The following is a 56,310-nucleotide window of genomic DNA, read 5'->3' as shown; positions in this document are numbered from 1 at the left end:
GGGGCGTCCTCCCCAGCCCGCCAGCAGGTGCGCTTCCAGGCCCGGACGTCTGAGCACCACCGCCGTTGCGTCCAGGTGCGCCAGCGTCACGGACGGCGCGCGGCCTCCGGCCCGTCCCCAGTAGCGGCGCACCAGGTGCGCCGACAGCAGGCTGTAGTCCTCCAGGGCGCCGAGCCACACGCCCACGGGCGCCGTGTCCGAGCCCAGCTTGAGGCCGCGCACGAGCTGGCCCCAATCAGAGAGGCTGTCCCAATCCTCGCGTCGCACGAAGCCCGCGGCCCCTCCACCACCCCAGAGGCGCAACCGCACGGGCGTGCCCAGGTTGAGGCCGAACTCCGCGCCTCCGTCGAGAATGAGGGTCGGCTCCACCTGGAGGAAGCCCTCGTTCGTGCCCATCCCCGCGCGCGGCAGGAAGGACAACGTCGTTGCCTCCACGCGCAGCAGGTTGCGCCAGGCATCGTCCCGTGGGCGCCGTTCCTCCTCCACGGGCGGCACCTCCGGGACGCCCTCTGCCCATGCGGCCACCGGCAGCAGCAGCCACAGCCAGACAGCCCCACTTCGCGTCATTCGCATCCACGCCCCCTGGGAGTGACACCTCCGAGGAGAGCAAAGGACACACGTCTGACATTCAGCCCGGCACCCGCAGACCCTGCGCTGCTACTCAGGGGCGTACCCCTTGAGCACCGCTGTCAGCCCCCCTTGTGCTGCCAGCCCTTGATCTTCGCGTACAGCGAGCTGCGGGAGATGCCCAGCTTCGTCGCCGCGCGCTCCACGTGGCCGCCCTCGCGCGCCAGTACGCGCTCGATGTGGCGGTGCTCCAGTTCCTCCAGCGTGAGGTCCTCGCCCAGCGGCTCCTCCGCGGGCAGCAGGGACTCGAAGCGCAGGTCGCTGCGGGACAGGCGGGACGTGCCGGACAAGAGCACCGCGCGCTCCAGCACGTTGCGCAGCTCGCGGATGTTGCCCGGCCAGCTGTAGGCCATGAGGGCCCGCTCGGCGTCGGGCTCCAGCTCCACCTGGCCCCGGCCCCGGTGCGCGCCCATCTCCGCCAGGAAGTGACTCGCGAGCACTGGCACGTCCTCGGCGCGCTCGCGCAGGGACGGCACGTGGAGGATGAGCGTGCTGATGCGGAAGTACAGGTCGCTGCGGAAGCGCTTCTCTCGCGCGGCCACCTGCAGGTCCTGGTGCGTGGCCGCCACGAGCCGCACGTCCACGCGGCGGTCCTTCACATCACCCAAGCGCCGGAAGCGCTTCTCCTCCAGCACCTTCAACAGCTTGGGCTGGACCGCCACGTCCATGTCCCCAATCTCATCCAGGAACAGCGTGCCCCGGTCCGCCACCTCCAGCAGGCCCGGCTTCGCGGCCACCGCGCTGGTGAAGGCGCCCTTCTCATGGCCGAACAACTCTGAGTCCAGCAGGTCCTTGGACAGCGCGGCGCAGTTCATGTCCACGAAGGGGGCGTCCTTGCGCGGCCCGACTTCGTGCAGCCAGCGCGCGAGCACGCTCTTGCCGCTGCCCGTCTCGCCGGTGACGAGCACCGGACTGTCACTGTCGCGCACGCGCTCCGCCTGGTCGCGCAGCGCGCGGATGGCGGGGCTGTTCCCCAGGAACGGGTCCACCTGCGTGCGCGCCGTGCGCGAGCGGTCCGCCATCAGCCGCTGCCGCTCGCGCCGCTGGGCCACGAGCCGCTCCAGCACCACCTTGAGCACCGACAGCTCCAGCGGCTTGGTGAGGAACTGCTCCGCGCCTTCCTTCACCGCCTGCACCGCCAGCTCGATGGAGCCGTGCCCGGTCAGCACCACCAGGGGCACCGCCGCGTCCAGCTCCTTGAGCCTCGGCAACAGCTCCAGCGCCGTGCCGTCCGGCAACCGGTAGTCGATGACGGCCACGTCGGGCCGGTGCGTGCGGAAGCCCTCCTGGGCCTCGGCCACGCTGGTGGCTTCATCCACGTCGAAGCCGTGCTGCGTGAGATAGCCCTTCATACCCAGACGGACGCCGGGCTCGTCGTCCACGAGCAGGATGCGGGTGCGAGTCATGACACCTGGGACTGCGGAGTTGGGCCGGTGTTGCCGGCGGGGGACAGGGCAGGCAGCAGGATGGTCACCTCCGCGCCTCCCTGGGGGTGGTTGGACAGACGGATGCGCCCCTGATGTTCATCCAGGATGCGCTGAACGATGGACAGCCCCAGGCCGGTGCCTCCCCGGCGCTTGCTGAAGAAGGGCTCGAAGACGTGGGGCAGGTCCTCGCTCTTGAAGCCGGGCCCTCCGTCGTGGACGGTGCAGCGCACCCAGGGACGCCCCGCCTCCTCCACGGCCTCCGCCGTCACGTGAACGGCAGTGCCCTGCGGGGAGTGCTGCACGGCGTTCTCCACCACGTTGCGGAAGACGTGGAACAGGCGGCGCGCGTCCATGCGCACCGGAGGCAGCGCGTCGGACACCTCGCGCACGAGCGTCACGGAGGCCTTGTCGCTGGTGAGCATGCAGGCGGACAGGGCGTCGGCGACCACCGCGCCCACGGCGCCGTCCGTCCATTCGCCCCGCGTGGGACGGCCGTACTCGAACAGCTCCTGGGTCAGGTGCGTGAGACGGCGCACCTCGCCTCGCAGCACATCCAGGTAGGGCTTGAGCTCCGGACGCGTGCCGTAGGTGGCCTCCACCGCGTCCACGACCGCGGAGATGGAGAAGAGGGGGTTTCGCACCTCGTGGGCCACGCCCGCGACAATGGCACCCATGGCGGCCATCGTTTCACTGCGCCGCACGTATGCCTGCAGCTCCAGCAGGCGGGTGACCTCCGTGGCCACCAGGATGATGCGCGGATCCTCGCTGGCCTTCTCTCCCACCCACGCGGCGGACACCTCCCAGGTGCGGCCGGATTCCGGGTCATGCACCTGGCGGCTGGCACTGCCGTGCGTCGCGCGCAGCTCCTCCACCAGCGGAGTCGCGCTGGACCAGGGCTGCGCCCCGGAGGTCGTGGCGAGCGGCTGGCCGGAGGGGTCCGTCTCCCGGAAGAGCACGCGGGCCGCGTCGTTGAGCCGGTGGATGATGCCGTCCGCGCTCAACACCAGGAGCGGCGAGGCCACCGCGTCGAAGGTGCGGCGCCACTCCGTCGCGGAGCGGCGGAAGCTGTCGTTCAGGCGCTGGCGCAGGTCATCCGCGAGCCGCCGGTCGGTGACGTCCGTGACGACGCAGCCCAGGTGCACGCCGCCCAGGGCGTCCAGCCCGGAGGCCGCGGCGCGGCTTCGCACCCAGCGCACGCGCCCGTCCGCGCAGATGATGCGGTGCTCGATCTCCACCTCCGTGCTGGGGGCCAGCACCAGCGACTCGATGCACTCGCGATAGCGCGCGCGATCCTCGGGGTGGATCATCTCCGACCACAGCGGTGAAGGCGTCCCCTCCGGGCCGTCGCCGATGAAGGCGCTGGCTGGATAGCCGGTGGTGCGCTCGACGACGGGCGTGCAGTAGAAGTCACGCAACATGCCGTCCCGCAGCTTCCCGCCCCACAGGTAGTCCGGCAGCGAGCGGGTGAGCACGTCCAGCCGCCCCTCGTGCTCCTGGAGCGACGCCTCCGCGCGCATCCGCTCCGTGACCTCCGACAGCGCCGCGATGACGCCCAGCACCGCGCCGCCAGAGCCGCGCACGCGCGAATAGCTCCCGAACCAGAAGCGCGACTCACCCGGGGCCGCGGGCGTCTCCACCTGGAGGCTCAAGTCCTGCACGGGCGCGTCCGACTCCAGCGCGCTCGAAAGCCGGGACGCGAGCGCCGTGCCCAGCTCCGGCAGCACCTGCGACACGTGGCGGCCCAGGTGCGCCTCCACCGGCAGGCCGTTCATCGCGGCGAGCGCGGCGTTGACGTGCACGTAGCGCAGGTCGCGGTCGTAGTACGCGAAGCCCACCGGCGTGGTGTTCATCACCGCGTCGCTCAGCGCGCGCGCGTCTTCCACCTGCGTGCGCAGCCGGGCGCACTCGCGCTCACGCCGCGCCAGCGCGCGCAGGGCCACCGCCGCGCCCACCCCCGCCAGCACGAACGCGCTCACCGCCAGGAGGGCGATGCGCGCCGCCGGCGACTGGCTCGCGCTCAACGTCCCGGCACCGGCCAGGGCCATGAGCCCCGCGCACGCCGCGGCGACGGCGAGGAGCTTGAGGGTGGAGGTCGAGGATGACGTGGGCATGGCGCGCGACGTGCGCCTTCACTCTACGGTTCCTCGCATCGGCTTGCATCGGGGCGCGGCGGCGGCCAACCCAGACATTGGACGAAGATCCAGGAAGGCCGCCGGTCTCTTCCTGTCAGTGAAGACATTCAAACTCCGCGTGCGCCGCTCCGCGCGGCGAGCGTCCTCTCACCGCACGGTCCGGAGCCCCTCAGGCAGGCGGCTACGCGATGATCTTCGGCGGCCCCGGATGGTTGGGGTCGTGCGCGGGTGGATCCTGGATGCCCGGCTCCACCTCGGGGTCCTGCCGCGGTGGCGGCGGCTCCCGGCGCTGGGGCTCGCCCGGCGGTGGATCCTTCTCCGGCATGGGCGGCCGCGGCGGTTCGATCTCAGGCGTGGGCTTCGGCTCCGGTTCCTTCACCGGCTTCGTGGGTGGGTTCGTTTGTGGATTCGTCGGCATGGACTTCCACACTGCGCACGCCTCCTCCGCAGGGAACCGCCGTGTCCGCGCTGGCGCCGGGCGCTGCGTGGTTTTCGACAGGTGCCGGGGCGTCCCCACGGCGGGAGTGGGCCCAGACCTCCACCACCGGCTCGATGCGCGGGGTGAGCTGGAGCATGGTGCTGGGGAAGCAGCGCGCCGGCAGCCGTGAGAAGAGCCGCCGGGCGTCCTCCGCCTCCCGGAGGCTGGCCACGGCGACATGCGGCCGGACGATGAGGTCCGTGAAGTGGGCGGCCTCTTCAGGCCCGCCGCGCACCAGCCGGGCCGTGGCGGAGCTCTGGTAGAAGAGGATGCCCACGCCCGCCTCCCGCGCCCCGTCCAGGAACGCATGCAGCGTGCGCCCCTCCACCGCGGCCACCAGCAGCGCCTCCGGGTCCCACCGCCCGTCCTCCCTGCCGCCCCCCTGGCCGCACAGCGGCCGGCCAATGGGCACGGGGGGCGCATGGTCGCTCGTCAGCACGGCGCCCCGGTCCCCCTGCCAATACAGGCGCGTTTCGTACTCGGTGATGGAAGCGGAGGTCATCGGGCATCTCCTCGGCAAGGGCATGCACCTTGTGCCTTCAACAGCCATGCCGTGGCAATGCTTCACATCCCGTAGGACCATGCCCTGAGGGACGAGTCCCCCCAGGTAGGGTGGTGATCTCAGGGCCACACGCGCACCGGCCCGCGATGCGGAGCGCCATCAACCGCCCTTTTGGACGATTCCGCCTCCGCTGCCCTTGCTCCACATCACGCGCCGCAATGCCTGACATGGGGGACAGCATGGATTTGATTCGATGCGGTGGTGGGGGGCTGTGTTCGTTGACTGTTTGGCTTTGCGCGGGCTTCCAGGGCCGTACGGCGTGACGGGGCGCGGGTCCATGCACGAACGACGTGAGGCACCGATGGCCGAGGCCTATGCGAGTCAGCTCATCCAGGCACCCGCGGACGTCGTCTGGGACCGGGTGGGGGGCTTTGACAGCCTCCCGCGCTGGCACCCGGGCGTCGTCTCCAGCGAACGGGTGACGCGTCCCGACTCCGGCCTCCTGCGCCGGCTCACCACGCGCGACGGCGAGGTGTACCTGGAGGCGCGGCTGGAGCACGACCCGCACGCGCGCAGCTACGCGTATTCGATGGTGGAGGGCCCGCTGCCCGTGCGCGACTACGTGGCGAAGCTGCGGGTGACGCCGGTGACGGCGACAGGGCAGACCTTCGTGGAGTGGCACGCCACCTTCAACCTGGCGCCGGGGCACGAGGGGGAGGCGGCGGCGCTGTCCCAGTGGATCCGCGAGGAGTTCTTCGCGCGGGGCCTGCGGGGACTGGCGCACACCTTCCTGCCACCTCCGCCCCGGGTGTCAGCGCCGGAGCTGGAGTGGCGGCGCTGACGGACAGCCCTGTCACAGCCGCTGGAGGAAGCGCACCAGGTCCTGCTTCTGCGCGGGGCTGAGCGACTCCGGCGGCCCACCCGGGAACTCGGGCGGGTGCACCGGGAGCGCGCCCACGGAAGGGATGCCCGGGAGGATGAAGCGGCTGTACGTGTCCACGGCTTCCGCGAGCGTGGCGTGGCTGTTGTCGTGGAAGTACGGCGCGGTCCGGGCGATGCCGCGCAGGGACGGCACGTCGAAGGCCTCGAACTCCGCGGGGTCGCCGCTGATCAGCGCGCGGCCAGGGTCGGTGGAGTACCACTGGGCCGCCAGCGCGGGGCCCACGATGGGCGCGCCGTTCTCATCCAGCGCGGGGTTGATGTCGTCCGGGTGGCCGCTCGCGGTGACGGGGATGGGGGGCAGGTCCGTGACGGCGTGCTGACGCGTGCCGTCCGTGTAGAAGCGGAAGCGGTACTGGGGGAAGTCGACGGACATGTTGAAGAGGGGCACGACGCCGCGCTGGCCCAGGTACGTCATGTACGCGTAGCCGGCGTTCAGGAACTCACTGTGGGGGCGGGGCACGCGCACGGGTTCGGGCGGGCGGCCGGGCGCGACGGTGTACTGGATGTTGCCGTCGGGCTTGAGCGCGTAGAAAAGCGCGTCATGCGTGTCGCGGTTCACCACGCGGTTGCGGGTGCGGTCGCCGTGGCAGGCCTCGCAGGCCAGGTCGTAGACGGCGCGTCCCCGGCGCTCGGAGGCGTCGAGCAGGAGCAGGGCGTCCGGGTCCGGAATGGCGCTCAGCGGCCAGCCCCGCTCCAGCAGCTCCGACACGAAGAGGGCGCGCGGAGAGCTGAACACGCTGCGCTCGAAAGCGGCGATGCGCTGGAGCACGGGGAGCGCCACCGTCCCGCCCAGGCTGTGGCTGGTGACGGCGCTCTGGGCCTGTGTGACGAGGTCCGTCTCCCGGCCGTCGGCCTGGAAGGGGCCGGAGAAGGCCGTGTCCGCGATGCTCGGCACCGCGCGCCAGACGGACACCTTCCGGTCCGGGGCGGTGATGACGTTCCCCTGCACGTCAATGACATCCATGTTCGCGGGGAGGGGGAGCACCACCCGCACCAGCCCCTTCTTCAGGTGCTCGTAGGTGGGCACGGGGGCGGTGGGGTCGTCCGCGTCGATGCGGTGGAACAGCGGATCCGCGGGGTTCTTCGCCCAGAGGGATTCGACATGCGCGGGCGTGAGCGCGGTGTTGTCCGAAAGGACATGACAGGTCGCGCACGAGCGGCCGTTGGTGCCGGGCAGGGCCTCCTGGAAGTGCTTCCTGCCGGCGGCCGCCTGGGTCACGGACGCCAGCTCCGCCTGGGACGTCGCGAGCGCGGCGGTGGTCTCCACGGATGCTTCGGTGCCGGTGCAGCCCGTAAGCCCCGCGAGCACGAAGGCCCCCACGGTGCTCGCGATGCGTCGTTGCCCTGCCATGTATTCCCCTCCCGGTTGCCTGGATGGAAGGGGAACACCGCGCGCTTCGCTTCGTGTCACCGGTCGTGTCACCGGAGCGGAGCCAGCTTCGAAAGGTTCGACCCGGACGTTCTGGCTTGGAACGGTGTGAATCCGCCTCCGCTCCAGGCAACCTGCCTGCCCAACTCTGGAGTGAAGGGGCCCATGGACATCATCCGCAACGACAAGCAGGGCGCGAAGGTGAAGCTGGAGCGCATCCCCACGACGCCGCCGAAGAAGGCGGACCGGGAGGAGGCGAAGGCGGAGTTCGACGCCCTGGGCGAGGAGCTGTTCGACCTGCAGGACCTGCTGTGGGGCGCGAAGATGAACTCCGTCCTCATCGTCCTGCAGGGGCGCGACACCGCCGGCAAGGACGGCACCATCAAGCACGTGGTGGGCAGCCTCAACCCGCGCGGAGTGAGCGTCACGTCCTTCGGCGTGCCCAGCACGGAGGAGCAGGAGCACGACTTCCTCTGGCGCGTGCACCGCGAGGCCCCGCGCAAGGGTGAGTTCTCCATCTTCAATCGCTCTCACTACGAGGACGTGCTCGTGGCCCGGGTGAACCGCCTGGTCCCGGAGGCGCTCTGGAAGTCGCGCTACCAGCACATCCGCGACTTCGAGACCCTGCTCTCCGAGCACGGCACCATCGTCCTCAAGTTCTTCCTCCACATCAGCCAGGAGGAGCAGGAGCAGCGGCTGCTGGCGCGCGAGGAGGAGCCGCGCAAGGCGTGGAAGATCGCCGCGGGGGACTGGGAGGACCGCAAGCACTGGGCGGACTACACGAAAGCCTACGAGGACGTGTTCGCCCGCACGTCCACCGCACAGGCGCCCTGGCATCTGGTGCCCTCGGACGCCAAGTGGTACCGCAACCTGGTGGTGGCCCGCGCCGTGGCGGAGGCCCTGCGCCCCTACCGGGAGACGTGGCAGGAGCGGCTGGATGCCGTAGGCAAGCAGAAGAAGGCGGAGCTGCGCGCCTGGCGCAAGAAGCGCTGACGCACGGCCTCTTGCGTCAACTCATGACGCGAAGGGGCTCTCTTCGCGCCGTGGGAAGCGCTGACCCGGCCGTGACATGGGGATGGGACAACGCTCCTCATGGAACGAACCTCGTCGCCATCGAGCAAGGACCTCATCGCCCGCACGCGAGCCTTCGCGGCCCAGGACACCGCGCGCTCCGTCTGGGCGCTCGTCTCCACCTACGCCGCGCTCGCGGGCGCGGTGGTGCTGGCGGTGGCCGCGCCCTGGTGGCCCCTGCGCATCGCGGGCGGCCTCATTGAAGCGCTGGTGCTGATCCGCTGCTTCATCCTCTTCCACGACGCGATGCACGGGGCGCTGTTGCCGAAGTCCCCGTGGGCGAAGGCGCTCTTCCAGGTGCAGGGGCTGCTCACGCTCACGCCCTCGCGCATCTGGAATGACACGCACAACCACCACCACGCCAACACCGCGCGCATCGCGGCGGACTCGGCGGGCACCTTCGTCACCTGGACCACGGAGCAGTGGCGCCAGGCCTCCGGCGCCCAGCGGCTGGGCTACGTGGTGGAGCGCCACCCGGTGACGCTGGCGCTGGGCTACTTCACCGCGTTCCTCTACAGCCTGTGCCTCCAGCCGTTCGTGAAGAACCCGAAGCGCTACTGGACGTCCGGACTGGCGCTGGCGCTGCACGTGGCCCTGTCCGCGGCCGTCTGGCACTTCTTCGGCCTGGGCGTCTACCTCACCGCCTTCGTGGGGCCGCTGATGGCCGCGTACGCGCTGGGCACGTACCTGTTCTACGCGCAGCACAACTTCGACGACGTGAGCATCCTGCCGGACGCCGCCTGGAACCACGCGGACGCGGCGCTGGAGGCCAGCAGCTACATGCGCTTCGGGCCGGTGATGGAATGGTTCACGGGCAACATCGGCTACCACCACGTGCACCACCTCAACCCGCGCATCCCGTTCTACCGGCTGCCGGAGGCGATGGCGTCCATCCCGGAGCTGCAGGGGCCGCACGTCACCACGCTCACGCTCAAGGACATCGTGGGCTGCCTGCGGCTCAACCTGTGGGATCCGTCGCTGAAGCGGATGGTGCGCTACCGCGACGCTCAGCCGGCGCCGGCCGCCTGAGAAGCCACGGCCCGGCGGGTCCGTTCAGGGCCCGCCCGAGGAACCCACCGGGCCGGGGTCTCAACGCTCCAGGAGCGCGAGCAGGGCACTGGCGTGGGCCTCCTCCTCGGCGAGGAGCTCCTCCAACAGCCGCCGCGTGACGGGGTCCTTGCCCGCGAAGGAGGGGAGCAGGTCGCGGTACGTCTCGATGGCGACGCGCTCCGCGGCCAGGTTCTCGCGGAGCAGCTCCACCAGCGTCCGCCCGTCTTCGTCGTGGATGTCACCGCGGGACATGAGTCCTCCAACGTTGAAGTCCGGCCGGCCGCCCAGCTGTTGGATGCGATCGGCGAGCCGGAGCGCGTGGTCCTGCTCGTCCCGGGCATGCAGTCCGAACACGGCCTTCATCGTGTCGTGACAGGCGCCCTGGGCCAGCAGCGCATGGCGTGTGTAGCGCCGCACGTTGACGACCTTGGACGCGAGCGCGGCGTTGAGCAGCGTGAGGCGCAGCCCCAGGTCTGCGTCGGTCGGCTGCGAATGCGGATCGGCCATGGCACTGCCTCCAGGCGGCTGCGTGTCCGGAAGCTGGGGGGCCCTGGCAGGGCCGTCCATCCCACCTGCCCCCGCGTCCCTGGCTCCCTGAGCCCGTCCGTCCCGCCCCCGGGCCCGTTGACCGGGGGAGCGGGCAGGGGCGTTGTTCGCGAACATCCCTTGCGGCCTCGGGGGCGGAGGCAGGGGTTCGGGGTTAGTCTTCGCCAATGAGCTCGAGCCCATCCAGCCGGCCGTCCGTCGTCGTGGCGGAGCTGGGGCCCACGAACACCGGGAAGACCTACCGCGCCATCGAACGGATGCTCGAGCACGACTCCGGCATCATCGGCCTGCCGCTGCGCCTGCTTGCCCGTGAGGTCTACGACCGGGTGACCGCGAAGGTGGGCGAGGGCCGGGTCGCGCTGATGACGGGCGAGGAGAAGCGCATCCCGCCCCGGCCCGACTACTGGATCTGCACCGTCGAGGCGATGCCGACCGACCGGGAGGTCGACTTCCTCGCCGTGGATGAAATCCAGCTGGCCGCGCACCGGGAGCGCGGGCACGTCTTCACGGACCGGCTGCTGCACGCGCGAGGCCGCAAGGAGACCTGGTTCCTGGGCGCGGACACGATGCGGCCCATGGTGCAGGCGCTGATTCCGCACGCGTCCGTGAAGCGGGCCACGCGCCTGTCGCAGCTGCGCTATGCCGGGCGCCGCTCGCTGAAGAGCCTCCCGCCGCGCTCGGCGGTGGTCGCGTTCTCCGCGGACCGCGTCTACGAACTGGCCGAGTCCCTGCGCCGCCTGCGGGGTGGCGTGGCGGTGGTGCTGGGCGCGCTGTCGCCCCGGACGCGCAACGCGCAGGTGGCCATGTATCAATCCGGCGAGGTCCAGTACCTCGTGGCCACGGATGCCATTGGCATGGGGTTGAACCTGGACCTCAACCACGTGGCCTTCGCGACGCTGTCCAAGTTCGACGGCGCGGAGCAGCGAGACCTGTATCCGGACGAGCTGGCGCAGATCGCCGGCCGCGCGGGGCGCCACCTCAACGACGGGAGCTTCGGGGCGCTGAACACGCTGCCGGAGCTTCCGCCGCGCATCGTCTCCGCCATCGAATCGCACCGCTTCCCGGCGGTGCGCAGCCTCATCTGGCGCAACTCCTCGCTCGACTTCGCAAGCCCGGAGGCGCTGCTGGATTCGCTGTCGCGGGCGCCGCGAGACAGCGCCTTCGTCCGGGTGGAGCGCGCGGACGACTTCGACGCGCTCAAGGGGCTGTCGGCGGTGCCCGCCATCCGCGAGCTCACCACCGGCAAGGCCTCCGTGGAGCTGTTGTGGCAGGTCTGCCAGGTGCCGGACTTCCGCAAGGGGCTCTTTGGCCAGCACGTCGCGCTCCTGCGCGAGACGTTCCTCCAGCTCACGGCGGGGGACGGGAAGTTGGATCCCACCTGGCTGGGCCGGCAGGTGTCGCCGCTGGACGATGCGTCGGGGGACATCCACACGCTGATGGACCGGCTCGCGGCCATCCGCATCTGGACGTACATCAGCCACCGCCCGGGTTGGCTGAACGACGCAGGGGAGTGGCAGGAGCGCACGCGCCGCATCGAGGACGCGCTGGGAGACGCGCTGCATGAGCGGCTGGTGGAGCGCTTCGTGCAGCGGGCCGCGAGGCGGAGCGTGCGCCGCTTCGTGCGCGCCAGCACACCGGCGCAGGCCGCGGCGTCGGACAGTCCGTTCGCCAAGCTGGGGCTGTTGTTGACGGAGGTGCCGGGCGCGGAAGGCGCGGTGATGACGGAGGAGCAGTTCGTCCAGCGCGTGGTGGACGCGACGCACGACGCCTTCGAGGTGGATCCGCTGGGTCGCATCTCCTTCGAGGCGCAGCCGCTGGGCCGGCTGGTGCGGGGGCGCGACCGGCGTTCGCCGCAGCTGGCGTTGGCGGAGCCGGAGGTGTGGACGGGAGGCGCGCGTCAGCGGCTGGAGCGCCGGTTGGTGGCGCTGGCCCGGGACCTGGTCACGGAGGCCATGGGAGGCTTTCCCGCGGAGTCCTTCACGGGCGAGAGCCGCGCGCCCGCGCTGCGGGGCGTGGCCTACCGGCTGGCGGAGGGGCTGGGAATCATCTCCCAGGGCGAGGCGCGCGAGCAGTGGAGGCTCCTGGACGAGGAGTCGCGAGAGCGGCTGAAGGCGCAGGGCGTCCACGAGGGCCAGCGTTTCCTCTACGTCACGGGAGCGCTGTCACCCCAGGCGCTGGAGCGCAGGGCCATGTTGACGGCGCTGTTCCAGCAGGCGCCGTGTCCGCAGGGCATCCCCCAGGAGCCGGCGCTGAACGTCGCGGCGCTGGCCGGCCAGAACGCGCGCGCCTTCGGCTACGAGGTCATCGGGCCGGTGGCGCTGCGCATCGACATCGTGGAGCGGCTGGCGGAGGGCTTGCGCAACCCGCAGGCCGCGAAGCAGGTGCACGCGCTCATGCAGCAGCTGCGATTGGACGGCGGCACGCGCGCGCAGGTGCTGCGGGCGTTGGGAGGACAGCCGGGAGGCGCCACCCAGAAGCGGCGTCGCAGGCGGCGGGGGCGCAAGCCGCCCACGGCGGTCCCGGGGAAGGGTGGAGCGCACGGGCAGGAGCCGGCGGGCTCCAGCCGGTTCAACGAACGCCCGTGATGGGGAATTGGTGCATCCTGGCCATCATGGCTCGCCGGTCATGCCGGCGAGCTGTTCCAGCGCAAGCTCGCGGTAGTACGGGACGACTTCGACAGCGAGCACGTCACGCATCTGCTGGCGCGCGCGCTCGTAGTCGCCTTGCCCCTGGAACCTCCACATCACATGCAGTGCATCTGTCAGGCGGTTCGACCCCTCCGAGATGCGCCGCTCGGCTTCGCGCACCAGGGCCAGCGCTCCGGCGCTGGTGCTCAAGGCGGCCTCTGCATCGGTGATGGAGACTTCCTCGGCGGTGCGCAGAATGAGGGTGCGCACGTCGTCACCCAGTGTCAGTGGCGCTCCCTCACGAAGGACGCGGCGTGCAAGGGCGCGGAACGGGCTCCAGTCGGGCGTGCTCATTCAGTTCTCACCGCTTCGGTTTGGAGGGACGGCACATATCGAGGGGCCAGTCGTGTTGCCCTTCGCATCTGCGCAGGCAGTCAGTGCAGGGGCCCACGAATCTACCGTCCACGCAGGCGTTCCAGTTTCGCAGGCATCTGTTCTTCCACGCGGGCAAGCGTGGGTCATCAACGTAGTCATCCACTGCGGAACTGGCGTGGGTGCCAGTGGCGCCGACGCCCGCGGCCATGATGACCGCCGCCTCGGCGGCGGTGAGTCCGCACGCTTCGGGAAGTCCAGGGTGGCGCTGAATGCAGTCCGTCTCCGTGTCCACGGCGACGGCGGCACATCCCTGGCTGAAGGCTGCGAGGATGAAGGCAAGGGCCCGCCACCAGCGAGTGATTTCCAGGGATGTCATGTCGCGCCGACCCTACTGCGGGGAGGGGCCGTCCAGGGAGCAGGCCGGCGGCCTGGGGGGAGGGGAGGCGACGAATCCACGCGGGCTCCGGCCGGATTCGCCTTACGCTGAGCGTTGTCTTCCTCCCATGCCGGTGGTCGTCCCATGAGCAGCGGTCGTGCCCTCTCGCCAGTCCTCCTCGTCGGTGCCGGAACGGGCGAAGCCACGTGCGGCATCCTCTACCTGGCGAGCTACCTGCGGCGCGGCGGGATTGAAGCCTTCGTGCGGCTGTGGGACGGAGACGAGAGCGCGGGCGAGGTGACGCAGTCCTTCGAGCGCCTCATCGCGCGCGTGCGCCCCAAGCTCATTGGCATCAGCCTGAAGTGGTTCCACCACGTGGACCGCGCGCTTCTCATCGCGCGGACCATCCGGAAGATCGACCCGTCCATCCGCATCGTCGTGGGCGGCAACTCCGCGTCGTACTGGTGGAAGGAATTGAGCGCCTTCGACTGCATCGACCACGTCGTGCTGGGCGACGGAGAAGTCCCCCTGCTGGCGCTCTGCAACGGAGAAGACGCCCCGCCCAACGTCGTGACGCGGCACCCGGACGGCCGTCCGCGCAGGCTGCCGCTGCAGTACGTGCAGCGCGGCACCAACACGCAGGACGTCTACTACTCGCACTTCAACGAGATCTTCCTCAGCCAGATGGACGCGCACTCCTTCTCCGGCTGGGTCGCGCCGGGCAAGGGCTGCGGTGAGAACTGCCTCTATTGCGGCGGCGCACGCGGCAACCAGAAGGCGGACTTCGGCCGCGCGAAGCCGTTCCTGCGCGCGGAAGAGAACGTGCGAAGGGACCATCAGGAGATCGCCAGCCGGACGTGGCAGATGCGCTACGACTTCGCGGGCAGCACGGCGGAGTTCCTGGGGAGCACCTGGGCGGGCGTGGACCTGTCGCGCCACTGCTGCACGTACTTCCTCTGGGGCGTGCCGCGCGTGGAGCTGGTCTCCGCGCTGGCGGAGACCTTCCAGCGCATCTACATGGTCATCGACATCGGCTGCTTCTCCGAACAGCAGCGGCTGGAGCAGATGGCCAAGGGGCTGCTCAAGCCCTGCGCGAAGGACCGCGAGCTGCTGGAGGTCATTGAGTCCGTCCGCCGCCATCCCAACGTGGAGGTCGAAATCTCCGGCATCGGAGGCCTCCCGTTCATGAACCGGGAGCGGCTGGCGGAGGAGCTGCGGTTGGTGGAGCGCATCATCGGCATGGACTGCGTGGTGGGCTACCAGCGGCTGGAGGCGCAGCCCGGAGCGCTCGTCACGGAGCACCCCGCGCGCTTCGACATGGAGACGGAAGCGAAGACGTTCCAGGAGTTCCTGGACTACTTCGAGCGCCGCGAGCCCGGCGACGTCTCCGTGCCGATGATCCGCTTCAAGGACCCGGAGCTGGAGGCCGCGGTGCAGCGCAACTCGGACCGGGTGGACGCGCTGGCCTGGAAGCACCGGGACGCGAGGAAGCACGTGGACCTCCACGGCCGCACGCGGCTCAAGAACACCGCGCCCTCGACGAAGCGCTTCACGCTGGGCGAGTGGCTGGGAAGCCACCGGGCGCCCGCGAAGCTGGCGAAGGAGCCGGTGACGGTGCTGCGCTCGGTGGACGGCATCACCCTGAGCTGCGCCCCGTCCGTCAGCCCACGCAAGTTCAACGACCCCACGCTGACCCAGGGCGAGGACGGCGAAATCCTCCTCGCCGCCCTGGCCGCCTTCGAACAGCCCACCACCGTCTCCAGCGCGGTGTCACATCTGGGAGCGAAGGCCCGGTTGGATCCGCACTCCGCCCGGGAAGTCATCGACCACCTGGTGGACGGCCGGTTCCTCCAACCGGCCTAGGCGTGCAATAGCTTTAAATCATGAATATCATGACAGCTCCTCTTTCAGAAGGAGCGGTCCGATGTTCAGGAATGCGACCTCGTGGCTGGCCGTGGCGGGCGGCCTGCTCGCGTCGAGCGCGGGCGCGGCGACGGTGGCGAACTACCGGGGCGGCAACACGCCGGCGTATTCGCGCGTCTCGTATGACTACGTCCCCAGCGTGATGCAGGACGGCGTCTATCGCATGTGGTGGTGCGGTGGCATCGCGGGCGACTACATCCTCTACGCGGAGGCCTCCAGCCTGGGTGGCCCGTGGCACGCGCGAGGCTCCACCGTGGCCAACAGCTACAACACGGTGTTCGCGCCCACGGGGAACGCCGCGCAGTTCGACGGCATCCACGTGTGTGACCCGTCCGTCATCCGCGTCGACGCGACGTATTACATGTATTACGGCGGCTACGGCGACGGCACGGGCACGACGATGATTGGCGTGGCGTCCAGTCCGGACGGCCTCAACTGGACGCGGCTCAACGGCGGCAATCCCATCGTGGTGCCCGCGCGGGACTACCGCACCGTGCCCAACCATTACGGCGCGGGCCAGCCGAGCGTCACGTATGTGAATGGGAAGTTCTACCTCATCTTCACGGACTCCACGGGCTACGCGGTGGACGGCAACGGCGGCGGCCAGTTCGTGCTGCGCTCGTCGGATCCCACCTTCCAGACGGGCGTGGAGGAGCTGACGGCCACGGGCTTCGCGCCCCGGACGGCGGCGAACCACACGCGGCACTCGCTGATTGGCGCGTTCTCCGTGGACTGGCAGTACGTGGACACGAACGACACGTTCGCCATCGCGGTGGACGGAAGCACCGCCAACGCGACGCGCGTCTTCCTCTTCAACAGCGCGCTGAACCAGCAGGTGGATTGGTTCGACGTGCCGGGCACCTGGACGGAGGGGCCGGCCATCGTGTCGCGTCCGGACAAGCACGCGGTCCCGTCGTCCACGTGCGGCACGGTCCCGGTGGATATCCTCCGCTCGGTGGGAACGGGCGACGTGAACACCTGGAACCTGGCGCACAGCGGCGTGGACCTGCTGACCGGACGTTCCTGCGACCAGGCCAACGTGGGACGCGTGTTCGAGGGCTACCTCATCCAGAGCGCCGGGCTGCCGCTCACCCTGGTGCGCGGTGGGACGCGCCTCCAGTTCGCGCTGGCCGCGCCCGCGCTGGACCTGTCACGCAACGCGATCTCCGTCTCGTCCGACATCTTCTACCGCGTCCCCTACGGTGCCTCCATGCACGCGGGAGCGCCCGTGTACGGTGCGGCGGGGCGCCCGGCGGCGTTCTCCCTGGATGACGGACGGCTGTGGCCGGTGGGCTGCCTGGAGGCCATCACGCACAACAACTCCTCCATCGCGTCCCTCGGCGTGAGCCAGTGGGACGCCCTCCCCAAGGGCCCCAGCCTCCACTGCGTGAAGTAGACCCGTCACTGGCTCACAGGAGCAGAGGCCTCCGCCCGCGTTGGCTGTCCCGTGGGCGGCGTCATCGGCTTCGAGCGCGGCACCTCCTGTCCGGTGGCCCGGGCGACCTCGGCCGGCTCGGGTCCCCGGTTCCAGTGTCCCTCACGCGCCACCACGTGCTCGCCCACGGGCTGCGTCTGGCGCATCAGCTCCTGGACCCGTGATTCCGGAAGAAGATGCGACCCCACGTCGGGCTGCACGAAGTTGTTCGCGCTCACGAACGTCCAGCTCAGTCCGGTGTTGATCCCCGGCGGCGCGAGGGGCTGCCAGCCGACGAAGCCATTCCCCCAACGCCAGTCCACCCAGGCAGGGGCCCACTCATTGTCCGGCCACCACACCCAGCCCATCGAAGGCGTGTTGAACCACCGGCCGTAGTGGAACGGCGCGTGGCCCCATTCCCAGTCGCTCTCGAAGGTCCATCCCCAATCGCTGGAAACCCACCGGCCACCGGTGGAATACGGCGCGAAGCCCGCACCCACCTCGTTCGGGTCCGGCCGCCAGACCCAGCCGACATCCGGCAGATTCACCCAGTCGCCATACGGCGCCAGCTCCTCCCGGAACTGGGACATGGGCTGGGTCAGCGACCCGGTTTTCGACGTCACCTGGGGCCCGAAGTCTTCCGGGCCCATCACGCAGCCGCTGGCTGCCAGGATGGCAATGACGGTCACGCCGCCGGTTCGAAGCCAGCGCACACGGGTGTGCCAGGGGCCCATGTCCGATTCCTTTCGTGGGGGTTTTCACTCCGAAGGTGCGGACGCCTTCACGCAACTTCACGAGCCGTGTACCCGCAGGCGGCGTATGAACGCCTGCACGGAGGCTTCAATGGCAAACGCCAAGGCCATGCTCGGAAGCATGCTGGGCCGCTTTCTCTTCACCGACGCGAAGGTCACCCAGGTGCGCGATGTCTCGCGCGCCTTCCGACGCATCGACTGCGAGGGCCCCGCGCTGCGGGGACAGGCCTGGACTCCCGGCGACAAGGTGCAGGTGTTCCTGCCCGGGCTGGGCATGCGCACGTACACGCCGCTGTCCTGGGACGAAGCGCGAGGGGCCACGGCCTTCCTCGTGTACCTGCACGGCGACAGCCCGGGAGCGAAGTGGGGACGCGACGTGCGCACCGGCGACACGGTCCAGTTCTTCGGGCCGCGCCGCTCCGTGGCGCTGGAGTCCGGCGACGCGCCGGTGGTGCTCTTCGGTGACGAAACGTCCTTCGCGGTGGCGCACGCGTTCCGCACCGGCGCGAAGCGCGACGTCACCCCCGTCTTCGAGGTGACGCACCGAGAGGACTGCGCGCCCGCGCTGCACGAACTGGGCTTCGACGGCCACGACGTGGAGCGCACGGCTGGCGACGCACACCTGGCCCAGGTCCACGAACGGTTGCGCGAAGCGCTGCGCGCGAACCCCGGCGCGACGCTGGTGATGACGGGGCGGGCGCAGTCCATCCAGGCGCTGCGCTCGCGGCTGCGCGGCGAGGGCGACCGCACGACGCCCAAGGTGAAGGCCTACTGGGCGGTGGGCAAGGCGGGGCTGGACTGAATCAGGCCGGAGCCAGCTGCAGGCCGCGCAGGAAGTCGTCGCGGTCCCGGGTGACGCCCGCGGGGCGGCGCTTGGACTTCTGCTTGAGGAAGCGCGACGCGTCCTGCCGGCGGTAGCAGGTGAGCAACCGGTCTTCGTCATTGAGGATGAGGATCCACCCGCGCGCCTGCCGCGCCAGGGACGAGTCCCGCAGCGCACCTGGCAGGTCGCGCTCGTGCACGGTGAGGTGGGTGGCACCACACGCCCGGGCGGGCGTGCCGAACTCGAGGATGAACGCGATGACCTCCTCGCGCAGCCTCCAGCGGGCACACTGCTCGACGAAGAGGCGGGTGAGGGAGAACACGGACGACGCGGGGCTCTGGCGCATGGCGGGCTATCTCCTTGCGCGCTTCCCAATACACGCCGCGTTCCAACACCCCGCTCACGCGATTCCGCGCACTTGCGTGGACGCCCCACAGGCCCCGAAAGACATTCCGTCAATCCCGCCCGCGGCCCGTGTCACCCAGGCACAATGCCTTCACGAAGGCCGCTCGCCCCCACCCCGCGTGATGGCGCCGCGCACTCCCGGGCCCGCCGCGTTCTGAAGAAAACCTTCACGGGCCATGCGGCATTTTGACACGCTCGCGGAGGGCGGGACGGGGCACCATCGCCCGTCCGGCCCCGACGCAGCGCGTGGGGCCGGAAGACCTCTCTGGCCGAAGGGATGGACGGGGCACGATGAATCTTCGCTCGAAGGCACTGGGAGCCGTGCTGGGCGCGGGAGGGGCGGCGCTGTCGCTGTCGCTCCTGTTCAGCGCGGGCTGTGGAGGCCGCGCGACACATGCCGGAACGGTGCCGCCGCCCGCGAATCCCCAAGCGCTCCGGCCGCCGGAGGCCTTCGCGGGCATCGGCGACAAGAAGGAGCGCTCGCGCGCGCTGTTCCTGGAAGCAAGCCGCGTGATGCTGCATCCGCGCTGCGTCAACTGCCACCCCGTGGGCGACAGCCCCCTGCAAGGCATGGACAGCAAGCTCCATGATCCGCCGGTGGCCCGAGGCCCCGAGGACCAGGGCGTGCCCGGCCTGGAGTGCACCTCCTGCCACCAGGACCGCAACGCGCAGCTGGCGCGGGTCCCCGGCGCGCCCAGGTGGCACCTGGCGCCCAAGGTGATGTTCTGGGAGGGCCGCACGCCGCGCTCGCTGTGCGAACAGCTGAAGGACCCGGCGCGCAACGGCGGCAAGAGCCTGGCGGAGATCATCGAGCACTCCGCGCATGACGAGCTGGTGGGCTGGGGTTGGAAGCCGGGCGCGGACCGGGTGCCCGCGCCGGGAACGCAGGCGGAGTTCGGGGCCCTGGTGGCCGCGTGGGTGAAGGACGGCGCGGAGTGCCCGCGCGAGGAGAGCCGACCGTGAGCATCCGACTGCGAGTGAATGGGACCGAGCACGAGCTCGACGTGGATCCGGAGATGCCGCTGCTCTGGGCGCTGCGCGACGTGCTGACCCTGACGGGCACGAAGTACGGCTGCGGCCAGGCGCTCTGCGGCGCGTGCGTGGTGCACATCGACGGCGCGGCGGTGCGCTCGTGCGTGACGCCGGTGCGCCGCGCGGAGGGCCGCGAGGTGATGACCATTGAAGGCCTGTCGCCGGACGGCTCGCACCCGCTGCAGAAGGCCTGGGTGGACCTGGCGGTGCCGCAGTGTGGCTTCTGTCAGGCGGGGCAGATCATGACGGCGGCGGCGCTACTGGCGAAGAAGCCGAAGCCCACCGACGCGGAGATTGATCAATCGCTGGCGGGCAACCTGTGCCGCTGCGGGACGTACACGCGCATCCGCACCGCCGTGAAGAAGGCGGCGGGACTGCCGACGGAGTGAGGACCGCCACCATGCAAGACACGCGAATCCGTCTGTCGCGCCGCTCCGTGCTGGAGGGAATGGGCCTCGTCGCCGCGGGCCTGGGGCTGGAGGTGTTCCTGCCTGCCCGTGCGCACGCCGCGCCCATGCCCACGGCGATGCCCGAGGTGCCCTCGGTGGGCCTGAGGGCCAACGTCTTCGTGCACGTGGCGCCGGACGGCGTGGTGACCATCGTCTGTCACCGCTCGGAGATGGGGCAGGGCGTGCGCAGCTCGCTGCCGGTGCTCATCGCGGATGAACTGGGCGCGGACATGGCCCACGTGAAGGTGGTCCAGGGCGACGGCGACGAGGCCTACGGCGACCAGAACACGGACGGCTCCAGCAGCGTACGGAAGATCTTCGACGACCTGCGCTACGCGGGCGCGACGGCGCGCACGATGCTGGTGGCGGTGGCGGCGAAGCGCTGGAAGGTGGCGCCCACGGAGTGCGAGGCGCGCGACCACGCCGTGTTCCACAAGGGCTCGCAGCGCGCGCTCAAGTTCGGCGAACTGGCCAGCGACGCGGCGAAGCTGAAGGTGCCCAAGCGGGAGGCGGTGACGCTGCGTCCGCGCAATGAGCTCAAGAACCTGGGCAAGGAGCTGCCGCTGCTGGACGGGCCGGACATCGTGACGGGCCGGGCGGTGTTCGGCGCGGACGTCGTGCTCCCGGGCATGCGCACGGCGGTCATCGCGAGGCCGCCGGTGGCGGGAGGCCGGGTGGCCCGCTACGACGCGTCGAAGACGCTGGCGGTGCCGGGCGTGCGGCAGGTGGTGGAGCTGGAGGCGGCGAAGAAGCCCTTCCTCTTCCAGCCGCTGGGAGGTCTGGCGGTGGTGGCGGACAACACCTGGGCCGCGATGAAGGGCCGCGCGGTGCTGGACGTGACGTGGGAGGGCGGGGACAACGCCGTCTACGACTCGGAGGCGTACCGCGAGCAGCTGCTGGAGGTGATTGGCAAGCCGGGCAAGGTGGTGCGCAACGTCGGCGACGCGGAAGCCGCGCTGGCGAAGGCGGCGAAGCGGGTGCAGGCCACGTACAACACGCCGCACCTGGCACACGCGCCCATGGAGCCGCCCGCGGCGGTGGCGAAGGTGGAGAACGGCACCTGCGAGGTGTGGGCCACGACGCAGAACCCGCAGGCCGCGCGCAGCGAGGTGGCGAAGGCGCTGGGCATCGACCCGTCGAAGGTGACGGTGCACGTGACGCTCCTGGGCGGCGGGTTTGGCCGCAAGTCGAAGCCGGACTACGTGGTGGAGGCGGCGCTGGTGGCGAAGGCGGTGGGCGCGCCGGTGCGCCTGCAGTGGACGCGCGAGGACGACGTGCGCCACGACTACTACCACTCCACGAGCGCGCAGCGGCTGGAGGCCGGCCTGGACGCGAGCGGCAAGGTGGTGGCGTGGCACCAGCGCATCGCGTTCCCGCCCATCGGCTCCACGTTCGCGGACGCGACGTTCGCGGGAGAAGGAGAGATGGGGCAGGGCATCACGGACCTGCCGCTGGCCATCCCCGACGTGCGGATGGAGAACTGCGAGGCGCGGGCGCACACGCGCATCGGCTGGCTGCGGTCCGTGGCGAACATCTACCACGCGTTCGCGGTGCAGAGCTTCATCGACGAGCTGGCGCACGAGCGCGGCACGGATCCGCGAGACACGCTGCTGGAGGTGCTGGGGCCGTCGCGCATCGTGACGCCCAAGGACCTGGGCGTGGCGAAGGTGCCGAACTACGGCCAGTCCATTGAAGAGCACCCGGTGGACACGGCGCGGCTGCGCCGGGTGATTGAAAGGGTGACAGGGCTGGCGCGCTGGGACGAGCGCAAGCAGCAGGGCCGGGCGCTGGGGCTGGCGGCGCACCGCAGCTTCCTGACGTACGTGGCGGTGGTGGTGTCGGTGGTGAAGGACGCGGACGAGCGCATCCGGGTGGACGAGGCGTGGATCGTCGCGGACGCGGGCACCATCGTGAACATGGATCGCGTGCGGGCACAGATGGAGGGAGCGGTGGTGTTCGGCCTGAGCCTGGGGCTCTACGGCGCCATCACGATGAAGGACGGCGCCACGGTGGAGAGCAACTTCCGCGACTATCGCCTGGCGCGCATCGCGGAGACGCCGAGGAAGATCCACGTGGACATCATCCCCAGCGACGGCCGTCCCGGAGGCGTGGGAGAGCCCGGAGTGCCCCCCGTGGCCCCGGCCCTGGCCAACGCCGTGTTCGCGCTCACGGGAACCCGCGTGCGTGAGCTGCCGCTGGTGAAGACCGTGAAGGTGTGAGCGTCACGGCACCCACAGGGCGCCGTCCGTCAGGGGGGCTTCGGCGCCGCCCATGCCTCCCCAGATGAACAGGGCGCTGCCCGTCCACAGGCCCACGTGTCCGGACCGCGCGGACGGGGCGCCCTCGGTGCGAAGAGGCGCCCACGTGTCCGTCTCCGGGTCGTAGGCCGCGCCGTCAGAACAGGCTCCGCACTTCGACGAAGCACCACCCCAGACGAGCATCTTGGACCCGGTCCACACCGCCGAGTGCCCGGTGCGGGGCGAAGGCGCGTTCGTGCTGGAGATGGGCGACCAGGTATCGAGCGCCGGGTCATACGCGGCGCCTTCTTCGCAGTAGCGCGGCAGGTCCTGCCCGTCGCTGCCACAGCCCAGCCCGCCCCAGATGATCATCTTCGACCCGGTCCACACCGCCGTGTGCGCCCAGCGAGCCTGGGGAGCACCCTCGGAAGACAGTGGACGCCAGGAGTCCGTCTCGGGGGAGTACGCCGCGCCATCGCGCAGTGGCACGTCCACGGATGTTCCACCACTGCCGCCCCAGACCACCAGCGCCTGCCCCGTCCACACCGTGGAGTGGTAGCGGCGGGCCACGGGAGCCCCGGCGCCAGGCATGGGCGTCCAGGCGCCGGTCTCCGCGTCGTACCGGGCCCCATCGCCCAGCACACGGGCCTGCTGGGGCTCCTCGCCGCCCCACACCAGCATCCACCGTCCCGTCCATGCCGCCGAGTGCCAGCCGCGAGCGGAGGGCGCGCCTTGGGCCGAAAGCGCGCTCCAGGAGTCGGTGGACGGTGAGTAGGCCGCGCCGTCGCCGCAAGGCGTCTGGGGACGCTCACCGCAACCGGCGCCGCCCCAGACGAGCATCCGCTGGCCGGTCCACACCGCCGTGTGCAGGGTGCGCGCGGCGGGAGCCCCCTGGGACGACAGGGGCGCCCAGGTCCGCGATGCCATGTCGAACCGGGCCCCGTCTCCGCAGACCCCGTTCACGGTGCAGCCACCCAGACCGCCCCAGAGCAGGACGTTCTGGCCATCAAAGACACTCGAAACCTGGAGCCCCGTGCCCAGGGGCGCGTCCGAGGGCAGGGGTGTCCAGTTGCCCTGCTCCTCTGGACCGGTCTGCCCCTCGGGACTCGAGCAGCAGACCAGGGTCAAGAGGAGCAGGCCCGACGTCAGGCGCATCCGAAACGGCCTCGCCGCGTCACGCTCCGAATGCGCCATTGGTCAATTCCTCCCAGTTACCAGGGACGCGGGCTGCCGCAGGTGTAGCCCGGGCCGTTGATGAAGCGGGACGCGGCGCGAGCGTTGGCATCCGACGCCGCAGTCTGCCTCACGCTGAGCGGAATCCACCACTGCGACTGATCCGCCACATCGCACAGGAACTCCACCTGCACCTGGTTGGGCGAGTGGAACCGGCTGGCGGTGCCATTGTTCTCCCACATGGCGCCAAAGGCATACGCGCCGATGCCATGGAAGTAGAAGTAGTCGCAGCCGTTGATGGTGCAGGCGCCCTGCGGGCCGGGCCGGTGGCCGCCGGTGTTGCCATTGTTGATGTTGTACTTGTCGAAGTACGCGTGCCAGCCCTCGTGCATGAAGTCACCCGCGCGCGAGCCCGGGTTGGAGTTGCTGACGGTCGGGTTGTAGAGCGGGCAGGCCGTCTCCACGCGGTCCGTGTCCCACGGCCAGAACCGGGGGGTGAACGTCCCGAAGACGTCCGTGCGGTCGGTGATGCTGTGATACAGGCTGTCGTGGAACTTGCTGCTGCGCGCCTCCGCCGTGGCCCGGTAGTCCGCGGTGCCGTGGAAGGACTGGGAGAGGTTGTCCGCCATGCCGTACGTCAGCAGGTAGGACGCGTTCCAGTGCTTGGGGAACTCCAGGTTGACGTTGCAGGCGTTGTTCCAGCCGCGGTTGCTCCAGTCGCCGGAGCGCAGGCTGTAGGCCTGGTACTGCCAGAGGAAGAAGTCCTGCCAGCAGCCGTGGGTGTTCCACAGGGCCCGGTCCGCGGCGCTCGCGGCCGTCTGGGTGCAGACGGCGCCGGCCTCGGTGGCCAGGCCAAAGGCCAGGACGGATGACATCAGGGCAATGCCTTGCTTGAAATTCATGGGCGTTCTCGCTCCTCAGGTCGTGAGGGAAGGTCAGAACTTCGGAGGGGTCACGTCGAAGGTGTTGGGCTTCTCCTCGGGCGGGCGCGGGTCCTTCCACTCGGGGTTGGGCGCCTGCACTTCGGGATGGGCCTTGAGGTAGGCGGTCAGCTTGCGGTTGAACGCATCCGCGCCTTCACCGCTGACGCGCCGGACGCGGTCCAGGTACAGGCGCTCCTCCTTGCGGACGAACGGCTCCAGCTCCTTGCGGGCCTCCAGCGTGTCGCCGCGGTTCCAGAGGAACGCGCTGATGGCCTCCGCGCGGACGATGACGGAGGGGTGGTTGCCGGCCTGGTACGCCACCTCGCGGTCGAACTCCGCGTTGCGCAGGTAGGCGACGCCCGCGATGGCCTTGGCCTGAAGGCGCGCCTGCTGGGCCTCTTCCTGGAGCTCGCCCTCGATGACGGTGCCCTTCGTGGGCAGGGGCATGCGGACGAACTCCACGAGGAACTTCGCGCCGTCGTAGGTCCGCATCTCGCCCAGCAGGCCCAGGCCGACGAGCGCGCGGCTGGTGTCGCCGGACTTGAAGGACTCGAGGATGTCCTCGGTGAAGGCCTGGACGAGCTCGGGCTGCTTCGCGGCGGAGGCAAGGGCCCGGCGCGCGTCGGCCTGCTCTTCGATGACGGACTCACCGGCCCAGGTGATGAATGCGTTGACGCTCTTGCGAGCATCCGCCGCGTCCAGCTTCGGCGCCGCGTGCAGGGGCCGGCCCTCGATGACGCGGCTGGGAGGAAGGTCCGACGGCTTTTCCGCGGTGGGCTTGTCCTGCGCGACGGCCGCGGAGCCGGACACAAGCCCCAGGGTCACGAGGAAGGTTCCTGCGCGCGAGAAGACTCGCCTGGTGTTGCGCTGCATGGTGTTGCCTCCATTCACAGACGTGAAGGAGGTGCCCGCCAAAGGGGCTCCCCCTGCCACGACGCGCCGCTACCGCCGCGACCCGTGGCTGGGCTTGCTCCACTTCAACAGCCGTACCAACGCGCGCTTTAGAGGGAGGGGAGGGCAGGACAGCCCCGGGTTGTTGCTTCCGGAGCGACAGACGGTGTTGCTCGCGTTGCCTGGGGGGCACCCGGCGACTTTCACCGCCGTTACAGGGGCTTTAACCTGCGGCGGATGCGTTGTGGCTCCCACCGCTGGTCTATTTCCGGCCCCTTCCTGACCATCCAGCACGAAGTCCGCCCCCTCGACGCGTGGCTGGCGCGTGGCGCACTGCTGGTGGCGCTGGCGTTCCCGGTGCTCACCCTCACGACGGGCTTCTTCGCCGGTGAGTGGCGTCTCTGGTTCCTGATGCTGGCGATGGGGGCCTTAGCCGCGCACCACCTGATGTCCCGGTGGAAGGTGCTGCTGAACCTGGATGCGCGCACGCTGTGGCGTCACACGGGCTACCGGGAGGCCTTTGGCGGAGAGACGCAGCCCCTGGAGCCGTTTTCGTCCGTGGCGCTCTACATGCGCGACAAAGGCTCCACGGCGGGCCTCTTCAACCCGAAGGTCTACATTGTGGCGTTGCTGGGCCCCACGGATCCGGTGGTCCTGTCCCACAGCGATGACCGCGAGGAGGCGAGGGAACTGGCGCAGGCCGTCTCACGGTTCCTGGGGTTGGGGCTCAGCGTGGACGGCGGCCAGAGCCGTGACATCAACGCACGTCTGGAAGAAGCGCCGCTCACGGGGGAGCGACTTCCGGACCTGCCCTATGGCAGCGGCATCCAGTTCCGGCAGGACGCCCGGGGGCTGACGCTGGAGCTGCCAGCGTGTGGCTGGCGGCCCAAGTATGCGGCGCAGGCGGCGGTGGCCGTCCTCATCGCGGTGGGTGGGCCGCTCTTCTTGGTCATGCAGTTGCGCAAGCTCTTCGGCTCGCAGGCAGCCAGCATGCAGGTGGTCGTGATCGCGAGTGCCGTCTTCATCGCGGTGGGGGCCTTCTTCTGGTTGTGGGTCGCGAGGGAGGCCACCAGCCGGTGGTCCCTCAACGCCTCCTCCCGGGGCATCGAGCTGACCCGCCACGGCCCCTGGCGGCGCCGGAAGGTCATGAGGCTGCCGGCATCACGCATCCAGGACATCGACGTGCGCGACGCGCGGACGCATGTCTCGCGGGGCCGGGGCATCGTCATCGAGCACGACCAGGGCCGAGAGCTGCTGGGCATGGACCTGTCGCAGGAAGAGCTGGAGTGGGCGGAGAAGGTGCTGCGCCGCGCCCTGGCGACCCGGCAGCTGGCACGCACTGCGTGATCACCGGCCTGCATCAGGCTCGCAGAGGCAGACGGGACGCGGACTCTGTTGTCGGCATCGAGCCGTATGCCCGGGGCGGTCAGGACGCGCTGAAGAAGACGAACACCCCCAAGGCGATTCCGCATCCGACGAGCAGGCCGAGCGCCGGATTGGAGCGGTGACGCACTGCCGCGTAGCCAGCGCAAAGCGCCGCGAACCCAAGCAGCGGGTAGACGAGCGTCGCCCACAGGCCGAGGCCTGTTCGAATGCCGGCGGCATTCCGAAGCGTGAAGATCAGGTACGCCGCCGTGGACATCCCAAGCGCCGCGAAGCCTGTGACGACGCACTGTCTTTCAGTGGGGAGGACCCTTGCGCCCATGTTCATCGGGAAGTGTATATCCCTCCCCGCAGGGCCGCCGTGCGTCCACTGTCCCCGGGCTCGAGTCCGGCCGGGTTGAAGCGGGCTTCCCCCTGCGCTACACCGCTGCGCAGTCGCTAGGGGCGCCTCCGGATGGGGGCTGAGATGGACGTGTGACCGCGTCCGATCCCTTTGAACCTGAACCGGTTAGCACCGGCGGAGGGAAGCGGTGTGGGTGCTCCATGGCTCCCGTCCCGGCTCCTTTCCGTTCCCAGAAGGAGCCGTCCGATGAGTGGAGCGTCCAAGAGCCTCAAGGTCGATGGAAAGGTGCTGGAGGGGATCAGCCGCGGCCCGCTTCCCGCCTCGCGCAAGGTCTACGTGCCCGGGTCCCTGCACCCCGACCTCCGCGTCCCCCTGCGCGAAATCGCCCAGACGCCCACGCGCCACCACGGCCACTCCGGGCCTGAAACCCCGAACCCGCCCGTCCACGTCTACGACTCCAGCGGCCCCTACACCGACCCGTCCGCGGACATCGACCTGCGCCGGGGCCTGCCCGCCGTTCGTGAGAACTGGATCCGCGCGCGCAACGACACCCACGAGCTGGACGGCATCACGTCCGAGTACGGCCGCGCCCGCGAAGCCGACCCGCGCCTCAACGGCCTGCGCTTCAGCCACATCCGCAAGCCGCGCGTCGCGAAGTCCGGCGCCAACGTCAGCCAGATGCACTACGCCCGCAGGGGCATCATCACGCCGGAGATGGAATACGTCGCCGTGCGCGAGAACCAGAAGCTCGATGCTTCACTCGCCGCCCAGCACCCCGGCCACTCCTGGGGCGCCGCGATTCCTCGCGTGATTACCCCCGAGTTCGTGCGCGATGAGATTGCCCGGGGCCGCGCCATCATCCCCGCCAACATCAACCACCCGGAGCTGGAGCCGATGATCATCGGCCGCAACTTCCTGGTGAAGATCAACGCCAACATCGGCAACTCCGCCGTCACGTCCTCCATCGAAGAAGAAGTGGAGAAGATGGTCTGGTCCATCCGCTGGGGCGCGGACACCGTCATGGACCTGTCCACCGGCCGCAACATCCACGAGACGCGCGAGTGGATCCTCCGCAACGCGCCCGTGCCCATCGGCACCGTGCCCATCTACCAGGCGCTGGAGAAGGTGGGCGGCAAGGCCGAGGAGCTCACCTGGGCCATCTTCCGCGACACCCTCATCGAACAGGCCGAGCAGGGCGTGGACTACTTCACCATCCACGCCGGCGTGCGCCTCCAGTACATCCCCCTCACCGCGAAGCGCCTCACCGGCATCGTCAGCCGCGGTGGATCCATCCTCGCCAAGTGGTGCCTGGCCCACCACCAGGAGAACTTCCTCTACACGCACTTCGAGGAGATCTGCGAGATCATGAAGGCGTACGACGTCAGCTTCAGCCTGGGTGACGGCCTGCGCCCCGGCTCCATCGCCGACGCCAACGACGCCGCGCAGTTCGGTGAGCTGGAGACGCTGGGCGAGCTCACGAAGATCGCCTGGAAGCATGACGTGCAGACGATGATCGAAGGCCCCGGTCACGTCCCCATGCACCTCATCCAGGAGAACATGACGAAGCAGCTCGCCGTGTGCCACGAGGCGCCGTTCTACACGCTGGGGCCCCTCACCACGGACATCGCGCCGGGCTACGACCACTTCACCAGCGGCATCGGCGCCGCGATGATCGGCTGGTTCGGCACGGCGATGCTCTGCTACGTCACGCCCAAGGAACACCTGGGCCTGCCCGACCGTGACGACGTGAAGGAAGGCGTGATCACCTACAAGATCGCCGCCCACGCCGCGGACCTCGCCAAGGGACACCCCGGCGCGCAGGCCCGCGACAACGCCCTGTCCAAGGCGCGCTTCGAGTTCCGCTGGGAGGATCAGTTCAACCTGTCCCTGGACCCCGAGCGCGCCCGCGCCTTCCACGACGAGACGCTCCCCGCCGAGGGCGCCAAGGTCGCGCACTTCTGCTCCATGTGCGGCCCGCACTTCTGCTCGATGAAGATCACCCAGGACGTGCGCGACTACGCGGACAAGGTCGGCGTGGACGAGGCCAAGGCCCTGGAGCAGGGGATGAAGGAGAAGAGCGAGGAATTCAAGAAGGCTGGACACGCGCTGTACCGCTGAAGCCTGCCGGCGGACGGGGGCCTCCTGGCCAGGCCCCTGTCCGCTGGATGACAGGCACCGACACGGCATGTCATGGTGCGCCCCATCCGGGCGCACCCGTCGCGCCCCCCAGACTCTCCGGAAGGGCTCTCATGGACATGGACCCCCAGCAGCGTGAGGATCAGCAGTTCGGCCAGTTCATCACCGGCTCGCCCACGGCGACGCAGGACGAGAAGACGATGGGGATGTTGGCCCATCTGGGCGCCATCGCCGGCCTCGTGGTGGGCGCGGGCTTCCTGGGCTGGGCGGTGCCGCTGTTCCTGATGCTGACCAAGGGCAAGGAGTCGTCCTTCGTCCGCGCGCACGCGGTGGAGTCGCTCAACTTCCAGATCACCTGCGCCATCGGCATGGCCGTCTCCGCGGTGCTGCTGTGCGCGCTGGGCCTGGGCGTGATCACCGGCGGCATCATCATCCTGGGCTCGCTGGTGCTCAGCGTCATCGCGGGCCTGAAGGCCAACGACGGCGAGCTGTACCGCTATCCCGTGAACATCCGGCTGGTGAAGTAGCCCTCAGCCGCCAATGCCCATCATGGGCAGGAGCGTGGCGCCGTTTCCGGCCTCCGTGAAGCGGTGCCCCTCCGGCTTCTCTCCCAGCGCGCGGCGCACGGCCACGGCCAGCTCCGCGTCCGTCGCGCCGCCCCGGATGAGCTGATGCAACGGCGCCTGCGCCCGGCCGCCCAGGCAGCTGCGCAGGTCCCCGTTGGACGCCACCCGCACCCGGTTGCAGCCGCCGCAGAAGTTCTGCGTCAGCGGGGAGATGAACCCCACGCGCCCGCTGTCCGTGCGCCAGTAGCGCGCCGGTCCGGACGTGGGCGACGCGGCGCTCTCCTGGGGCTCCTCGGTGAGGACGCGGCCTGAAGCCGCCAGGCGCTCCAGCAGCTCCGCAGTGGGCACCGGCGTGCCCTGGCCAAAGGGCATCAGTTCGATGAAGCGCGGGGTGATGCCGCGCGCGTGCGCGTACGCCACCAGCCCCGGCACCTCCGCGTCGTTGATGCCGCGCATCACCACGACGTTGAGCTTCAGCGACTGGTAGCCCGCGCCCGCCGCCGCGTCGATGCCGCGCAGCACCGCCGCGAAGTCTCCCTGCTTGGAGATGCGCCGGAAGACGTCCTCGGACAGCGTGTCCAGGCTCAGGTTGAGCTGGGTGACACCCGCGTCGCGCAGCGGCACGGCCAGCGGCTCCAGGCGGCTGGCGTTGGTGGTGATGGCCAGGTGCTCCACGCCGGACACCGCGGCGATGCGCTTCGCGATCTCCAGGATGTCCGGGCGGGCGAGCGGCTCTCCGCCCGTCAGGCGCACGCGGCGGATGCCCATGCGCGCGAAGACGGAGACGATGCGCTCGAACTCGCTCGCGTCCAGCAGGTCCTTCTTGCCGCCCCACGACGCCGGCGAGCAGTAGGTGCAGCGGAAGTTGCAGCGGTCCGTGACGCTCAGCCGCAGGTACGTCATGCGCCGCCCCTGGGCGTCACACAGCGGCGGGGCGAGCGGATCGTGAGCGGGCAGGGGGGCGGTCATCGCGGGGCCTTCCGCCTTCATGGATAGCAACCCCGCCCGGGAAAGCCACCGCTTCCCGGGGGCAGGGTTCAGCCCTCGGTGCCGGACGCTGAACGGATGACGGGGGGCGGCGCGCCAATGGGCGTCGCGCTGGGGCCCACCGGCGGAGAATCCGGCTCGTCGTCCAGGTCGGTGAGCCGCGCCAGCTCGGCCTCGGACTCGGCGGCGTCCGCGGCGGCCTGCATCGGGTTGAGCTTCTTCTCCGCCATCTCCTTCTTGATGCGGATGAGGCCCTCCTCGCCGATGTCCAGGAACGCCTTCACGACCTCAGGGTCGAACTGCGTGTTGGCGCAGCGCTTGATCTCCTGGATGGCGTTCGCGAACGTCGTGCCCTTGCGGTACGGCCGGTCGCTCGTCATCGCGTCCAGCGTGTCCGCCACCGCGAAGATGCGCGCGCCGATGTGGATCTCGTTGCGCTGGAGGTTGCGGGGGTAGCCCGCGCCGTCGTAGCGCTCCTGGTGCGACAGGACGATGTCCGCCGGCGTGGAGAGGAAGGGGATGTTCTGGATCATCTGGAAGCCAATCTCCGGATGACGCCGCATCTCCAGCCACTCGTCGGGGGTGAGCTTGCCCGGCTTGAGCAGCACCGCGTCCGGCACGCCGATCTTCCCGATGTCGTGCAGGAGCGCCCCGCGGCCGATCTCCTCCATCTCCTTGCCGTGGATGCCCATGCGGGTGGCGATGGCGGAGGTGTAGCTGACCACGCGCTGGGAGTGGTCGCTCGTCTCGTGCTCGCGCGCGTCCAGGGCCGCCACCAGCGCCAGCAGCGTGTTCTGGTACGTGTTGGCGATGTTGTGCAGCGCGCTGCGCAGCTCGGCGGTGCGGTCGCGCACCTTGCCCTCGAGCTTCTTCTGGTAGCGCTTGCGCGCCATCTCGATGCGGCGCTTGGCGAGCGCGCGTTCGATTGCCCGGATGAGGTCCGTGAGCTTGGGTGGCTTGAGCAGGTAGTCCACCGCGCCCCGGCGCAGACAGTCCACGGCGGACTCGGTGTCGCCGTAGCCGGTGAGCATGATGACGGACGTGTCCGGCAGCCGCTCGCGCAGGTTCTCCAGCAGCCAGAGTCCGTCACGGCCCGGCATCTTCATGTCGCTGATGACGAGCGGCGTCTCTTCTTCACCCGCCACGTCGAGCGCCATCTCGGCGCCGTTGGCCACGACGCAGTTGTAGCCCTCCTCGCGGAGGAGCACGGAGATGACGTCGCGGACGGAATCGTCATCGTCGACGATCAGGATTCTGGGCGGTGCGGGGGGGATGGCTTCCACGGCGGAAGATTCTAGAGGTTTCCAGGGATTAAAGGCGAACGAGTGCGAGAAATCATCACCCCCTCGCCTCCCTGCCATCCAGGGTGGGGTGCGAGCCCTGGCGCCGGGGTGAACGTCGCGGGTCCCCGGAGCATTCCCCGCCTCGCGGAGTAGGGCGGGCAGGCGCCCCGCGTCATCCGCGCGCCGCGGTGCCCCGGTCGTAGCGGAAGGGGGTGAGGTCCACCGAGGGCTTCTCCCCCAGCACGGCCTGGGCGACGAGCTTCGCGGTGATGGGGGCCAGCAGGATGCCGTTGCGGAAGTGGCCGGTGGCGAGGAACAGGCCGGGCGAGGGGCCCGCACCGATGTACGGCAGCGCGTCCTGGGTCCAGGGACGGAAGCCGGCCCAGGTCTCCGTGATGGGCGCGGTGCCCAGCTCCGGACAGAGCTCCAGCGCCATGTCGAGGATGCGCGCCAGCCCCGCCGCGGTCACCTGCTTGTCGAAGCCCACGTGCTCCATGGTGCTCCCGGCGATGATCCGCCCGTCCGCGCGCGGCACCAGGTAGCCCTTCGCGGACGTCACCACGCGCTCCAACAGGGGCAGCCGCGTCTGCAACTGGATCATCTGTCCGCGCGCCGGCCGCACGGCCTGCGCCGACACGCCCGCACCCTGGACCAGGGAGGACCACGAGCCCGCCGCCAGCACGACGGCATCCGCGCGCAGCACCTCGCCATCCAGGTCCACACCCACCGCGCGGCCGTCTTCGTGCACCACGCCGCGCACGTAGCCGCTCTTGAACACCGTGCCCACGCGCGCGGCGGCCATGGTGAGCGCGCGGACGAGGAGCCGGTTGTCCACCTGGTGATCATCCGGGAAGTGCGCGGCGCCCACGGCGGTGGGGGACAGGTGGGGCTCCAGCTCGCGCGCGGCCCTGCCGTCAATCAGCTCGGCGCGCAGCCCCATGCCGTGCTGCCAGCCCACGGTGGACTCCACGTGGTGGAGGTCCGCCTCGTCGAACGCGACGCGCAAGAGGCCGCACGGCCGGTACGCGATGTCCACGCCGGACAGTTCGCGCAGCTCCGAGGCGAAGCTTGCGTAGAGCGCTCGGCTTCGCAGGCAGAGTTCGAAGAAGGGGCCCGGTCCGTCCGCCTCCCACTGGGGGGCGAGGATGCCGCCGGCGGCGCTGGAGGCTTCCGCGCCGGGGATGGAGCGCTCCAGCACCGTCACGCGCGCGCCGGCCTGACGCAGTCTCAGCGCGATGCCGCAGCCCATCACACCACCGCCCACCACGAGGACGTCGGAGGTTGCCATGCGGCGCTTGTGCTCAAGCGAGCACGGGTTTGCAAGCGTCAAGACGTGCCATGACCCGGGGTGACTTGACGTTGGGGGCTCCGGTCGTTAACCCTAGGGCCGTGCGTTCCACCTCCGTGCATCATCACCATGCGCATCATCGGCCGGCCCATGACGGGACCGTTCGCCGCGCGCATGCCTGGGTGACGCACTAGAAACGCACCCACTTCCGGCAGATGCCGCAGTGACCGAAGGCCCGTCCCCCCAGGACGGGCCTTTTTTCGTTTCCGCCATCGCAGTCCCCCGAGCCCATCCATGTTGAAGATTGCCCTGCCCAACAAAGGACGTCTGTCCGAGGAAGTGCGCGAGCTGTTCAACGACGCGGGCCTGGAGGTGCGCGCTCGGGGCGAGCGGGCCCTCACCGCGTCGCTGGGCGGCGAGTTCGAGGCCATCTTCGTCCGAGCCCAGGACATCCCGGAGTTCGTCGCGGACGGCGCCGCGCAGGCGGGCGTCACCGGCTGGGACCTGGTGAACGAGGCCGGGCGCGAGCTGGAGCCGCTGATGGACCTGGAGTTCGGCCGCTGCCGGCTGGTGGTGGCCGCGCGCGACGAGAGCGGCATCTCCCGCGTGGAGGACGTGAAGGACGGGATGCGGGTGGCCTCGTGCTTCCCCCGGCTGACGCAGGCCTTCTTCCAGCAGCGAGGGCAGAAGGTGACGGTGGTGCCGGTGAGCGGCGCGGCGGAGATCGCCCCGCACCTGGGCATCGCGGACATCGTGGTGGACCTCACGTCCACGGGCTCCACGTTGAAGATGAACGGCCTCAAGGAAGTGGCCACCGTGCTGGAGTCGAGCGCCCGGCTGGTGGCGTATCCGCGCAATGACACGGAGGCGCGGCGCGCGCTGGAGGAGCTGACGCAGGCGCTGGGTTCGGTGCTGGCGGCGCGAGGGCGGCGCTACCTGATGGCCAACGTGCCGAAGACGTCCCTGGAGCAGGTGCGCGAGGTGCTGCCCGGCCTCAACGGCCCCACGGTGGTGGACGTGATGAACGGGGGCCACTTCGTCGCGGTGCACGCGGTGGTTTCGTCGCGGAACCTCTACCGCACGGTGAGCGCGCTGAAGGCGCTGGGCGGGCAGGGCATCCTCGTCACACGCATCGAGAGGTTGATGGCATGAGCGCCCGAACCTTCGAGTCCAGTTCGCGCGGGGCGCGTAGCAGCCAGAGCCTCCGCGCGATGCGCATGGGGAGGCAGACGCCATGAGCGCCCCCATCCTCAAGTACCAGGGAGTCTTGTCCTCGCTGGAGCCCGACGCCCGGCGGAAGCTGCTCGCGCGCACGGGAGAGTCGGACACCCTGGTGGCATCCCGTGTCCAGGCGCTCATTGCCCGCGTGCGCACCGAGGGCGACCGGGCGCTCTTCGACTTCGCGCGGGAGTTCGACCGCGTGGAGTTGGCGTCCCTGGAGGTTCCTCGCGAACGGTGGAACGCGGCGCTGGAGTCGATTCCGTCCGGCGTGCGCGAGGCGCTGACCCGCGCGGCGCGCAACATCGCCCGGGCACATGCCGCGCAGCGGCCCCAGGCCACCGAGGTGGAGACGGAGCCCGGTGTCGTCGTGGGCCGCAGGCCGGATCCGCTGAGTCGCGTTGGCGTGTACGCGCCCGGCGGCAGGGCGGTGTACCCCAGCAGCGTGCTCATGGGTGTGGTCCCCGCGAAGGTCGCGGGCGTGGGCGAGGTCATCGTCTGCTCTCCACCGGGACCAGACGGTCTTCCGAGCGCGGGCGTGCTCGCGGCGGCGGCGCTGGCGGGCGCGGATCGGGTCTTCGCGTTGGGCGGCGCGGGCGCGGTGGCCGCGTTGGCCTACGGCACCGAGAGCGTTCCCCGCGTGGACCGCATCGTCGGACCGGGCAACGCGTACGTGGCGGCCGCGAAGCTCCAGGTGGTGGATGCGGTCGCCATCGACGCCCCCGCGGGCCCGAGCGAGATCCTGGTGGTCGCCGACGCGAGCGCCCGTCCTGACGCGGTGGCGCGCGAGCTGCTGGCCCAGGCGGAGCACGACCCCGACGCCTGCTGCGTGGCGCTGGTGGTGGGCGCTTCGCTGGCGCAGGCGGTGCGGGACGCGGTGGAGCAGCAGGCCCGTGGCGCTCGTCGAGGGGACATCGTCCTGTCGGCGTTGGGGAGCCGGGGGGCGGTGTTGCGCATCGACTCGCTGGAGGAAGCGTGGCCCTTCGTCGCGGAGTTCGCTCCGGAGCACCTGTTGCTCGCGACGGCGAAGCCCTCGGAGGACCTGGCGAGGGTTCGCAACGCGGGCACGGTGTTCGTGGGACAGCGCGCGTCGGTGGCCTTCGGCGACTACCTCACCGGCGCGAATCACGTGCTGCCCACGGCGGGGCTGGCCCGGGCGTACTCGGGGCTGAGCGTGCTGGACTTCTACCGGTGGACCACGTGGCAACGCGTGACCCCGGAAGCCGCCGCGGCGATGGCGGATGACGTGGGAACGCTGGCGGACAGCGAGGGCCTGTTCGCCCACGCGGACGCGGCCCGGGCCTGGAGGATGCAGTGATTCCCTTCCGCGACACGTATCGGGACATCCCGCTGTACTCCCCGGCGAAGAAGCCGTGCCGGGTGGACCTGAGCGACAACACCAACCTCTTCGGTGCACCCCCATCCGCGGACCGTGTGCTGAGGGAGGAGGGCTTCCTGCGGCTGGCGCGCTATCCCGCCGGCTATGCGCCGGACCTGAAGCGCGCCGTCGCGAGCTACGCGGGCGTCTCGGTGGAGAACGTGACGACGGGCTGCGGCTCGGACGACGTCATCGACTGCGCGCTGCGGGCCTTCCTGGAGCCCGGGGACGTGGTGGCCTTTCCGGATCCCACGTTCGTGATGGTGCCCCTGTACGCCCGTTTGAGCGCGCTCAAGCCGGTGCCCGTTCCGCTGCGCTCGGACCATGAGCTGGACGTGGACGGCCTGCTCGCCACGGGGGCGAAGCTCATCTACGTGTGCACGCCGAACAACCCCACCGGCACGGTGGCCTCACGCGCGGCGCTGGAGCGGCTGGTGGACTCCGCTCCGGGCGTGGTGCTCATTGATCAGGCCTATGTGGAGTTCACGCGGGACGGGGACTTCCTCGACCTGGCGCGGACGCGGCCCAACGTCCTGGTGACTCGCACGATGTCCAAGGCGTTCGGCCTGGCGGGCCTGCGCGTGGGGTGGGGCGTCGGGGCGCCGTCGCTGGTCGCGGAGGTGGAGAAGGCCCGCGGGCCCTACAAGCACACGGCGCTGGGCGAAGCCGTGGCGGTGGCCGCGCTCACGGAGGACGTCGCGTGGATGGAGGCCTGCGCGGCGGAGGCAGTGGAGAACCGCGAGCGGCTGCGCGGCGCACTGAAGGCGCTGGGGCTGGCGCCGCTTCCATCCGAAGGGAACTTCCTCCTCGTCCCCGTGCCGGAGGCGCGGCGGGTGGGCGAGGCGCTGCGGGAGCGCAACGTGAACGTGCGGGTGTTCGAAGGGCTCACGGGCGTGGGCGATGCGCTGCGCATCGGCTGCGGGCCCTGGCCCATGATGGCTTCGGCGCTGAAGGCCTTGAAGGAGGTGCTGTGATGCGGGTGACCCTGTTCGACTACGGCGCGGGCAACCTGCACTCGCTGATCAAGGCGCTGGCCACCACGCCCGGCGCGGACGTGCGCGTGCAGGAGGATCCGCTGCGAGCGCTGGACACCGACGTCCTGGTGCTGCCCGGCGTGGGGGCGTTCGGTTCGGCGGCGGCGCGGCTTGCTCCGGGGCGCGAGGCGATGCGCAAGGCGCTGGACGCGGGCCTGCCGTGCCTGGGCATCTGCCTGGGCATGCAGCTGCTCTTCGAGGAGAGCGACGAAGGGGCAGGGCAGGGACTCGGCTACTTCCCGGGCCGGGTGACGCGGCTGGCCGCGCGGCATGTGCCGCAGATTGGCTGGAACGACGTGGAGGAGGACCGGGCGCTCCGGTCCGCGCGGTTGTCCACCGTGTACTACGCGCACAGCTTTGTCTGCCGTGCAGTGGAGTCACGCGAAGTGGTGGGCTGGACCACCCACGAGGGCGACCGGTTCCCCGCCTCCGTGCGGCGCGGCAACGTGCTGGGCGTGCAGTTCCACCCGGAGAAGTCCTCCCAAGCGGGTGTCCGCTTCGTGCAGGCGTTCCTCCAGGAGGTGTCGTCATGATCGCCATCCCTGCCATCGACCTGCGGGAGGGCGCGTGCGTGCAGCTCGTGGGCGGTTCCTATGAAGCAGAGCGCGTGCGCGTGAATGATCCGCTGGATGCCCTGAAGCAGTGGCTCGCGCTGGGCTTCCGCACGTTCCATGTCGTGGACCTGGACGCGGCGCTGGGCAAGGGCTCCAACGCGGACGTGGTGGCGCGGCTGGTGTCGCACGCTCCGGGCCTCACCTTCACGGTGGGCGGCGGCGTCCGTGAGGCCTCGCGCGTGGAGGCGGTGCTCGCGGGCGGAGCGTCCTCGGTCGTCGTGGGGACCCGCGCCATCGAGGACCTGGCCTGGCTCACGGAGGTCTCGCAGCGCTTCCCGGGCCGCGTCGTGGTGGCCGCGGACGTGAAGGGCCGCGAGGTCGTGACGCGCGGCTGGACGTCCGGCAGCGCTCGCGACATCCGCGACGTGCTGTCCGCGCTGGAGCCCCTGCCGCTGGGCGGAATGCTCGTCACGGCGGTGCACAAGGAAGGACAGCTGGGCGGCGTGGACCTGCCCCTGATGGAGGAGGTCGCCCGTTCGAGCCGGCACCGGCTCTATGCCTCCGGAGGCGTGACGACGTTGGAGGACCTGCGCGCGCTGGCGAAGGTGGGCGCGCACGGAGCGGTGGTGGGCATGGCGCTTTACACAGGTCGGTTGGATGCGCGCGCGGTCGCGCGGGAGTTCACGCAATGAGCACGGTCACCACGGTCGTCCGTGAAACGAAGGAGTCCCAGGTCACGGTGGAGCTGGCTCGCGGAACCGGCGTGGCCCGGGTGGACACGGGCCTCAAGTTCTTCGACCACATGCTCGCCACGTTCGCGCGCTACGCGGGGCTGGACCTGACCCTGCGCGCTCGCGGCGACCTGCGCCACCACCTGATGGAGGACGTGGCCATCACCCTGGGCACCGCCGTCCAGCGCGTCATCCCCGCCACCGCCGCGCGCTACGGCGAACGCACCCTCCCCATGGATGACGCGCTGGTGCAGGCGTGCCTCGACGCGGGCGGGCGCTTCTACTACCGGGGCCCGCTGAAGAACCGGCTGTACGAACACTGGATGCGCTCGTTCTGCGAGCACTCGCGCATCACGCTCCACCTGCGCGTGCTCCGCGGCAAGGACAGCCACCACCTCACCGAAGCGGCCTTCAAGGCGCTGGGGCTCGCGCTTCGCGACGCCATGGTGGACTCCGGCGTCGTCTTCAGCATGAAGGGCAGCGTCTCCCTGGAGGTGAAGTGATGCTGCGCCGGCGGATCATCGTGTGTCTGGACGTGAAGGGCGGCCGCGTGGTGAAGGGCGTCCAGTTCGAGGGCCTGCGCGACGTGGGCGACCCGGTGGAGCTGGCCCAACGCTATGAGGAGGCTGGCGCGGACGAGGTCACGTTCCTCGACATCTCCGCGAGCGCCGAGGAGCGCCAGACGCTGTGGGACCTGGTCCAGCGCACCGCGGAGCGCCTGTTCATCCCGCTCACCGTGGGCGGCGGCGTGCGCACCGTGGACGACGTGGGGCGCGCGCTGCGGGCCGGCGCGGACAAGGTGAGCATCAACTCCGCGGCCGTGGCCACGCCCGAGCTGCTCACCGGCTGCGCGGAGCGCTTCGGCGCCCAGTGCGTCGTGGCGAGCATCGACGCGAAGCGCGAGGGAGACCGCTACCGCGTCTACACGCACGGCGGCCGGCGTCCCACCGGCCTGGACGCCGTGGCCTGGGCGAAGGAGTGCGTCCGGCGCGGCGCGGGCGAGGTGCTGCTCACCAGCATCGACCGGGACGGGGCCCGCACGGGCTACGACCTGGAGCTGACCCGCGCGGTGGCCCAGGCCGTGGACGTGCCCGTCATCGCCTCCGGTGGCGCGGGCCGCGCGGAGCACGTGCGCGATGCGCTGACGCTGGGCGCGGCGGACGCGGCGCTCGTCGCTGGCATCCTCCATGACGGCCTCACCACGGTGGGCGCCTTGAAGTCCCTGCTGAAGGACAACGGCATCGCCATCCGGAGCACGACATGAACGCGGACCCGCGAGACTTGATGGAGGCCGCCGCGGACGTGGCGCGCAAGGCCGGTGACGTGGCGCTGGACTTCTTCCGGCGCGGCATCGCCGTGGACACCAAGAGCGACGGCACGCCCGTGACGGTGGCGGACCGCACCGCCGAGTGGACCGCCCGCGAGTGGCTGGAGGCGCGCTTCCCCAACGACGGCATCCTGGGCGAGGAGTTCGGCGAGTCGCGCGCAGGCGCGAAGCGCCGGTGGATATTGGATCCCATCGACGGCACGAAGACGTTCATCCGGGGCGTGCCGCTGTGGGGCACGCTGGTCGCGGTGGCGGAAGGGGAGACCATCCTCGCGGGCGCGGCCTACTTCCCGGCCGTGAACGAGCTGGTCGTCGCGTCCCCGGGCCTGGGTTGCTTCTGGAACGGATCCGCGACGCGCGTGTCGGAGCAGGACTCGCTGGCCCGGTCGGTGGTGCTCATCACCGACGATCGCTTCCTCCAGAACCCCGCGAAGGGCGCGGCCTGGAAGGAGCTGTCCCGGCAGGCCTCCCTCTCCCGCACGTGGGGGGACTGCTACGGCTACCTCCTCGTCGCCACCGGCCGCGCGGAGGTCATGGTGGATGAGGCCCTGTCGCCCTGGGACGCGGCGGCCCTGCAGCCCATCATCGAGGAGGCCGGCGGCGTGTTCACCGACTGGAAGGGCACGCGCACGGCGTTCGGCGGTGACGGCATCGCCACCAACGCGGCGCTGTCGAGGCGCGTGCGCGACGTGCTGCGCTCGGGAGGCCCGTCATGACGTTGGACCTCTCCAAGTTGAACTTCGACAAGGGCCAGGGACTGGTGACGGTCGTCACGCAGGACGCGAGCACCGGCGACGTGCTGATGGTCGCGCACGCCGACCGCGAGGCGCTGGAGCGCACGCTCGCCACGGGCGAGATGCACTACCGCTCCCGCACGCGCGGGCTCTGGCACAAGGGCGCCACCAGCGGGAACACACAGCAGGTCATCTCCCTCACCGCGGACTGCGACGGCGACGCGGTGCTCGCGCGCGTGCGCAAGGCCGGCCCCGCGTGCCACACCGGCGAGGAGACCTGCTTCGGCGAAGGGCACTGGGACGCGCTCGCGCACCTGGACGCGACGCTCGCCGCGCGCGCCTCCGGTCCTCCACCCGAGGGCGCGAAGCCCAGCTACACCCGGCGCCTCTTGGAGGACCGCAACCTGCGCCTGAAGAAGCTGGGCGAGGAGGCCGCGGAGCTCGTCACCGCCTGCGCGGACGCGGACACGCACCGCGCCGCGGAAGAGGCCGCCGACGTGCTCTTCCACGTGCTCGTCGCGGTGCGTTCCCTGGGGTTGACGCTGGATGACGTGAAGGCCGTCCTCGCCGCCCGCGCACGCCCCAGGGTGCCCTGAACTCCCCGAAAAACCCGGCGTGTCGGTTGCGACCCAGGTGGAGTTGTCCAGCAGCACTGCATCCTCACAGCGTGGCTGGCACACAGGCGCCCCAAAGGTGCATGCGTGTGTCCGCTACTCTTCAACCGCTTCTGTGATCCTGGTACAGATTCCGCCCTGCGACACGGGCCGTGCCCGACGAAGCGGCCCCGTCGTCATCAGCGTTCGCATCCCGGAGGCCTCGTGTCTGCCACGTACCAATCCGAACTCATCGACCGCGTCCTGTTCTCGCGCTGGCACAACCCGCCGACGAAGGACGACGTCCAGGCCATCATGGCGCAGATGGAGGAGGCGACGCAGCGTCTGGGGCAGAACGTGCTGTACATCGCGTCCATCAGCCCCAAGGCGAAGGTTCCCGACGCGACCGAGCGCGCGCACCTGAACCAGATGGTGGCCGAGGGCCGCCGCTACTGTGAGCAGTCCTGGCTCGTGTACGAGGGCACGGACCTGCAGCACAACCTGCAGCGAGTCATCATCTCGGGCGTGCTCATCCTCACGCGCACGTTCGACAACTACCTGTCGGTCGCGAAGTCGGCGGACGCCATCGTGAAGGACGTCTCCACCGCCCTGAAGAAGGACGCGTCCGGCATCTTCCGCCAGGCGCGCGACCGCGGCCTCATCGCCTGACCCTCCCCACGCGGGCGACGTCGGAGCCTCCTCCGACGCCGCGTGCGGCCTGGCGCCCGTGCCTACCGGGCGCCGATGATCTCCAGCTCCTTCAGCTCCACCCCTGGCCGCTCCGGAAGGACGCTCACCGCGTCCACGTCGAGCAGGGGGACCCCGGGCTTGCAGATCTCCCACCTGCCCGTGCCGTGGAAGCGGCAGACGGTGGGATCCACGAAGAAGGCCTTGCCCCCTGCCTCGGCGTTGCCCACGCCGTCCGGCGCGCGGACGTGCGCCCGCAGTGTGCCCGGCCCCGTGGCCCGCACCTGGAAGGACACGGCGTACTTCAGCGACGGCGCGTACTCCAACCGCAGCACGGTTTCCGTGCCCGCCATGGGCAGCTTCACCCCGGACAGCTCGTCGCGGTCGAACGCTCGGAACGCGTCCCCGGGGCCTGACTTCTGATCCGGCTCGATGGCCTTGGTCTCCACCGCGCCCGCCGTGTTCAGCGTCGCCAGCAGGGGCGCCTGGTGGGCCTGCTGCACCGCCGCCGCGTTCAGGAGGGGGGCGGGCATCTGGCCCGTCTTCACGCACGTGGGCGCCAGGGCCTCCGTGAGCGCCAGCAGCTGCGGCTCCAGGGCCGGGCCCGTCACGGCCGCGGGGCCCACGGCCTGGCGCACGAGCTCCTGGCAGGCTGAGCCCAGGGCGGACCCCGCGTGCTCCAGGCTCCAGGTCGCCTCCTGCAGGGGCGGGTTCTTCCGGGCGGCGGCCTCCCGCAGCGCGCGCGTCACGGCCTGGCCGCAGGGATTGTCCTCGGGCGCACAGCGCTCGCACAGGGTGGCGAGCAGCTCGCGGGGCAGGCCGTCCTTCGCGGTGACGGGCGACAGGGCGGCCAGGGCGGGGCCCCTCGCGCAGGCGGCGGCTGGAGGAGTGGGGCAGTCGCCGAGCTGCCGGCGCGCGTCACTCCAGGCCGTGCCGGCGTCCCCCGGGGTGCCTCCGTCGGAGGAGAGGAGGTCGCCCAGGACGGCGTCCAGGCCCCGGCACGCGGCGGGGCCCAGGTCGGGCGGGGTGATCCTCACGGGTGTTCCGCCCGGCGCCTTCCCGGGGGCCGGAGCGGGCGGGGCTTGATGCGACACGTAATAGAGGCGCGCGAACGCCAGCAGCGCTACTAGCATCAAGAGAAGCGTGTGGAGCGGGAAGCGACGCACGAGCAAACTCCTTGATTCCAACCGGGACCGGGGGTTATCAGCGCCCGCGAGTTCCATCCGCAAAAATGACCGGAGGCGTGTGTGGCTGAGACTTTCGACGTGGTGATCATCGGCTCGGGTCCTGGCGGCTATGTGGGCGCCATCCGCGCGGCCCAGCTCGGGCTGAAGACGGCCATCATCGAAAAGGACAAGCGCCTGGGTGGCACGTGTCTGCACCGCGGCTGCATCCCCACCAAGTCGCTGCTGTGGACGGCGTCGCTCTTCCACCACATCAAGGAGTCGTCCGACTTCGGCATCGACGTGGCGAACCCCACCGTGAACTGGGCCAACGCCCAGAAGCACAAGGACAAGGTCGTCACGAAGGGTGCCAACGGCATCGACTTCCTGATGAAGAAGAACAAGATCACCGTGGTGAAGGGCCACGGCCGCATCGCCGGCAAGGGCAAGGTGGAGGTCACGGCGGAGGACGGCTCCAAGCAGACCCTGGAGACGAAGAACATCATCATCGCCACGGGCTCCGTGCCCAAGTCCCTGCCGAACGTGGCGGTGGACCACAAGCGGGTGATGAACAGTGACTCCATCCTGACCATCGACCGCATCCCCAAGAGCATCATCGTCCTGGGCGCCGGCGCGGTGGGCTGCGAGTTCGCCTCCGTGTTCAACCACGTGGGCAGCAAGACGGCCATCGTGGAGTACATGCCCGCGCTGCTCCCCATCGAGGACGCGGACATCTCCAAGGAGCTGGACAAGATCTTCCGCCGCCGCGGCATCGACGTGCACACCGGCTCCGCGGTGCAGAAGGTGGAGCACACGGCGGACGGCGTGCGCGTCACCATGAAGGTGGGCGAGGAGACCAAGACGCTGGAGGCCGAGATCCTCCTGTCGGCGGTGGGCCGCGCGCCCGTCACCGAGGACGTGGGCCTCAACAAGACGTCCATCCAGACCGACCGCGGCTTCATCAAGGTCGACACGCTGTGCCGCACCAGCGAGCCCAACGTCTACGCCATTGGCGACGTCATCCCCACGCCGATGCTGGCGCACATGGCCTCCGCCGAGTGCGTGATGGTGGTGGAGCACATCGCCGGCAAGAACCCCGCGCCCATCAACTACGACCTGACCCCGTCCGCCACGTACTGCTACCCCGAGGTGGCGTCCGTGGGCCTGACGGAGAAGAAGGCCAAGGAGCGCGGCTACGACGTGAAGGTGGGCGTGGCCCCCTTCGGCGCGGTGACGAAGTCCGCCATCTCCAACGAGTCGGTGGGCCTCATCAAGATCGTCTCCGACAAGAAGTACGACGAGGTGCTGGGCATCCACATCATCGGGCCGCACGCCACGGAGCTGCTCGCCGAGGCCTGCGTCGCGATGAAGCTGGAGATCACCACCGAGGAGCTGGCCCACACCATCCACGCGCACCCGACGCTCTCCGAGATCATGCACGAGGGCGCCGAGGCCACGCTGGGTCACCCGCTGCACTTCTAGCGGGCGCGGCGGCCCGGCCTCTTCTGGCCGGGCCCGCCGTAGAGCGCCAGCAGTGAGGCCGCCAGCGCGGCCAGCCGCTGGCGCAGGGGCTCCGGGGCGAGCACTTCGACGCCCGCCCCGATTTCGCACAGCTGGGAGACCGCGATGGCCTCCCGTTCGAAGTCCAGCGTCACCTTCCGCTTCCCACCGCGTGCCGCGGGCGCCTTGTCGATGCGCTCACCGTCGGCCGGGGGACGCAGCTTCCGCAGCGCGGCTTCCCCCTCCGGCGTGCAGGAGAGGGTGACGTCGTAGCGGGGGCGCCCGGTGGCGAACCTCGCGCACCAGTCCTTCCAGAAGGCGGGCAGGTCGAAGCCCTGCGGGCGGGTGAAGCCCTGGGGGGACAGCCGCACGTCGCCAATGCGCCCGCCCCGGAAGACGCGCGGGCCCTTGTCCGTCCCGGCGACGAGGTACCAGCGGTCCGCCTTGATCACGAGCCCGTAGGGGTCCACCGTCCGGCGGGTTCTCGCGCCGTCGAAGTCCTGGTAGCTCAGTGACACGCGGCGGTCCTGCCAGGCGGCGTCGCGCAGCTTGCCCAGGTGGGGCAGGGGCTCGCGGCCGGTGAACCAGCCGGAGGCGTCCACGTGGAGCCGCTGTCGCGCGTGCTCCAGCGCGGGCTGCTGGAGGGCGGGGAGGGCCGCGGCCAGCTTCACCAGGCCCGTGCGCAGCGGTCCGGACAGGCCCAGGTCCTCCAACGCTCCGGGGGCGCCCACCGTGGCCAGCGCCTGGAGCTCCGGGCGGGTGAGGCCGGTGAGCTGCGTGCGCCAGCCCTCCATCAGCGCCACGCCGCCCGTCGCTCCGCGTGTGGCGTAGACGGGGACGCCCGCGGTGGAGAGGGCGTCCAGGTCCCGGTGGACGGTGCGGCTGGAGACCTGGAGCTCGCGCGCCAGCTCGCCCACGGTACTGCGGGGGCGGGCCTGGAGGCGCATCAACAGGTGGACGAGGCGATCCGCGCGCATGGGCCCTCCGGCCTGGGGACGAGGTGCACAGCCTGGACCGGGAATCATGACAGAGGGTGTCAGGATTGGGCAGGCAGGGTGGCGCGTGAAAGGGGAGGTACCGACATGAAGCCACTCGAAGGACAGGTGGCCCTGGTCGCGGGAGCGACGCGGGGCGCGGGCCGGGGAATCGCGACGATGCTGGGGGCGGCGGGGGCCACGGTGTACTGCACCGGGCGCAGCGTGCGGGGCGGGCTCGCGAGCGGGCCGTCGCGGCCGGAGACGATTGAAGAGACGGCGGAGCAGGTGACGGCGCTGGGCGGGAAGGGCATCGCGGTGCGGGTGGACCACTCCGTGGAGGAGGAGGTGGAGGCGCTGTGTCAGCGCATCCGCGCGGAGGCCGGGAAGCTGGACGTGCTGGTCAACGACATCTGGGGCGGGGAGACGCTGCACGAGCTGGGGCTGCCGTTCTGGAAGCAGTCTCCGGCGAAGGCCCGGCTGATGTTCGACCGCGCGGTGGGCACGCACCTGGTCACCAGCCGGTACGCGGTGCCGCTGATGCTGGAGCGTGACCGGGGGCTCATTGTCGAAGTGACGGATGGGGACTCGTTCGGGTACCGGGGCGGCGTCTCGTATGACGTGACGAAGATGGCGGTCATCCGGCTGGCGTTCGCGATGTCGCGGGATTTGCGCCGCACGAACATCACGGCGCTGGCGGTGACGCCGGGGTTCCTGCGCTCGGAGGAGATGCTGGATGGCTTCGGGGTGAAGGAGGCGAACTGGCGCGACGCGGTGAAGAACGTCCCGGACTTCATCGCGTCGGAGACGCCGTCGTATGTGGGCCGCGCGGTGGCGGCGCTGGCGGCGGATCCGGACGTCCGGCGCAGGGCGGGGCGTGTGGTCGCGTCATGGACGCTGGCGCGCGAGTACGGCTTCACGGACCTGGATGGTTCGCAGCCGCACTGGGCGGAGCACTTCGAGCGGACGTACGGCAAGCCGTACACGGTCGCGGACGACGCGGCCTATGCGTCGTGGCAGGGGGGCTCCATCGAAATCGTATGCCCGGACTGGCCGCGCTATTGAGTGCGCGCACGGCCCATCCCCGGCGGCCGGGCGAAGCGGTATGGTCTGACGCAAGAGGTCGCGCACATGGCCAAGGGGCACCGCAGGAACGACGAGCCGGATCGGATCGACGAGACCCGGGTCGCGCCGCTCGATGATGACCTGGACGAGACGGATCAGGTCCAGACCGAGCAGACGCAGGTGCCGGCCTCCGTGCAGCGCGATGTCGCGGAGGCAGCCCGGTCGTCGCAGGGGAGCCCCGGCCGGAAGTCCTGGGGCAACCAGGCGCGGACCGCGCCCCCCACGGCCCCGCGAGCCGCCGAGTTCACGGGCCTGGAGACGCGGATGGCGCCGCCGCCGGTCCCCGACGAGGACCTGGTCCTGGAGACCCGCGTGGATGGGCTTCCGCCCCCCGTGCCCGTGGAGGATGGCGACGAGGACTACACCGCGCCGGAGACCGCCGTGCGTCCGTCGCGCGGCGGTGCACGCGAGGAGGGGCAGGGCCTCCCGGAGATTGCCCGTCCGGGTCGTGCCGCGCGTGGAGGTGGGCAGGGCGCCCCGTCAGGCCGCGCGGTGACCCGCGAAGAAGGGCAGGACCTTCCGGAGATCATCCGCCCAAGTCGTGGCGGCTCCCGTGATGAAGGGCAGGGGCGTGCGGACAACGCGCGTCCGGGCCGTGGTGGCTCACGCGAGGAAGGGCAGGGCCTTCCCGAGATCATCCGTCCGGGTCGTAGTGGATCCCTCGATGAGGGGCAGGGCCAGCCGGAGAACGCCCGTCCTTCGCGCGGTGGTAGCGCCTCACGTGGCAATGGCGGCTCGAAGGAGGAGACCTTCGAGCTGCCGGAGATCATCCGCGCGGGCCGTGGCGCCGAACTCGACGGAAGCTCCTCCGAGCCTCCTCGCAAGGTCAGCCGCCCGGAGCCGATGATCTTCGCGCCGCTCCCCTCCGCGCAGGCGGCGAGCCAGTCGGAAGCCACGCCCGAGCTGCGCACCATGTTCGCGACGCACTCCGCGCTGCTCGCGGAGCGCCTCAAGGCCGAACTCCAGCACAAGATCTACGGCCGCACCCCGCACCGCATCCTGCGCGTGGACGAACCCGAGGGCCCCAGCACCGCGGGCGGCAAGCAGGCCCGTCAGGCCATCTCGCTCGTGGACCGCAAGGGCGTCGCGCCGGCGCTCGTCGTGGGCTGGGTGGACGTGGCCAAGGGACAGGCCGCGCTGCGCAACCACGAGGCCGTGGCCAGGCGCTACGAGTTCCAGCACGGCACGCCCCTGGAGCTGATCCCGGAGGAATACGAGAAGTTCCTCACCGACGTGGACGAGGTGCTGCGCACCGCCGCCATCCAGGTCCGCATCCTCGTGCCGGATGAATCCGCGCCCACCCGTGCCACCGTGGGACAGCAGGCACCGCGCGCCACCGGCGTCGCCGTGCGCTGGGTGATGCTGCTCGTCGTCATCGCATTCCTGCTGGGACTCGCCGCTGGAGCGAAGCTGCTCCACGGCGGCTGAGTCCCGCTCCGAGCCTCGGATGGCGGCCTCGCCGGCCTGTGGCGTGCATCCTGCATAACGCGAAGGAATGACGCCTCCTCCGCGGCGAAGCGTGGCCACGGTGCCGCACTACGAAGGAAGAGGCTTCGGGGACTGACATGCGACGCAACACTCAGGGAATGAAGCTCAGGCGCGGTGCTGTAATGGCGGTGCTCATCGGGCTCGTGGGTACGCTCGCGCAGGCCGCGCCGCCCCGGTGGAGCGTGCCACGCGATGCGCGAATCGAGCACCTGGAAGCCCGCATGGCGGAGGGCCCCGACAGGGATCACTGCGGCGACTTCACGCTCTCGGCGGAGGAGACGCTCACGTACCTGCGCCTGGCGACGCTCATCCCGGACGTGGAGGTGCATGGCCGGGTGGAATGGGTGGGCTGCGTCGTTCAGGGCACGCTGGTGTCCGGCAAAGGCAAGCAGCGCAAGGAGGTCAAGTTCGAGATCTCCGCGACGCTCGCGGCCCGCCTCGACGCCCCCGTCAACGGCATGCGCTACCTCGTCTGCGAGGGCGCCTGCGACGCGAAGATGACCGCCCTCTACGAGAAGCGCGCACGGCAGGAGCAGAAGTAGGCCTGTCCATTGGACGATGGGCGCCAGCGCACCGGTGCGATGGCCGGAGCGCCGCGCCCCTTCCACCTTGGTGCCTCCCCATCCCGCTGGAGGCCCCATGGCGTCACCCGCTCGCCGTCCCAAGTCCCACTGGCGCAAGCTGCTGGGCGGCTGCGTCGTGTCCATCGCCCGCGTCTTCGCGCCCACTTCGGTGCTCGCGGATGGCCCGCCGGTGCTGGATGGCCGTCCGCGTTACAGTCGCGTTCCAGTCCCCGGGCGGGGCTCTCAATCGCTCGGAATCCAAGGCGTGGATCCGCGCCTGCCCGGATGACGCGGGAGTGAGAGCGGGGCGGGGGGCCCCGTGGTACGGTGCTCGCGTCATTTTTCCGGGGGGACATTCACGAGTGCCCGCCCTGGAACTTCGTGAGCCCCACCATGCGCAGACTTTCTCTGCTGGCCCTCTGCCTCGCCGTCGCCACCGCGTGTTCGCGCGGCGACAAGGACGCGAAGGGCGGCCCCTCGGAGACCGGCACCGCGCCGGCTTCGTCCTCCAAGTCCCCCGGCCTCGCCGTCGAGCCGCTGCCCGAGCCTCCCGCGCTGAAGATCGACGCCCAGGACGTCGCGGCGCAGGGCCCGCTGTCCATCGCGGCCGCTCGGCCGCAGGGACAGGTCTACGGCAGCGCCCGGCCGACCATCACCTTCACCAAGCCGATGATCGCCCTGGGCTCCGTCGCCGCGGAGCGCGGCCTGGCGGCGCCCGCGACCATCACCCCCGCGCTGGAGGGTGAGTGGCGCTGGCTGGGCTCCGCGAGCGTGGAGTTCGTGCCGAGCTCCCCCGCGAAGATGGGCACGCAGTACACGGTGACGGTGCCCGCGGGCCTCAAGGCCATGGACGGCACCGCGCTGGCGGAGCCGTACCGCTTCCAGTTCGAGACGCCGCGCCCCACCCTCCAGTCCGCGCAGCCGGACGCGAACTTCCGCTGGCTGCAGCCGGAGCAGGTCTTCACGCTGACCTTCAACCAGGCCGTGAAGGATTTGGCGCAGCACGCGCGCCTGACTCCCGCGACCGGCGCTCCCGTGCCGCTCACGCTGGTGAAGGCGACGCCGTACGCGGACCTGAAGGAGACGCAGGTGGGCAGCGGCCCGGAGCGCCGTTCGCAGGACCGCCGCGTGAAGTACGAGCTGAAGCCCGCGCAGAAGCTGCCGGCGGGCACGCAGTTCACCCTGGTGGTGGACGGTGAGCTGACGGGCACCGAAGGCCCGCTGCCCATGGGCGAGCCGGTGAGCTACGACTACGCCACCTACGGCCCGCTCAAGGTGGAGTCCACGGGCGCGTGCGTGTTCACGTGGGGCGAGGAGAAGTGCTCCTACGGCCCGCTCATCCTCTTCACGTCCAACGAGCTGGACGTCGCCTCGCTCAAGGGCAAGGTCACGCTGGAGCCGAAGGCGGAGATTGATTGGGAGCGCGCGCAGACGCAGCTGCCGTGGTCGGGCGCGGAGGTGAAGTTCCCCTACGTGTCGCTGCCCGGCCGCTACCGCCCCGGCACCACGTACAAGATCAAGGTCGCGGAAGGCTACAAGGACCTCTTCGGCCAGACGGGCCCGGCCTTCCAGGGCCAGGTGAAGCTGTCGGACGTGGAGCCGTCCTTCGACTCCGGTGCGACCGAGGCGCTGGTGGAGGCGTCCGGTGACGGCTCCATCCCGCTGACGACGACCAACGTCCCGGAGGTGCAGGCGGAGGTGTGGGCGCTGTCCCCCGCGCAGCTCGCGCAGCTCATCGAGAGCCGTGACGGGTGGCCGGCCTCGGAGCCCTACCGCACGACGGTGGACACGAAGGCCGCGCGCAACGTGGAGCGCAGCACGCCGTTGGATCTGCGTCCGGCGTTCAACGGGGCGAAGACGGGCCTGTTCCTCGCGCGGCTCACGGCGCCGTCGCTCAACCAGAAGTACCCGCGCCGCGTCATCGGGCAGGTGACGGACCTGGCGGTGCACGCGAAGCTGGGCGCCGCCTCCGGCATCGTGTGGGTGACGTCGCTGGCGACGGGCGCTCCGGTGCCGGACGCGCAGCTGACGCTCTGGGACAAGGGTGGCACGGAGCACTGGACGGGCAAGACGGACGCCAACGGCCTGGCGAAGGTGCCGGGCCTGTCGGAGCTGCTCCAGCCCAAGAACGAGTCCGCGTGGAACACGCCCTGGGCCATGGTGTCCGCGGTGAAGGACGCGGACATCGGCGTGACGCTGTCCACGTGGGAAGGCGGCATGTCGCCCGGCGCGTTCTCGCTGCAGAGCGCGTGGGAGGGCCGCGTCCCGGACAGCCTGGGCTTCGTGTTCGCAGACCGTGGCATCTACCGCCCCGGTGACGACGTGATGCTCAAGGGCGTGGCGCGCTACCGCCGCCTGGGCGTGCTCAAGTCGCCGCCCGCGAACGCGAAGGCGCAGATCACCGTCACCAGCTCGCGCGGCGAGAAGATCTTCCAGACGGAGGCCGCCGTCACGAAGTACGGCACCTTCCGCGCGGACCTCAAGCTGGGCAAGGAGCTGCCCCTGGGCTACTACGACGTGGCCGCGAAGCTGAAGGTGGGCGGCGAGTCGCTGAGCTACGGCGGCACCTTCCGCGTGGAGGAGTACCGCGCGCCGCAGTTCCGCGTGGACGTGGCGGTGCCCAAGAAGGACGTCGCCGCCGGCGAGCCGCTCACCGCCCGCGTGGACGCGCGCTACCTGTTCGGTGGCGCCATGGGGGATGCGCAGGTGCGCTGGAGCGTGCAGCGCCAGAGCTCGTTCTTCATGCCCCCGGGCAACGAGGCCTTCACCTTCGGGGTGAACACCTGGTGGTGGGACGACGAGCAGCCGGAGCACAGCACGGAGTCGTTCGGCTCCGGTGATGGCCGCACGGACGCGCAGGGCCAGCTGGCGCTGGCGCTGGGCACGGCGGACGCGCCCGGTGGCAAGACGTGGGAGTACACGCTGGAGGCGGAGGTGGAGGACGTCAACCGCCAGCGCGTGGCCAACCGCAACCTCGTCATCGTGCACCCCGCGGACGTCTACGCGGGCCTGCGCATGCTCTCCACCGGCTTCGCGGAGGCCGGCAAGGAGGTGGGCCTGGAGCTCGTGGCCGTGTCCCCCGAGGGCAAGCGCCAGGAGGGCGTCGCGGTGGACGTGAACATCAAGCGCCGCGAGTGGAAGTCCATCCGCAAGAAGGGCGACGGCGGCCAGTGGTTCACCGTCACGGAGCCGGTGGAGACGGAGGCCGCGAAGTGCTCGGTGAAGAGCGCGGCGACGCCGCAGCAGTGCAGGTTCACCCCCGCCGAGCCCGGCCTGTACGTGATGGAGGCGGTGGCCACGGACGCGAAGGGCCGCAAGGCGACGACGCGCGACTCGCTCTACGTCACCGGCACCGGCTGGGTGTCCTGGCAGCGCAACGACACGGACCGCATCGACCTGGTGGCGGACAAGCAGCTGTACGACGTGGGCGACACCGCGAAGATTTTGGTGAAGAGCCCGTACCCGCAGGCGGAGGCCATCCTCACGGTGGAGCGCGAGGGCGTGCTCAGCGTGCGCCGCGTGAAGCTCAAGGGCAGCGCCACCGCGCTGGACGTCCCGCTGGGCGAGGGCGCCATCCCCAACGTCTACGTGGGCGTGGTGCTGGTGCGCGGCCGCGTGGAGGCGGCCAAGGGCATCGAGTCCGGTGACGACCCGGGCCGGCCCGCCGTCCGCGTGGGCTACACGCAGCTGCGGGTGGAGAAGAAGTCCAAGCGCCTGGCGGTGACGCTGACGCCGGACGCGCCCGAGAAGCGCCCGCGCGACAAGGTGACGGTGAACGTGGCGGTGAAGGACGCGGCGGGCCAGGGCGCGAAGTCCGAGGTCACGCTGTGGGCCGTGGACGAGGGCGTGCTGCGGTTGACGGGCTACAAGACGCCGGATCCGCTGGACGCGATGTTCCAGGAGCGCGGCCTGTCGGTGCGCATCGGCGAGCCGCTCATCCACCTGGTGCTGCGCAAGCTGTACGGCGAGAAGGGCTCGCGGCCGGGCGGCTCCGGCGGCTCCGACACCACGGGCTCCGGCATCCGGTCCAACTTCAAGACGACGGCGGTGTTCCAGTCGGTGGAGACGGACGACCAGGGCAACGCGAAGGTGGAGTTCACGCTGCCGGACAACCTGACCACCTTCCGCATCATGGCCGTCGCCGTGACGGACGCGGACCGCTTCGGCGTGGGCGAGAGCAAGGTGCAGGTGGCCAAGCCGCTGCTGGCGCTGCCGGCGCTGCCCCGGTTGGTGCGCGTGGGTGACAAGGCGGAAGCCGGCGTGGTCATCCACACCACGAACCCGGCCATCAAGGAGGCCAAGGTCACCGCGAAGCTCACGGGCGTGCGCGTGGAGGGCCCCTCGGAGAAGACGGTGTCGCTGGATGGCAAGGCGCGCGAGGTGCGCTTCACCTTCGTGGCCGAGCAGCCGGGCACCGCGGTGCTGCAGTTCGCCGTCGCGGGCGGCGGGGAGTCCGACGCGGTGGAGCAGAAGATCCCCGTGCAGCTGCCCGTGGGCATGGAGGCGGTGGCCACCTACGGTGACACCACGAGCGAGCGCGTGGAGGGGCTCCAGCCGCCGGGCGGCGTGCGTCCCGGCATGGGCGGCCTCACGGTGACGATGTCCTCCACGGTGATGGGCGGATTCGACGAGTCCATGAACCAGCTGGTGGACTACCCCTACGGCTGCCTGGAGCAGATGTCGTCGCGGCTGGTGCCGTTCGTCGCGCTGCGCGAGCTGTCCGGCAAGTTCGGCGTGGCGTGGACCGGCGGAACGGACGAACAGAAGCAGGCGTTCGTGCGCGGCTTCCTCAGCGAGGACGCGCTGAAGACGCAGGGCACGCTGGATCCGGACACCGTGGTGATGGCGACGGTGCGCAAGATTGAAGCGCTCCAGAACCACGACGGCGGCTTCCGCTTCTGGGCGTCCAACGACTGCGCGTCGCCGTATGCCTCCGCGTACGCGACGCTGGCGCTCGCCCGGGCCAAGGAGGTGGGCTACGCGGTGAACGCGAGCGTGCTGGACAAGGCGAAGAAGTACCTGGCGGACAAGGTGGCGGCGGGCGTGTGCACGCAGTGCCCGTACGGCTGCACCGCGCCGGGGCCGGAGACGCGGGCCTTCGCGCTCTACACGCTGGCTCGCATGGGGTCGCCGCGGCCGTCGTACTACAACGAGCTGTTCGAGCAGCGGCAGAAGCTGCCGCTCTTCGCGCGGGCGATGCTGACGGACGCCATCTTCGTGGGGAAGGGCAACCGCGCGCAGGGCCAGAAGATGCTCCAGGAGCTGCTCAACACGGCCCAGGAGACCGCGGCGGGCGTGCACTTCCAGGAGACGGACGCGAAGACGTACGCGCCGCTCTGGTCCTCCGACACGCGCACCACGGCGCTGGTGCTCCAGACGCTGGTGGACGTGCAGCCGGATCACCCCTACGTGTCGAAGATGGGGCGCTACCTGGCGTCCGCGCGCCAGGGTGACGGGCGCTTCCGCAACACGCAGGAGGCGGCCTTCACGCTGATGGCGCTGTCGGAGGTGGTCCGCCGCAAGGAGACGGCCGTGCCGTCCTTCGAGGCGGTGGTGAAGCTGGGCGGGCAGGTGATTGCCTCCGCCGACTTCAAGGGCCGCGACCTGGGCGTGAAGACGGTGCAGGTGCCGGTGGAGAAGCTGGGCCCGGCGGACAAGGCGCAGCCCTTCACCTTCGGCGTGAACGGCACGGGCAACCTCTACTACGGGGCGCTCTTGCGCTACGCGCCTGCGCAGCTGCCGGTGGATCCGTTGGATCGGGGCATCATCGTCCAGCGCTGGTTCGAGCCGTACTCGGGCGGTGGGCAGGCGAAGGCGGCGCGCGCGGGTGAGCTGGTGCGCGTGCGCGTGCGCGTGGCGACGCCGATGCAGCGCAACTTCGTGGCGGTGGACGTGCCGCTGCCCGCGGGCCTGGAGCCGGTGGACACGTCGCTGGCCAGCACGGCGAGCCTGCCGGGCCCCGTGGGCTCCGGCGAGGAGGAGGGCCCCGGCGAGGGCTACGAGTACGAGAGCGAGGAGGACCTGTCGGAGACGGACGAGGGCAACAACGTCTGGGCGACGCGCTTCTGGTCGCCGTTCAACCACACGGAGATGCGGGATGACCGCGTGGTGTTCTTCGCGGACGAGCTGCCCCCCGGCGTGCACGTGGCGAGCTTCGTTGCCCGGGCCACGACGCCGGGTGACTTCCTGCTCAAGCCCGCGCACGCGGAGGAGATGTACACGCCGGAGGTGTTTGGCCGCTCCGAGGGTGGACGCTTCCCGGTGCTGATGCCGGAAGAGGTCGCTTCGAAGTGATGAAGCGCCTCACGCTTCGCGGGATGATGCGCGCCGTGGCCCTGGCCGCGGTGCTCGGGGTGGTGGGCTGCGCGGGCTTCATCGCGTGGCCCCTGCCCGGGACGTTGTTGTCCCGCGAGGCGCTGTCCTCGCTGGTGCTCACCGACCGCACGGGCCATGCCCTGCGCGAGGTGCTCTCCCGCGAGGACGGACGCAGTGTGGGCCTTCCGGGGGGACGCATTCCCCCGAAGGTGCGGCAGGCCTTCATCGCCGCGGAGGACCAACGCTTCACGTCGCATCCGGGCGTGGACGTGGTGGCGGTGGCCCGGGCGGCGCGCGACAACGTGCAGGCCGGGCGCATCGTGTCCGGCGCGTCCACGATTCCGCAGCAGCTGGCGCGCAGGCTGGTGCCCCGCGAGCGTTCGTGGTGGGGCAAGGCGGGCGAAGCGCTGTGGGCGCTGCGGCTGACGGCGCACCTCTCCAAGGAGCAGGTGCTGCTGGAGTACCTGGACCGCGTGCCGCTGGGGAACTCCACGTTCGGCGTGGAGGCGGCGGCGCGGCGCTACTTCGGGCGGCCCGCGGAGCGGCTGTCGGCGGGACAGGCGGCGCTGCTCGCGGGGATGGCGCGGTCGCCCGCGCGGAGGGACCCCTACCGGCGTCCGGAGATGGCCATGGCGGGGATGCGCGACGTGCTCTCGCGCATGGTGGAGGAGGGCTTCCTGACGAAGGAGGAGGCGAAGGCGGCGGAGGAGACGCCGCTGGACCTGGTGCCTCCAGAGCGCGTGTTCGAGGTGCCGCACCTGACGACGGCGCTGCTCCAGCGGCTGCCGGAGCTGGGGCTGGACGGGGCCTCGCGCATCGAGACGACCATCGACCCGGCGCTCCAGGCGGCGGTGGAGAAGGCGATTACGGAGGAGCTGCGGGGACTCGCGCACCGGCGCGTGGGCGAGGCGGCGGCCATCGTCCTGGACAACGCGACGGGCGAGGTGCTCGCGTACGTGGGGTCCTCGGACTTCCTGGATGAGGAGAAGGGCGGGCAGAACGACGGTGTGCGTTCGCTGCGTCAGCCGGGGTCGGCGCTCAAGCCGTTCGCGTACGGGCTGGCGCTGAGCAAGGGCTTCACGCCCTCGAGCGTGCTCGCGGACGTGGAGGTGCACCTGGCCACGCCGGGCGGCGCGTACGTGCCGAAGAACTACGACCGGCGTGTGCACGGCCCGGTGCGGCTGCGGGCGGCGCTGGCGTCCAGCTACAACATCCCGGCTGTGCGGGTGGCGGACGCGCTGGGGCCGGAGCAGGTCTTGCGCGTGCTGCGCGAGGCGGGCTTCCAGAGCCTCACGGAGAGCGCGTCGCACTACGGCGTCGGCATCGTGCTGGGCAACGGCGACGTGACGCTGCGCGAGCTGGCGCGGGCGTACCGGGGGCTGGCGCGGGGTGGGGT

Annotated in this window: 49 protein-coding genes and 1 riboswitch (1 of these 50 only partly in view); of the genes, 30 read left to right on the top strand and 19 right to left on the bottom strand. The window is 70.6% G+C overall.

Going from position 1 to position 56,310, the window contains the following annotated elements:
- The 5 genes from D7X96_RS15065 to D7X96_RS15045 form a co-directional block, all read right to left on the bottom strand.
- Positions 1-573: the 5' portion of a hypothetical protein gene (locus tag D7X96_RS15065; protein ID WP_121770034.1), read on the bottom strand. The gene continues 564 nt to the left of window position 1, outside the view; only the first 573 of its 1,137 coding nucleotides appear in the window; it begins with the start codon at positions 571-573; the stop codon falls past the left edge of the window.
- A 116-nt stretch (positions 574-689) separates the two neighbouring features.
- Complete coding sequence (locus tag D7X96_RS15060) at positions 690-2,033, bottom strand: sigma-54-dependent transcriptional regulator (protein WP_120553136.1); 1,344 nt, start codon at positions 2,031-2,033, stop codon at positions 690-692.
- Positions 2,030-4,165 (bottom strand): PAS domain-containing sensor histidine kinase, encoded by a 2,136-nt coding sequence (locus tag D7X96_RS15055; RefSeq protein ID WP_121770033.1) that lies wholly within the window; start codon positions 4,163-4,165, stop codon positions 2,030-2,032. The genes D7X96_RS15060 and D7X96_RS15055 overlap by 4 nt, the downstream gene beginning before the upstream one ends.
- A 202-nt stretch (positions 4,166-4,367) precedes the next feature.
- A complete protein-coding gene (locus D7X96_RS40935) occupies positions 4,368-4,511 on the bottom strand; it encodes a hypothetical protein (protein WP_233610228.1) in 144 nt (47 codons plus the stop codon).
- A 22-nt stretch (positions 4,512-4,533) separates the two neighbouring features.
- A complete protein-coding gene (locus D7X96_RS15045; protein ID WP_121725189.1) occupies positions 4,534-5,166 on the bottom strand; it encodes an OsmC family protein in 633 nt (210 codons plus the stop codon).
- A 337-nt stretch (positions 5,167-5,503) separates the two neighbouring features.
- Between D7X96_RS15045 and D7X96_RS15040 the strand changes: the two genes are divergently transcribed.
- Entirely contained in the window at positions 5,504-6,007 is a 504-nt protein-coding gene (locus D7X96_RS15040; protein ID WP_158626465.1) for an SRPBCC family protein, read from the top strand.
- A 12-nt stretch (positions 6,008-6,019) separates the two neighbouring features.
- Here D7X96_RS15040 and D7X96_RS15035 read toward each other — a convergent pair whose 3' ends face one another.
- On the bottom strand, positions 6,020-7,459 hold the full coding sequence (locus D7X96_RS15035) for a cytochrome-c peroxidase (protein WP_121770032.1): 1,440 nt from the start codon (positions 7,457-7,459) through the stop codon (positions 6,020-6,022).
- A 183-nt stretch (positions 7,460-7,642) separates the two neighbouring features.
- On the opposite strand from D7X96_RS15035, the gene D7X96_RS15030 reads away from it, so the two are divergent.
- Positions 7,643-8,470, top strand: coding sequence for a PPK2 family polyphosphate kinase (locus D7X96_RS15030; RefSeq protein ID WP_120549884.1), 828 nt, complete (start codon positions 7,643-7,645; stop codon positions 8,468-8,470).
- A 99-nt stretch (positions 8,471-8,569) separates the two neighbouring features.
- Positions 8,570-9,577, top strand: a complete 1,008-nt coding sequence (locus D7X96_RS15025) for a fatty acid desaturase family protein (protein WP_120549883.1) — start codon at positions 8,570-8,572, stop codon at positions 9,575-9,577.
- Between the two features lie 60 nt (positions 9,578-9,637).
- On the opposite strand, the gene D7X96_RS15020 is transcribed toward D7X96_RS15025, so the two are convergent.
- Positions 9,638-10,105: a ferritin-like domain-containing protein gene (locus D7X96_RS15020; RefSeq protein WP_158616246.1), complete on the bottom strand. Its 468-nt coding sequence runs from the start codon at positions 10,103-10,105 to the stop codon at positions 9,638-9,640.
- Positions 10,106-10,311: 206 nt separating this feature from the next.
- Between D7X96_RS15020 and D7X96_RS15015 the strand changes: the two genes are divergently transcribed.
- Positions 10,312-12,729: a helicase-related protein gene (locus D7X96_RS15015; protein ID WP_121722572.1), complete on the top strand. Its 2,418-nt coding sequence runs from the start codon at positions 10,312-10,314 to the stop codon at positions 12,727-12,729.
- Between the two features lie 24 nt (positions 12,730-12,753).
- Here the strand turns inward: D7X96_RS15015 and D7X96_RS15010 are convergent, their stop codons facing one another.
- Positions 12,754-13,125, bottom strand: a complete 372-nt coding sequence (locus D7X96_RS15010) for a DUSAM domain-containing protein (RefSeq protein WP_121770031.1) — start codon at positions 13,123-13,125, stop codon at positions 12,754-12,756.
- A 541-nt stretch (positions 13,126-13,666) separates the two neighbouring features.
- Between D7X96_RS15010 and D7X96_RS15005 the strand changes: the two genes are divergently transcribed.
- Positions 13,667-15,385: a B12-binding domain-containing radical SAM protein gene (locus D7X96_RS15005; protein WP_120549880.1), complete on the top strand. Its 1,719-nt coding sequence runs from the start codon at positions 13,667-13,669 to the stop codon at positions 15,383-15,385.
- Positions 15,386-15,446: 61 nt separating this feature from the next.
- Positions 15,447-16,841 (top strand): glycoside hydrolase family protein, encoded by a 1,395-nt coding sequence (locus D7X96_RS15000; RefSeq protein ID WP_121770030.1) that lies wholly within the window; start codon positions 15,447-15,449, stop codon positions 16,839-16,841.
- Between the two features lie 5 nt (positions 16,842-16,846).
- On the opposite strand, the gene D7X96_RS14995 is transcribed toward D7X96_RS15000, so the two are convergent.
- A complete protein-coding gene (locus D7X96_RS14995) occupies positions 16,847-17,593 on the bottom strand; it encodes a DUF6600 domain-containing protein (protein ID WP_121770029.1) in 747 nt (248 codons plus the stop codon).
- A 109-nt stretch (positions 17,594-17,702) separates the two neighbouring features.
- On the opposite strand from D7X96_RS14995, the gene D7X96_RS14990 reads away from it, so the two are divergent.
- The gene (locus tag D7X96_RS14990) at positions 17,703-18,413 is read left to right on the top strand and encodes a siderophore-interacting protein (RefSeq protein WP_120549877.1); all 711 of its coding nucleotides are present in this window, start codon (positions 17,703-17,705) and stop codon (positions 18,411-18,413) included.
- 1 nt (position 18,414) lies between these two features.
- Here the strand turns inward: D7X96_RS14990 and D7X96_RS14985 are convergent, their stop codons facing one another.
- On the bottom strand, positions 18,415-18,780 hold the full coding sequence (locus D7X96_RS14985) for a hypothetical protein (RefSeq protein ID WP_120549876.1): 366 nt from the start codon (positions 18,778-18,780) through the stop codon (positions 18,415-18,417).
- Between the two features lie 350 nt (positions 18,781-19,130).
- Between D7X96_RS14985 and D7X96_RS14980 the strand changes: the two genes are divergently transcribed.
- The 3 genes from D7X96_RS14980 to D7X96_RS14970 are packed head-to-tail and all read left to right on the top strand — an operon-like array spanning position 19,131 to position 22,539.
- A complete protein-coding gene (locus tag D7X96_RS14980; RefSeq protein ID WP_121770028.1) occupies positions 19,131-19,802 on the top strand; it encodes an Isoquinoline 1-oxidoreductase subunit in 672 nt (223 codons plus the stop codon).
- Positions 19,799-20,260: a (2Fe-2S)-binding protein gene (locus tag D7X96_RS14975; protein ID WP_014396505.1), complete on the top strand. Its 462-nt coding sequence runs from the start codon at positions 19,799-19,801 to the stop codon at positions 20,258-20,260. Before D7X96_RS14980 ends, D7X96_RS14975 begins: the two co-directional genes overlap by 4 nt.
- 11 nt (positions 20,261-20,271) lie before the next feature.
- The gene (locus tag D7X96_RS14970; protein ID WP_120549887.1) at positions 20,272-22,539 is read left to right on the top strand and encodes a xanthine dehydrogenase family protein molybdopterin-binding subunit; all 2,268 of its coding nucleotides are present in this window, start codon (positions 20,272-20,274) and stop codon (positions 22,537-22,539) included.
- A gap of 3 nt (positions 22,540-22,542) precedes the next feature.
- Here the strand turns inward: D7X96_RS14970 and D7X96_RS14965 are convergent, their stop codons facing one another.
- From D7X96_RS14965 to D7X96_RS14955, 3 genes are read right to left on the bottom strand one after another with little or no spacing between them, the layout of a single operon-like run.
- Positions 22,543-23,712, bottom strand: a complete 1,170-nt coding sequence (locus D7X96_RS14965) for a Kelch repeat-containing protein (RefSeq protein WP_158626585.1) — start codon at positions 23,710-23,712, stop codon at positions 22,543-22,545.
- A gap of 56 nt (positions 23,713-23,768) precedes the next feature.
- Positions 23,769-24,632: a hypothetical protein gene (locus D7X96_RS14960; RefSeq protein WP_120549873.1), complete on the bottom strand. Its 864-nt coding sequence runs from the start codon at positions 24,630-24,632 to the stop codon at positions 23,769-23,771.
- Between the two features lie 33 nt (positions 24,633-24,665).
- Complete coding sequence (locus D7X96_RS14955; protein WP_147468311.1) at positions 24,666-25,478, bottom strand: hypothetical protein; 813 nt, start codon at positions 25,476-25,478, stop codon at positions 24,666-24,668.
- 303 nt (positions 25,479-25,781) lie between these two features.
- On the opposite strand from D7X96_RS14955, the gene D7X96_RS14950 reads away from it, so the two are divergent.
- Entirely contained in the window at positions 25,782-26,891 is a 1,110-nt protein-coding gene (locus D7X96_RS14950; protein ID WP_121770025.1) for a hypothetical protein, read from the top strand.
- Positions 26,892-26,970: 79 nt separating this feature from the next.
- Here D7X96_RS14950 and D7X96_RS14945 read toward each other — a convergent pair whose 3' ends face one another.
- Positions 26,971-27,255 carry a hypothetical protein gene (locus D7X96_RS14945; protein ID WP_121770024.1) on the bottom strand — a complete coding sequence of 95 codons (285 nt, stop codon included), beginning with the start codon at positions 27,253-27,255 and terminating at the stop codon, positions 26,971-26,973.
- Between the two features lie 102 nt (positions 27,256-27,357).
- Positions 27,358-27,470: riboswitch (TPP riboswitch) on the top strand.
- Between the two features lie 46 nt (positions 27,471-27,516).
- On the opposite strand from D7X96_RS14945, the gene thiC reads away from it, so the two are divergent.
- Together thiC and D7X96_RS14935 are read left to right on the top strand one after the other, a co-directional pair.
- Positions 27,517-29,388 (top strand): phosphomethylpyrimidine synthase ThiC, encoded by a 1,872-nt coding sequence (gene thiC, locus D7X96_RS14940; RefSeq protein WP_120549869.1) that lies wholly within the window; start codon positions 27,517-27,519, stop codon positions 29,386-29,388.
- A 131-nt stretch (positions 29,389-29,519) separates the two neighbouring features.
- Positions 29,520-29,933: a DUF4870 domain-containing protein gene (locus D7X96_RS14935; RefSeq protein WP_120549868.1), complete on the top strand. Its 414-nt coding sequence runs from the start codon at positions 29,520-29,522 to the stop codon at positions 29,931-29,933.
- A gap of 3 nt (positions 29,934-29,936) precedes the next feature.
- Here D7X96_RS14935 and moaA read toward each other — a convergent pair whose 3' ends face one another.
- From moaA to thiO, 3 genes are all read right to left on the bottom strand, one after another.
- Positions 29,937-30,941 (bottom strand): GTP 3',8-cyclase MoaA, encoded by a 1,005-nt coding sequence (gene moaA, locus D7X96_RS14930; protein WP_121770023.1) that lies wholly within the window; start codon positions 30,939-30,941, stop codon positions 29,937-29,939.
- Between the two features lie 68 nt (positions 30,942-31,009).
- Positions 31,010-32,242, bottom strand: a complete 1,233-nt coding sequence (locus D7X96_RS14925; protein ID WP_120549866.1) for an HD-GYP domain-containing protein — start codon at positions 32,240-32,242, stop codon at positions 31,010-31,012.
- Between the two features lie 172 nt (positions 32,243-32,414).
- The gene (thiO, locus tag D7X96_RS14920; protein WP_121770022.1) at positions 32,415-33,530 is read right to left on the bottom strand and encodes a glycine oxidase ThiO; all 1,116 of its coding nucleotides are present in this window, start codon (positions 33,528-33,530) and stop codon (positions 32,415-32,417) included.
- Between the two features lie 294 nt (positions 33,531-33,824).
- Here thiO and hisG point away from each other — a divergent pair, with 294 nt between their 5' ends.
- From hisG to D7X96_RS14870, 10 genes are all read left to right on the top strand, one after another.
- Positions 33,825-34,682, top strand: a complete 858-nt coding sequence (gene hisG, locus D7X96_RS14915; protein ID WP_121770021.1) for an ATP phosphoribosyltransferase — start codon at positions 33,825-33,827, stop codon at positions 34,680-34,682.
- Between the two features lie 82 nt (positions 34,683-34,764).
- Positions 34,765-36,066: a histidinol dehydrogenase gene (gene hisD, locus D7X96_RS14910; protein ID WP_121770020.1), complete on the top strand. Its 1,302-nt coding sequence runs from the start codon at positions 34,765-34,767 to the stop codon at positions 36,064-36,066.
- Positions 36,063-37,100 carry a pyridoxal phosphate-dependent aminotransferase gene (locus tag D7X96_RS14905; protein WP_121770019.1) on the top strand — a complete coding sequence of 346 codons (1,038 nt, stop codon included), beginning with the start codon at positions 36,063-36,065 and terminating at the stop codon, positions 37,098-37,100. The genes hisD and D7X96_RS14905 overlap by 4 nt, the downstream gene beginning before the upstream one ends.
- A complete protein-coding gene (hisH, locus tag D7X96_RS14900) occupies positions 37,100-37,693 on the top strand; it encodes an imidazole glycerol phosphate synthase subunit HisH (RefSeq protein WP_121770018.1) in 594 nt (197 codons plus the stop codon). Before D7X96_RS14905 ends, hisH begins: the two co-directional genes overlap by 1 nt.
- Positions 37,690-38,406: a 1-(5-phosphoribosyl)-5-[(5-phosphoribosylamino)methylideneamino]imidazole-4-carboxamide isomerase gene (locus D7X96_RS14895; RefSeq protein ID WP_120549860.1), complete on the top strand. Its 717-nt coding sequence runs from the start codon at positions 37,690-37,692 to the stop codon at positions 38,404-38,406. Before hisH ends, D7X96_RS14895 begins: the two co-directional genes overlap by 4 nt.
- A complete protein-coding gene (locus D7X96_RS14890) occupies positions 38,403-38,948 on the top strand; it encodes an imidazoleglycerol-phosphate dehydratase (protein ID WP_121722556.1) in 546 nt (181 codons plus the stop codon). The genes D7X96_RS14895 and D7X96_RS14890 overlap by 4 nt, the downstream gene beginning before the upstream one ends.
- A complete protein-coding gene (hisF, locus tag D7X96_RS14885) occupies positions 38,948-39,709 on the top strand; it encodes an imidazole glycerol phosphate synthase subunit HisF (RefSeq protein WP_121770017.1) in 762 nt (253 codons plus the stop codon). The genes D7X96_RS14890 and hisF overlap by 1 nt, the downstream gene beginning before the upstream one ends.
- Positions 39,706-40,488 carry a histidinol-phosphatase gene (gene hisN / locus D7X96_RS14880; protein WP_121770016.1) on the top strand — a complete coding sequence of 261 codons (783 nt, stop codon included), beginning with the start codon at positions 39,706-39,708 and terminating at the stop codon, positions 40,486-40,488. Before hisF ends, hisN begins: the two co-directional genes overlap by 4 nt.
- Entirely contained in the window at positions 40,485-41,102 is a 618-nt protein-coding gene (hisIE, locus tag D7X96_RS14875; protein WP_120549856.1) for a bifunctional phosphoribosyl-AMP cyclohydrolase/phosphoribosyl-ATP diphosphatase HisIE, read from the top strand. Before hisN ends, hisIE begins: the two co-directional genes overlap by 4 nt.
- A 222-nt stretch (positions 41,103-41,324) precedes the next feature.
- Positions 41,325-41,768, top strand: a complete 444-nt coding sequence (locus tag D7X96_RS14870; RefSeq protein WP_120549855.1) for a DofB protein — start codon at positions 41,325-41,327, stop codon at positions 41,766-41,768.
- Positions 41,769-41,830: 62 nt separating this feature from the next.
- Here the strand turns inward: D7X96_RS14870 and D7X96_RS14865 are convergent, their stop codons facing one another.
- Positions 41,831-42,823: a hypothetical protein gene (locus D7X96_RS14865; protein WP_244219588.1), complete on the bottom strand. Its 993-nt coding sequence runs from the start codon at positions 42,821-42,823 to the stop codon at positions 41,831-41,833.
- A 210-nt stretch (positions 42,824-43,033) separates the two neighbouring features.
- Here D7X96_RS14865 and lpdA point away from each other — a divergent pair, with 210 nt between their 5' ends.
- Positions 43,034-44,431, top strand: a complete 1,398-nt coding sequence (lpdA, locus tag D7X96_RS14860) for a dihydrolipoyl dehydrogenase (protein WP_121722554.1) — start codon at positions 43,034-43,036, stop codon at positions 44,429-44,431.
- Here the strand turns inward: lpdA and D7X96_RS14855 are convergent.
- On the bottom strand, positions 44,428-45,426 hold the full coding sequence (locus D7X96_RS14855) for a helix-turn-helix transcriptional regulator (protein ID WP_120549852.1): 999 nt from the start codon (positions 45,424-45,426) through the stop codon (positions 44,428-44,430). The genes lpdA and D7X96_RS14855 overlap by 4 nt on opposite strands.
- A gap of 105 nt (positions 45,427-45,531) precedes the next feature.
- On the opposite strand from D7X96_RS14855, the gene D7X96_RS14850 reads away from it, so the two are divergent.
- The 6 genes from D7X96_RS14850 to D7X96_RS14830 all read left to right on the top strand — a co-directional run.
- Positions 45,532-46,488, top strand: coding sequence for an SDR family oxidoreductase (locus tag D7X96_RS14850; protein WP_121770014.1), 957 nt, complete (start codon positions 45,532-45,534; stop codon positions 46,486-46,488).
- Positions 46,489-46,554: 66 nt separating this feature from the next.
- Entirely contained in the window at positions 46,555-47,976 is a 1,422-nt protein-coding gene (locus D7X96_RS14845; RefSeq protein WP_121770013.1) for a hypothetical protein, read from the top strand.
- Between the two features lie 137 nt (positions 47,977-48,113).
- Positions 48,114-48,578: a hypothetical protein gene (locus D7X96_RS14840; protein WP_147442979.1), complete on the top strand. Its 465-nt coding sequence runs from the start codon at positions 48,114-48,116 to the stop codon at positions 48,576-48,578.
- 97 nt (positions 48,579-48,675) lie between these two features.
- Positions 48,676-48,888 carry a hypothetical protein gene (locus D7X96_RS39550; RefSeq protein WP_147468310.1) on the top strand — a complete coding sequence of 71 codons (213 nt, stop codon included), beginning with the start codon at positions 48,676-48,678 and terminating at the stop codon, positions 48,886-48,888.
- Positions 48,889-48,992: 104 nt separating this feature from the next.
- Positions 48,993-54,893, top strand: a complete 5,901-nt coding sequence (locus D7X96_RS14835) for an Ig-like domain-containing alpha-2-macroglobulin family protein (protein WP_121770012.1) — start codon at positions 48,993-48,995, stop codon at positions 54,891-54,893.
- Positions 54,893-56,310, top strand: a 1,418-nt coding sequence (locus D7X96_RS14830; protein WP_199747173.1) for a transglycosylase domain-containing protein, incomplete at its 3' end; no start/stop codon positions are given. The genes D7X96_RS14835 and D7X96_RS14830, both read left to right, overlap by 1 nt.

The sequence above is a fragment of the Corallococcus interemptor genome (assembly GCF_003668875.1).
In the GTDB taxonomy this organism is placed as follows: domain Bacteria; phylum Myxococcota; class Myxococcia; order Myxococcales; family Myxococcaceae; genus Corallococcus; species Corallococcus interemptor.
Note: the sequence above shows the minus strand (reverse complement) of the source record. Positions and strands in the feature narration are given on the sequence as shown.

Excerpts from the sequence above, each read along its gene's own strand:
- D7X96_RS15060 (WP_120553136.1), bottom strand. The coding sequence starts at position 2,033 with ATGACTCGCACCCGCATCCTGCTCGTGGACGACGAGCCCGGCGTCCGT.
- D7X96_RS15055 (WP_121770033.1), bottom strand. The coding sequence starts at position 4,165 with ATGCCCACGTCATCCTCGACCTCCACCCTCAAGCTCCTCGCCGTCGCC.
- D7X96_RS40935 (WP_233610228.1), bottom strand. The coding sequence starts at position 4,511 with ATGCCGGAGAAGGATCCACCGCCGGGCGAGCCCCAGCGCCGGGAGCCG.
- D7X96_RS15045 (WP_121725189.1), bottom strand. The coding sequence starts at position 5,166 with ATGACCTCCGCTTCCATCACCGAGTACGAAACGCGCCTGTATTGGCAG.
- D7X96_RS15040 (WP_158626465.1), top strand. The coding sequence starts at position 5,504 with ATGCACGAACGACGTGAGGCACCGATGGCCGAGGCCTATGCGAGTCAG.
- D7X96_RS15035 (WP_121770032.1), bottom strand. The coding sequence starts at position 7,459 with ATGGCAGGGCAACGACGCATCGCGAGCACCGTGGGGGCCTTCGTGCTC.
- D7X96_RS15030 (WP_120549884.1), top strand. The coding sequence starts at position 7,643 with ATGGACATCATCCGCAACGACAAGCAGGGCGCGAAGGTGAAGCTGGAG.
- D7X96_RS15025 (WP_120549883.1), top strand. The coding sequence starts at position 8,570 with ATGGAACGAACCTCGTCGCCATCGAGCAAGGACCTCATCGCCCGCACG.
- D7X96_RS15020 (WP_158616246.1), bottom strand. The coding sequence starts at position 10,105 with ATGGCCGATCCGCATTCGCAGCCGACCGACGCAGACCTGGGGCTGCGC.
- D7X96_RS15015 (WP_121722572.1), top strand. The coding sequence starts at position 10,312 with ATGAGCTCGAGCCCATCCAGCCGGCCGTCCGTCGTCGTGGCGGAGCTG.
- D7X96_RS15010 (WP_121770031.1), bottom strand. The coding sequence starts at position 13,125 with ATGAGCACGCCCGACTGGAGCCCGTTCCGCGCCCTTGCACGCCGCGTC.
- D7X96_RS15005 (WP_120549880.1), top strand. The coding sequence starts at position 13,667 with ATGAGCAGCGGTCGTGCCCTCTCGCCAGTCCTCCTCGTCGGTGCCGGA.
- D7X96_RS15000 (WP_121770030.1), top strand. The coding sequence starts at position 15,447 with ATGTTCAGGAATGCGACCTCGTGGCTGGCCGTGGCGGGCGGCCTGCTC.
- D7X96_RS14995 (WP_121770029.1), bottom strand. The coding sequence starts at position 17,593 with ATGGGCCCCTGGCACACCCGTGTGCGCTGGCTTCGAACCGGCGGCGTG.
- D7X96_RS14990 (WP_120549877.1), top strand. The coding sequence starts at position 17,703 with ATGGCAAACGCCAAGGCCATGCTCGGAAGCATGCTGGGCCGCTTTCTC.
- D7X96_RS14985 (WP_120549876.1), bottom strand. The coding sequence starts at position 18,780 with ATGCGCCAGAGCCCCGCGTCGTCCGTGTTCTCCCTCACCCGCCTCTTC.
- D7X96_RS14980 (WP_121770028.1), top strand. The coding sequence starts at position 19,131 with ATGAATCTTCGCTCGAAGGCACTGGGAGCCGTGCTGGGCGCGGGAGGG.
- D7X96_RS14970 (WP_120549887.1), top strand. The coding sequence starts at position 20,272 with ATGCAAGACACGCGAATCCGTCTGTCGCGCCGCTCCGTGCTGGAGGGA.
- D7X96_RS14965 (WP_158626585.1), bottom strand. The coding sequence starts at position 23,712 with ATGCGCCTGACGTCGGGCCTGCTCCTCTTGACCCTGGTCTGCTGCTCG.
- D7X96_RS14960 (WP_120549873.1), bottom strand. The coding sequence starts at position 24,632 with ATGAATTTCAAGCAAGGCATTGCCCTGATGTCATCCGTCCTGGCCTTT.
- D7X96_RS14950 (WP_121770025.1), top strand. The coding sequence starts at position 25,782 with ATGCGTTGTGGCTCCCACCGCTGGTCTATTTCCGGCCCCTTCCTGACC.
- D7X96_RS14945 (WP_121770024.1), bottom strand. The coding sequence starts at position 27,255 with ATGAACATGGGCGCAAGGGTCCTCCCCACTGAAAGACAGTGCGTCGTC.
- thiC (WP_120549869.1), top strand. The coding sequence starts at position 27,517 with ATGAGTGGAGCGTCCAAGAGCCTCAAGGTCGATGGAAAGGTGCTGGAG.
- D7X96_RS14935 (WP_120549868.1), top strand. The coding sequence starts at position 29,520 with ATGGACATGGACCCCCAGCAGCGTGAGGATCAGCAGTTCGGCCAGTTC.
- moaA (WP_121770023.1), bottom strand. The coding sequence starts at position 30,941 with ATGACCGCCCCCCTGCCCGCTCACGATCCGCTCGCCCCGCCGCTGTGT.
- thiO (WP_121770022.1), bottom strand. The coding sequence starts at position 33,530 with ATGGCAACCTCCGACGTCCTCGTGGTGGGCGGTGGTGTGATGGGCTGC.
- hisG (WP_121770021.1), top strand. The coding sequence starts at position 33,825 with ATGTTGAAGATTGCCCTGCCCAACAAAGGACGTCTGTCCGAGGAAGTG.
- hisD (WP_121770020.1), top strand. The coding sequence starts at position 34,765 with ATGAGCGCCCCCATCCTCAAGTACCAGGGAGTCTTGTCCTCGCTGGAG.
- hisH (WP_121770018.1), top strand. The coding sequence starts at position 37,100 with ATGCGGGTGACCCTGTTCGACTACGGCGCGGGCAACCTGCACTCGCTG.
- D7X96_RS14895 (WP_120549860.1), top strand. The coding sequence starts at position 37,690 with ATGATCGCCATCCCTGCCATCGACCTGCGGGAGGGCGCGTGCGTGCAG.
- D7X96_RS14890 (WP_121722556.1), top strand. The coding sequence starts at position 38,403 with ATGAGCACGGTCACCACGGTCGTCCGTGAAACGAAGGAGTCCCAGGTC.
- hisF (WP_121770017.1), top strand. The coding sequence starts at position 38,948 with ATGCTGCGCCGGCGGATCATCGTGTGTCTGGACGTGAAGGGCGGCCGC.
- hisN (WP_121770016.1), top strand. The coding sequence starts at position 39,706 with ATGAACGCGGACCCGCGAGACTTGATGGAGGCCGCCGCGGACGTGGCG.
- hisIE (WP_120549856.1), top strand. The coding sequence starts at position 40,485 with ATGACGTTGGACCTCTCCAAGTTGAACTTCGACAAGGGCCAGGGACTG.
- D7X96_RS14855 (WP_120549852.1), bottom strand. The coding sequence starts at position 45,426 with ATGCGCGCGGATCGCCTCGTCCACCTGTTGATGCGCCTCCAGGCCCGC.
- D7X96_RS14850 (WP_121770014.1), top strand. The coding sequence starts at position 45,532 with ATGAAGCCACTCGAAGGACAGGTGGCCCTGGTCGCGGGAGCGACGCGG.
- D7X96_RS14845 (WP_121770013.1), top strand. The coding sequence starts at position 46,555 with ATGGCCAAGGGGCACCGCAGGAACGACGAGCCGGATCGGATCGACGAG.
- D7X96_RS14840 (WP_147442979.1), top strand. The coding sequence starts at position 48,114 with ATGCGACGCAACACTCAGGGAATGAAGCTCAGGCGCGGTGCTGTAATG.
- D7X96_RS39550 (WP_147468310.1), top strand. The coding sequence starts at position 48,676 with ATGGCGTCACCCGCTCGCCGTCCCAAGTCCCACTGGCGCAAGCTGCTG.
- D7X96_RS14835 (WP_121770012.1), top strand. The coding sequence starts at position 48,993 with ATGCGCAGACTTTCTCTGCTGGCCCTCTGCCTCGCCGTCGCCACCGCG.